This window comes from Acinetobacter sp. 161(2023), from assembly GCF_037027805.1.
Taxonomy (GTDB): Bacteria; Pseudomonadota; Gammaproteobacteria; order Pseudomonadales; family Moraxellaceae; genus Acinetobacter.
In genome coordinates this window covers 1-57,671 of record NZ_JAZEYD010000012.1, presented here as the reverse complement: position 1 = coordinate 57,671, position 57,671 = coordinate 1, and the positions used below count along the sequence as shown (strand labels likewise).

The following is a 57,671-nucleotide window of genomic DNA, read 5'->3' as shown; positions in this document are numbered from 1 at the left end:
GGTGGGCAACACACGCCAAATGATTGAAGCGGTCAATCAGTTTCAGCTTGATTTGGCATTAATCGAAGGCTCATGTCACCTGCCTCAACTCCAATGTATTCACTGGCGTGATGATGAGCTTGCAGTATGCTGCTCTCCTACTCATCCACTAGCACGTTTAAATCGACCTTTAACAGCGCACGATTTTTATCAAGTTGAATGGATTTTACGTGAAGAAGGTTCAGGAACTCGTGAAGTGTTTGATAATGCTATTTTGCAAGACCTCCCAGATGCCAATATTCGGCTAACCCTAGGTCACAATGAAGCAATCTTGAAAATCGTTGCTGGTGGTTTAGGAATGTCTTGTATCTCTAAACTCGCTATTGAACCTTTAATTGAAAAAGGACAATTAGTCATTTTAAATACGCCATTCTGGCAGCTTACTCGCCCGCTTTACATGTTGGTACACCGTCAAAAATACCAAGGTCCTGGCCTCAAAGCATTCCTACAATTCTGTGAAGATCAGATTTAAGACCTGATCTTCTAGTGCCATCTTGAGTCGTTCTCACATGGTTCACCATTCTTTTTCATTTTATTATTTATGCCTTAAGAATAATTAAGGGAAGCCTACACCTCCCTTAATTTTGTATTACTTACTTGTTCTGCACGCCATCAAAAATCTCCTCAGCTGGTCTTAACTAAACTCGACACCAAGCTAGCTTTGAGCATTGAGAACACGATTAGCGTCGAAAATGTGATAACAACTCTGACGTAATCGCTTTATTATGATCGGTGATTTGAGTTTTTTTGGTTTTAGACGGATTAGGATCGATACGCTCAATCTTTACAGCCTTAAATTTCCCCTGATTATCTACAGCAAGAAATTTCACTTTTTCATTTCTTTTCGGTTCCCCTTCTGATGCAGGAAAATCCGAAATATGAAAGAAAATATCTCCTTCAGCCGTTCCAATAAAACCAAATCCTTTTTCAGGATCATATTGTTTAACTTTTCCTGTATAAAACTCTTGCTTCATGATCTTTACCTTACTTTTTCAATACTGATATTACAGCAGAAAATTAAAAAGAGACTTTCAATCCGTCCTCAAAACTTTACGGTTTGATCAAGTCTCTTTTTATCGTTATTTCAAAAATTAGTCTTTTTGGACACTACCAAAAATTTTATCGCCCGCATCACCTAAGCCAGGAACAATATAACCTTGTTCATTTAAGCCATTATCAATAGATGCTGTATAAATTTGGACATCAGGATGAGCTGCTTCAACTTTAGCAACACCTTCTGGGGCAGCTACTAACACCATAACACGTATATCTTTACAGCCACTTGCCTTTAACACATCAATGGCAGCAACTAATGAGTTACCTGTTGCCAACATTGGATCGATAATCATTGCAAGACGATTAGCAACATCTGGAACTAGTTTTTTATAATAAGTACGAACTTCTAGTGTTTCTTCATTACGTTCGAGACCTAAAACACTCACTTTTGCACTTGGAATCAGATTAAGCACGCCATCCAGCATACCAATGCCTGCACGTAAAATCGGTACAATCGTTATTTTTTTACCAGCAATACGCTGCGTAGTAACTGTTCCAGCCCATCCATTAATTTCACAATCCACAACTGGTAAATCTTTTGTTGCTTCATAAGTCAACAACATAGTCACTTCCTGCGCAAGCTCACGGAAATTCTTAGTGCTGATGTCAGAACGACGTAACAAACCTAATTTATGACGAATAAGTGGGTGACGAATTTCTTGAATGGCCACAGATGTTACCTAAAAATATAAAAACGTATTTATTATAATCTTTTTTTAATGCTCAATAAAAAAAAGCCTCCGGATTTGGAGGCTTTTTTGTACACTAGAATTAATGTTGTTGCGAAAGCATGAAATGTAATGGAGATAAAATTTCTGCTTTTAATGCCAAATTAATCATTGGATCTGGGTAAACACCCAAAATAATAACTAATGCAGCAGCAGCTAATACCATTAAACCACCTACTTTTTGACCCCAATGAGCATCTGCATCAATACGAGGAGTTTCTGGTGGTGTCATATACATTACAACCATCACACGTAAGTAGTAGTACAAACCAATACCACTACCCACAATAATCATTGCAGCCAAGAACCAGTGTTGAGTTGTTACAGCAGCCATTACCACCAAGAACTTACCAATGAAGCCTGCTGTTAATGGAATACCAGCCAAAGATAACATCATGACTGTTAAAGTTGCTGTAAGTACTGGACGACGCCAGAACAAACCACGGTAGTCTGCAAGACTTTGTGCTTCATCTACGTTGTTATATGGGCTAGACATTAACGCTACAGCACCAAAAGCACCGATAGTTGTTAATACATAAGACACCACATAGACAGTTACGCTACCCAAGCTCGCATAAGTCATGCTAATTAAAGCAATTAACAAATAACCAAAATGAGCAATAGATGAATAACCAAGAATACGTTTTAAGTTAACTTGACGAACAGCGAGTAAGTTACCAACTAAAATCGACAATACTGCAATGATTGTCAAAATAGTAACTAACGAATCCACCATAATTGCGCCTGAAGCAAGCATATAGCGCACGAACAAACCAATTGTTGCAACTTTAGCAGCGGTCGCCAAGAAAGTTGCCATTGGTGCTGGTGCACCTGCATATACATCTGGTGTCCATTTATGGAACGGTGCAAGCGATAATTTAAATGCAACAGCAAAGATAATGAGTGCTAAGCCTAATAACACCATTGGCTGTTTGATTGCGCTAAATAAAGCCTGTACAGAATCATAGAATGAAAGTGAACCAGTATATGCATAGATGTATGCCATACCCATCAACAACATTGCAGAAGCAGTCGCTGAAAGTACAAGATATTTAATACCAGCTTCAAGTGAACTACTACGTTGATAAGTATAAGCAAGTAAGCCGTATACAGGGATCGACATTAACTCAAGGCTAATGAAGAACGATGCATAGTGAGAACTTGCAACCATCAACATTGCACCTGCTACTGAAGCAAGTAACAAAAGATAGAGTTCTTCGCGGTTGTCTTTATAAGTTTCGATGTAAGCGTGAGACAAAGTGCAACAAGCCAATGCCGCAATCAAAATCATAAATTGATAGAACATGGTAAATGGATCAACCATAAACATGCCCATCACATTTGCCGGTACAAACTTACCGCCAAATACTGCAAATAAAATATAAAGTGCAGCGAGGTTTAAACCAACAACAGAAGCTGTTGCGATTAAATTATGATTACGCTTAATTGAAATTAACAGCATGACGACGATTGTTGTCAAAGCAACAATCATCACTGGAGCTAAAGGCATAAGCGTAGCAAGTGATACTGTGAAGTTCATGATTATTGGATCTCCACATGGTCAAGTTGAGTAGCTGTTTGCTGAACAGTTTCAACGACTTCTTGAACTGGCATATAACTATTAACAAACCACTGCATGCTTGAATGAGATACATCCAAGAATGTTTGTGGATAGATACCAAGCCAAACGAGACCAATCGCACAAATCATCAAAATACCAACTTCACGAGCAGATAAATCTTTTAGTGGACTAGCGTAGTGTTGCTTTTGTTCAGGATTTGGTTCACCAAATAAAGTACGGTGAATCAAAATCAAGCCGTATAAGCCTGCAAATACAAGACTGATAGAAGCAAGAATCGTGAATACAGGATATTTATTGAATGAACCCATCAAGATGAGGAATTCACCAATAAAGTTACCCAAACCTGGCACGCCTACAAGAGCAGCCACGAAGAACATCAAGAAAAATGGCAAGTACTGAAGTTGGCCACGAAGACCACCCATTAAACGTAAATCACGTGTATGTAAACGTTCGTAGATTTGACCAGACATAATGAACAATGCAGCTGATGACAAACCATGTGCCAACATCATGATCATTAGACCTTGGAAGGTCAAAATGTTACCTGCGTAGATCGCAAGTAAAATAAAGCCCATGTGTGAAATCGACGTATACGCAAGTAAACGTTTCATGTCAGTTTGCTGGTAAGCACACCATGCGCCGTAGAAAATACCAATCAAACCGAAAATAATCGCAATATCTGCAAACTGTGCAGAAGCTGCCGGGAAGAATGGAATAACAAAACGAAGCAAGCCATACGCAGCTGTTTTAATCAAGATACCCGCTAAGTCTACAGAACCTGCTGTAGGTGCTTGAGCATGCGCATCTGGTAACCAACCGTGTAATGGGAATACTGGTAACTTCACCGCAAAACCGATGAAGAAACAGATCATGAAACCGTACGCTAAGCTAGGAGGTAAGTGGTTCGCTACAGCTAATAAATAGTTGTAATCGAAACCGATCATTCCGGTCATCATGTAGCCATAAACTACAAGACCAAGAATACCGATTAACATTACTAAACCAGCGATTTGCGTGTAAAGGAAGAACTTAGTAGCTGCGTAAACACGTGAACGACCGTTTGAACCTTTATGACCCCATAACGCAATCAGGAAGTAGATTGGTACAAGCATCATCTCCCAGAAGAAGAAGAACAAGAACAGGTCAATCGCTAAGAATACACCGATAACACCACCTAAACTCCATAAGAGGTTTAAGTGGAAGAAACCAACGTTCTTTTGAATTTCGCCCCATGAACAACCAACAGCAAGTACACCAAGTAATGCTGTTAGTAAAACCATGAGTAAAGATAAGCCATCCACAGCTAAGTGAATGCCGATACCGAGTGATTGAATCCACGGTAAATAGAACTCAGCAGACCAAGTTGGGATTTTTGAACCCATCTCATAGGTATAAGTTCCACTTTGCCAAAGTGCAAGACCTAAGCCCAAAGTAATGAGCATACCAATTAAGGCAATCCAGCGTGGCAAAGTTTTGTCGAGCTTATCGACTAACCAACAAATAAAACCAGCAATGAATGGAACAAGAATCAGCGCGGGTAAAATTAAATTGTTTTCCATTTTATTTCCCCACTACCTGAATAACGATCAAGATCATCAATAACACCACTACACCGAGTGACATACTTGATGCGTATTCACGCAATGAACCGGTTTGACGTGAGCTTGTAAAACTATTTCCGCCTTTCACAAGTGCAGGAAGAACTAACCACAAACTGTCAATCGGGTCACGGCCAAAGATTTTGGCGAAGAATAAATAAGGTTTAACAAAAACGATGTCATACAATGCATCAAAACCAAAAGCGGTACGGCAAATATGTGCCAAACCTGAACCCAAACTTGTTTGAGCAAATGATTTCACTGCACCATAAGCAAATGCGAATAATGCTATACCAACAACTAGACCAACTAGCGCAATTCCTACTGCTAAATGCTCTGCCCCATGCATGCCTTCAACAAATTGTTCAGCTACATGGAATTCAGGAATTTTTGCAGTATTAAGAATACCAGCTACAGGCGCTTTTAATACGGCACCAACAAAAGTAGACAGTACAGCTAAAATGCCCAATGGAGCCCAGTAAGTTGCGCCTTTAATTTCATGGTAAGGCGTGTTTTCTTGACCAAAGAATACAACCCAGATTAAACGGAATGTATAGATTGAAGTCAGGAATGCACCTGCTACACCCACCCAATATAAAGTGTGATATAGAGCAACTGATTGACCTTGTACCCAAACTTCACCAAGAATCGCATCTTTAGAGAAGAAGCCAATTGTCAAGAATGGAATCGCTGCTAATGCACCGCCACCAATCGCAAAACAAGCAAATAGGAATTTGTTACGTTTGAACAAGCCACCCATTTTGAAGATGTTTTGCTCGTGGTGGTAAGCCAGAATCACTGCACCAGAAGACAAGAATAATAATGCCTTAAAGAATGCGTGAGCCAACATGTGGAACAAGCCAGCTTGATAAGCTTCCGCACCTACAGCCATAAACATATAACCCAACTGACTCATTGTTGAGTAAGCCAAGATACGTTTGATGTCTGTTTGAACGAGTGCAGCAAAACCTGCAACTAACAAAGTCACAGCACCTGTTACCGAAATGAATTGCATCACTTCAGGCGCAAGTTCAAATACGCTGAATAGACGACAGCATAAATACACACCAGCCGTTACCATTGTTGCAGCGTGGATTAATGCAGAAACAGGTGTTGGACCTGCCATTGCATCTGCCAACCATGTTTGCAATGGAATTTGAGCAGATTTACCAGCCGCACCCAAGAACAACATTAATGCAGTCCAGATCGTAAGTGACGAGCTCTTCGTCATTACTTCTGCTGCGTGTTCAACGATGTACTGAGTATTCAGCGTACCAAATTGTTGGTAAAGCAAGAATAAAGCAATAAGTAAGAATACGTCACCTACACGGGTAACTGTAAATGCTTTGATCGCAGCCCAACCATTTGCAGGGTTTGCATAATAGAAACCGATAAGCAAATAAGAGCAAAGACCTACGCCTTCCCAACCTAAGAATAACAACGCTAAGTTGTCGCCCAGTACAAGCACAAGCATGCTGGCAACAAACAGGTTGAAATAAGAGAAGAAACGCGCATAACCTTCTTCACCACGCATGTACCATGATGCAAAGATGTGGATTAAGAAACCAACACCTGTCACCATGCCCATCATGAGTAAAGATAAGCCATCTAAATGTAAGCTAATGCCCGGTGCAAAACCGCCAACATTGAACCATGTCCACAGGTTTTGAACAAAAACTTGCTGACCACTTGTGGTAAATGCCATTCCAGCAATCAATGCAAATAATGCAGATAAACCTACAGAACCAACACCAATAATGGCTGCAACATTTTCAGAGAGCTTGTCTCGTCCTGCCGCCAATAAAATAAAACCGATTAGCGGAAATAATATTGTTAGATATAAATAACTCATCCGCGCATCTCACTAGCAGCATCCACATCCAAATGATGGAAGCGATGATAGAACTGAAGGACAATCGCAAGACCGATACATGCCTCTGCTGCTGCAAGGGTCAAAATCAGAATGAACATAACTTGTCCATCTGGTTGTGCCCATACGCTACCCGCAAGAACAAATGCCAATGCAGCAGCATTCATCATGACCTCAAGGCTCATTAACATAAATAATAGGTTGCGTCGCACCATTACACCGTAAAAACCGAGTGCAAAAAGGATGGTTGCAACAATCAAACCATGTTCTAAAGGAATCTGGCCCATTATTCTTTTTCCTCTTCTGCACCTGGTTCACGTTTACCTAAGTGGTATGCTGCAACAAGGGCTGCTAGCAATAACATCGCGGCAACTTCAACCAATAGTAAATAGTGAGTAAAGAGTGCTTGACCAACTAATTTTGGTCCAATCACTTGTGCCCCAAGTGGTGCTGAAATAGTGGTGTATTCACCACCAAGCATCCAAACTAAAAGCACGCCGAGCAAGAAACTCATGAGTGCTGGATATGCCCAAGCATCTGAAGAAAGCCATTTACGTTCTTGTTCAACGGTGTGTTGCCCTAAGTTAAGCATCATCACAACGAATACGAACAGAACCATAATTGCTCCGGCATAAACAATGATTTCAAGAGCACCTGCAAAAGGCGCCCCCACGATCATGAAAATACCAGCAACAGCAAGCAATGAAACAATTAGACTAAGTAAAGCGTGTACAGGGTTCGTGTTAGTCACTACACGAACCGTAGAAACGATGGCCACGAGTGCCATCAAATAAAACGGCCACATCATGGTAATAGACTCCGTACATCGATTGGTGCACTTTCTTTTTGCGCTTGACCTTTCTCTTTACCGTTAATTGCCATACCAGCTACACGGTAGAAGTTGTAGTCTGGGTATTTACCCGGACCTGAAATGAGTAAGTTTTCTTTCTCATAAACCAAGTCTTGACGTACATATTCACCAAGTTCGAAATCTGGTGTCATCTGAATCGCAGTTGTTGGACAAGCTTCTTCACACATACCGCAGAAAATACAGCGTGAAAAGTTGATGCGGAAAAATTCCGGATACCAACGTCCATCTTCTGTTTCTGCTTTTTGTAGTGAGATACAGCCAACCGGACACGCAACCGCACATAGGTTACATGCCACACAACGCTCTTCCCCATCTGGGTCACGCGTCAACACAATACGACCACGAAAGCGTGGCGGCACAATCTGTTCAGCCGGTACTTCTGGATATAAAATCGTGTCACGTTTACGCGTTACATGGCTAAATACCATAAACAACGAACGTACAATCGATCCGAATCCAGCTAGAAATTTATACATTTTGTACTCCCTGCTGTCCTAGGCCTGATTCATCAGAATCACAGCACCAGTCACTAACAAGTTGACCAACGCCAATGGCAAACAAATTTTCCAACCAAAGTTCATGACTTGGTCATAACGTGGACGCATTAAAGAACCACGAGCCAAAACAAACATCATTACAAAGAATGCTGTTTTAATCACAAACCAGAATACTGGCGGAACAAATGGAATTTCTAAATTGAATGGTGCTAACCAGCCACCGAAGAATAAAGTTACGATCAATGCAGAAATAAGTACTACGTTGACATATTCAGCAACGAAGAACATACCCCATTTCATACCGCCATATTCAACATGGTAACCTTCAGCCAATTCTTGTTCTGCTTCTGGTTGGTCAAATGGATGACGGTGAGTTACCGCAACACCAGCAACCACAAAAATCAAGAAACCTAAGAATTGTGGAATGACGAACCAAACATCGCGTTGTGCTTCAACAATTTCACGAAGGTTAAATGAGCCTGCAATTGCAACCACACCCATCAATGAGATACCCAAGAACACTTCATAAGAAATGGTTTGAGCAGCTGAACGTAAACCACCAAGCAATGAGTATTTGTTATTTGAAGCCCAACCACCAAACAATACTGCATAGACTGCAATACCAGCCATTGCCATGAAGAACAACAAACCGATACTCATGTCGGCAACACCCAGTGAAGGACTCACCGGGATAACCATGAATGAAAGAACCGCTGTTGCCATTGCAACAGCTGGTGCTAAACGGAATGTAAGCTTGTCAGCAAATTTTGGTGTCCAGTCTTCTTTGAACATGATCTTGAGCATGTCGGCAACGATCTGGAACATACCACCAGGACCAACACGGTTTGGACCATAACGGTCTTGCCACAAAGCAAGCAAACGACGTTCAATAAAAGACATCAACGCTGCAACTAAAACGACAACAAGCAAAATCACAACTGCTTGAACTACAGCGTAAGCAATTGGCCAGTTCTCAGCCCAAAGTGGCGTTTGACGTATAATTTCTTGATTCATGAATTACACTCCTAAAGCCACTGAAACAGGCTCAGCTAGTGACACCATTGGTGCTAAACCAACTGGGTAACCAATATAACCTGTAGGTAAATATTCAATTACTTGTACAGGCAAGCTCACACTGGTTTCGCCTGCTTTTACTGTAATGCGTTGACCTTCTTGAAGGTTCAAACGAGTTGCATCTTGTTCACCCACTGCAAACATAGCTTCTGGAATACGAGTTTCCATTGCAGGTGTTTTAATAGTGAATTCACCAGAACCAAAAATATGGTGCATTGGTACCAAGCGGAAACTTTCAGGGTTTGCAACTACAGGCACTGGAGCAACATAGCTACGTGCAGGGCGTTTTGCCAAGCGATCGAATAAACGAACACCTGAATCACCGCCTTTTAAGTGACCACCTACTTCATCTTGGTATTTGTTCCAAGATTGTGGAGAGTTCCAGCCCGGAGCCCACGCAAATGGTACTAATGATGATGCTTTTTGCGGACCAACATAACCTTCCATTGAGAATGTTAATGCTGAATCTGGATCGGTAGGCTGCTTCGGTTCATGAACTGATAACGGCGCACGCATTGCTGTACGGCCTGAATAACGACGTGGTTCACGCGCAATTTTCAAACCATGTACACGGTAACCTGCATCAGGTGCCACATCTTGAATTGCTTCAAGTACTGGTACATTTTTCACGATGCTTTCAATCACATCATCAAGCAATGTCCAATCTACAGCCTTACCTTTAATGCCAGTTTCAATGGCATGTAACCAACGCCATGATTCTTTAATTGCATATTCAGGCTTGTAGTAACTTGGATCGTAAACTTGATAGAAGCGCTGTGCACGACCTTCTTGACTTACAACAGTACCGTCACCCTCTGCAAAGCTTGCTGCTGAAAGAACAATATCAGCCTGTTTCAAAGTTTCAGTTTCACTGTGATCAAGCACGATTACTGTTTCAGCTTTATCTAGTGCAGCTTTTACTTGAGCAGCAGGTAAGCGACGGAACAAGTCATTTTCAACAATAACAAGTGTGTCGTAGTCTTGAGCAAATGCTTGTTCAAGGCTTAAGCCACCAAACAATGCCAAGCCCATAGAGTTCACTTCAGGAACCACAAGACTTAAACCAGCTTTAGAACCTAAGTTCTGAGTCAACTCAGCCGCAGCTTCCATAATAGAAGCATCTTGCAAACTTGTGCCCGCAATGATTAATGGTTTATTTGCTGTTTTTAAAGTGTCAGCAATGGTTTGAGCGAATGCTTTTGCATCGTCATCTAAACCAGTTAATACCTCACCTTTCACTGCTGCTGCTACGGCAAAGCCTAAACGTGCAATATCATTTGGAGAAGCAACAACTTCACCAGTTGCAACGTCGGCAAGACGAGTTTGAGTTGCAGCCAAGATATAGATCGGAGATTTTGCTTCTTGACCAATACGTTGTACAGGTTCAGCCAACCAATCTGGAGTACGTGTTTTCGCAGCCATTTCACGAGCTTTGTTTTTCGCAGCTTGGCGAACAGACAATGCCATACGTGGAGCAGTTTGAGTCAGGTCTTCACCTAAAATCAGAACAGCATCGTAGCTTTCAATTTCACGCATGTTCGGGTTGTAAATACCCTCGGTTTGCATGATAGATGCAGCAAGGTCAACAAGTTTTTGCTCTTTTTGTGCAACACCAGTTGAGTAATTTGCCTGACCTACAAGCTCACGTAATGCATAGTTCGATTCCAAGCTTGCGCGAGGAGAACCAATACCCAAGACTTTTTTGCCTTGAAGTTTTGCAATCGTTTGATCTAAAGCTTGATCAACAGAAACAGTTGCAACAGTTTCACCGTTACGGAACTGAGGCTGACGTGGACGGTCTGCACGGTTTACATAACCTGTGCCAAAACGACCTTTATCACAAAGGAAGTACTGGTTAACCGAACCATTAAAACGGTTTTCTACGCGACGGATTTCACCATAACGTTCACCCGGAGAAATGTTACAACCAGAAGAACAGCCTTGACACACGCTTGGTGCATACTGCATGTCCCATTTACGGTTATAACGCTCTGAATGTGTCTTATCAGTGAATACACCTGTTGGACATACTTCAGTCAAGTTACCCGAGAATTCAGATTCTAAAGTACCTGATTCTGGACGACCAAAGTAAACACGAGATGCATTGGCATACACACCAAAGTCTGTACCGCCTGCATAGTCGTTGTAGTAACGAACACAACGGTAACAAGCAATACAGCGGTTCATTTCATGTGCAATGAATGAGCCGAGTTCTTGGTTGTAATGTGTACGCTTTGTAAAACGGTAGCGACGACGGTCATGACCAGTCATCACAGTCATATCTTGTAAATGACAGTGACCACCCTCTTCACAGACTGGACAGTCGTGCGGGTGATTCGTCATCAAAAATTCAACAATAGATGCACGGAAATCTGTTGCTTCTTTGTCTTCAATCGAGATATAGGTATTGTCAGATGCTGGTGTCATGCATGACATGACCAAACGACCACGCGTATCTTCTGGATTCGCATATTGCGTAACAGCACATTGACGGCAAGAACCAACCGAACCTAAGGATGGATGCCAACAAAAATATGGGATGTCGATGCCCAGACTCAAACATGCTTGTAGCAAGTTTTCCGAGCCGTTGACTTCATACGATTTTCCATCGACATGAATTGTAGCCATAAGTCGAATTCCTTAAGCTTGTTCTACGTTGCTGGTTTGCACGACAGGACGAGTTGTCACTTTCGCTTCAAACTCACCACGGAAATGTTTGAGTGCGCCCATAAGCGGCTCCATCGCACCTGGTGCGTGGGCACAGAAAGTTTTACCGATCCATAATTTACGAGTCAATTCTTGTAAATGGTCGATATCTTCTTTCTTACCTTCGCCTGCTTCAAGTGCTTTAAGCGCTTTAACAGCCCATGGCAAACCATCACGACATGGTGTACAGAAACCACATGATTCACGCGCAAAGAACTCTTCTAAGTTACGAGTGAGCGATACCATGCATTGAGTTTCATCTACAACCATCAATAAACATGTTCCCAAACGAGAACCTGCTTTCATAATCGTGTCTGCATCCATTGGTAAATCAATGGTATCTGCTGGTAAAAAGTCAGTTGAAGCACCGCCCGGTAACCATGCTTTAAGCTTTAAGCCTTCTCGCATACCACCAGCATGATCTTCAATCACTTCACGTGCAGTTGTACCAAATGGCAATTCCCAAAGACCTGGGAATTTCACTTTACCTGACGCACCATAAATTTTAGTGCCTGGGTCTTTTGATTTACCTGCTGATAAACCGATATACCACTCTGGACCACGAAGCATAATTGCTGGCAAGTTGTTATAAGTTTCAACGTTGTTCACAATTGTTGGACGGCCCCATGCTCCTGCAACTTGCGGGAACGGTGGCTTAGTACGAGGGTTAGCACGACGACCTTCAAGCGAGTTAATCAATGCAGTTTCTTCACCACAGATATAACGCCCTGCACCCGTATGTACGTGCAACTCAAAATTCCAGCCAGAACCTAAAATGTTTTCGCCTAAATAACCTTTAGCACGAATCTGTTCTAACGCTTCATTTAGATATTGAGCAGCCTCGATGTATTCACCACGGATAAAGATATAACCATGAGTCGCCTCTAAGGTATAACCCGCAATTAACATCCCTTCGATCAATTGATGTGGAAGCTTTTCCATCAACAAACGGTCTTTAAAGGTACCCGGTTCCATTTCATCGGCATTACAGATCAAATAACGTGGACCACCATCATTTGGTGCCATTAATGACCATTTAATACCCGCTGGGAAACCCGCACCACCACGACCTTTTACGGTTGCAGCTTTAATCACGTCTAACACTTCAGTAGGTTTCATGCCTAATGCTTTTTTAAAGCCGGCATAGCCTTCAAGTGCTTCGTAATCATCAGCACCACGAACTTCGTCACGTTTACTTAAACGCCAAGTTAGTGGATGAGTTTCTGGATTACCGTCGCCATAAATTGGTTTTGGTTCAGTATTCATACATACTTCTCCAATAACTGTTTGACTGATGTCACTTCAACTAAACCGTGAGTATCTTCATCAATCATTAAAGTTGGGCCTTTGTCGCAGTTGCCTAAGCAGCAAATTGGAAGCAGCGTAAAACGACCATCTGCGGTCGTTTGACCAAACTGAATACCTAATTCGCGCTGGAATGCTTCAGCAAGTGTTTCTGCACCCATCAAGAAGCAAGCAATTGAGTCACAAAGCAAAATTACGTGACGACCTACCGGTTGACGATAGATACGGTTGTAAAATGTTGCAACACCTTCCAAATCAGCAACACTCATCGACAACAACTGTGCGATGGCATTCATTTGAGCGTCATCTACCCAACCATTACGGCGCTGTACACACTTCAATGCATCCAAAGAGGCTGCACGAGGGTATGGATAGTGACCAATGTGATGTTCGATATCGTGAATTTCGTCCGCAGTCAAAATCCCTTCAACATTCACACGTGGCTTTTTATCAGTCAAAATCATCATTATGTGTTACCTCTTAGCGATCCACGTCAGCCATAACCACGTCAATGGTCGCCAGATAAATGATTAAGTCAGATACCAAACTTCCGTTAATCACTGCAGGCATTTGCTGTAAGTGAGTAAAGGTCGGTGTACGAATACGAGTACGATAACTCATCGTCGATTTATCTGAAGTCAAGTAATACGTACTTGCGCCTTTAACCACTTCAGTCATAAATGATGACTCGCCCGCTGGCATGACAGGACCCCATGAAACGCTCAAGAAGTGCGTAATCAAGGTTTCAATATCTTGTAATGTCTTATCTTTCGGTGGTGGAACAGCCAATGGATGATCCGCTTTATATGGACCAGAAGGCATGTTATCCAAACACTGTTGAATAATTTTTAACGACTCAGTAATTTCACGGAAGTGAACGAGTACACGTGCATATGCATCGCCTTCATACTCAACTGGCACATCAAAATCGAAGTTTTCATAGCCACTGTATGGACGATATTTACGAACGTCAAAATCAATACCTGTCGCACGTAAACCAGTACCAGTTACACCCCATGCGAGTGCAGATTTGGCATCGTATTGTGCAACGTTACGCGTACGACCAATAAACACAGAGTTTTTCAATGCCGCTGTGTAGTATTCGTTTAAGCGCTTAGGCATCCACTCTAGCAATTCTTTAACAAGTTTTTGCCAGTTGTTTGGAAGATCGTGTGCTGTACCACCAATACGGAACCATGCTGGGTGCATACGGTAACCCGTGATTGCTTCAACAATGTCGTAAACTTTTTGACGGTCTGCGAACATATAGAATACTGGTGTCATACCACCGGCATCCTGAATTGCCGTACCACAGAACAACAAGTGGTTATTAATACGGAACAATTCGTTCAACATGACACGAATCACTTGAGCACGTTCAGGAACTTTAATACCTGCCATTTGCTCTACAGCCATCACATACGGCATGTTTTGAGCACAACCACCTAAGTAGTCGACACGGTCAGTATAAGGAATGAAAGAATGCCATGTTTGACGCTCAGCCATCTTTTCCACACCACGGTGGTGATAACCAATATCAGGAACACAGTCCTTCACTTCTTCGCCATCTAACTGCAATACAACACGGAACGCACCATGTGCAGATGGATGGTTAGGACCTAAGTTCAGGAACATGAAGTCTTCATCAGCGTTACCACGCTTAAGACCCCAGTCTTCTGGCACAAAGCGTAAGTGCTCTTGTTCAAAGTCTTGTTTCGCTTTGTCTTGCATGTACGGCGTATATTCTGTCGCACGTGCTGAATATTCTTTACGTAACGGATGACCTTCCCAATACGTTGGCAACAAGATACGACGGAGCATTGGATGCCCTTCGAAATTGATACCGAACATATCGTAAGCTTCACGTTCATACCAGTTGGCATTTGGCCAGATATTGGTCGCTGTCGGAAGGTTAAGATCATTTTCGTTCAAGGCAACCTTGATACGAATGTCACTATTACGCTCAAGCGATAATAAATGATAGAACACAGTGAAGTCAGATGCCGGTAAACCATCGCGATGAACACGTAAACGCTCATCCATCGCAGATAAGTCAAACAGCATTACATATGGACGTTCCACTTTACGTAGGAACATAAGGACTTCTTGCACGCGTGCGCGCTCAACCCAGACTGTTGGAAACTCTTCAAAAGTCGCCTGCACGTAAAAGTTCTCACCAAATTTGGTTTTGAGTTCTTCTACGATTGCAAATGCTGGGCGTGAATCAACTGGTGTTGACTCTGGCATAGCAATGTCAGTTTCAGCCATTGGCTTGGCTTCCTATTTAATACAAATTCTGTCAATTTTCTCGATGAACATATCGGTTAGATATGTCAAAGCACCGTCAAAAAATTATTTAATCTCATCCATAGAGCGTAAGTTTTTAACGGCAATACGCTGCGCATTCTTACGGTCACGTTCTGGCATCATCTTAGGCTTATACACTGGCTGAAGATCATCACCGATCACGGCAGAAAGCGGGCGTCGCTCTAATTGAATCTGGTCTTGTAAAAGCATTAAAGCTTGAATTAATGCTTCAGGACGAGGTGGACAACCTGGGACGTACACGTCAACAGGAATAATTTTGTCTACACCTTGAACTACTGAATAGATGTCGTACATACCTCCAGAGTTTGCACAAGCACCCATCGAGATGACCCATTTAGGCTCTAACATCTGTTCATATAGACGCTGAATAACTGGTGCCATTTTTACGAAACAGGTCCCTGCAACAATCATCAAGTCAGCTTGACGAGGTGAAGCACGGATAACCTCTGCGCCGAAACGTGACAAGTCATGCACACCTGTTAAGGTCGTTGCATATTCAACGTAACAACATGAGGTACCAAAGTTAAATGGCCACAAGGAGTTTTTACGCCCCCAGTTTACTGCTGTATGCAAGACATCCTCTAAACGAGTCATGAATACGTTTTTATTCACTTCCTCTTCTAGTGGATCTGTCACGATTTGACGTTCTTGCAATGGGTATTGGTCAGCATCCGGATTCGCGCGGGTCAGAGTATATTTCATCCCGACTTACTCCTTTTCAGATGACAATGCAGGTGTAGTTTTTGACTTAACACGACCTGATGATTGAGCTGGAATCTGGCCTGTAGGGTCAGTTACGAGCTCTTCAATAGAGTTAAAGCGTGTAATTTCAGCAATGTTCATTGTTGGTGAACCGATTTTAATCGTCTCACCTGCTGATTTACGGCGATCTGCTGGTGACCAACTTAAAGCACCTACAGAGAAGGCATAAACAAGCGCAATCAATAAATCAACGACAAAGATCACGACAGTGGTATATCCCAACCACCCTACTTCACGCACAGAAGTAGACCATGCATAGAGGTAAAGTGCCTCTAAGTCGAAGACAACAAAGAAAATTGCAACTAAATAGAACTTTGCAGACAGGCGAATGCGAGCGCCACCAGCACTCACGACACCCGATTCAAACTGCTCTTGCTTAGCACGCCCCCACGATTTCCCCCCGAGGAGTAAGGGAACTGTGAGCATAAAGACGCAAAGAAATGTAACGCCGATCACGAAGGCGATAATCGCCCAGTCGTATGGAGTAATGGCACTCATGCGGGGATAACTCCTGGCAGGCCTATTATTTAACAAAGAATGTATGTATTGGCCTTCAAATACACCAAACACAAAATTAATCCCGCCAATTGTACCTGATTTCTAATTTCGCATGCTAGTTGAAGCGTCTTAGTCTTTCGGATGATTTTCTTGGTAAAACTATTCTTCTATGGGTTGTAAGGGGGGTTTCACCGCACATAATCGGTTTATTTAATAGTTTTTTTGTTTATGATGATTTTTTTCATTTTTTAATTTTAGAATAATTACATAGTTCATCCATCATTAAGTTTTAATACCTTACTTTTTTATAATATTAGTTTGTTTTTTATTGTATTCAGCTTCTCCTCTGAATTATGATGAATGTTTAGTCATGCATAATATTTTATTACTCTTGGATAAGAGTGTTTATCATTAAGGGCAGCTGATGCCATACTCACTTCGTGAATTTTCATTTTCCTCTTCTTTAAAATTTTTTCTCCTGTTTGGCTTCATTATTACGGTATGTTGTTTTATTGGCATCGCATCGCGTCCTTTAAGTTTTCTCGCGTTCTTTTGGCCTGCCAATTCTGTTTTGCTCGGGTTACTCATTCGCTTTCCAAGCACACGTCGACTCAGTGCATTTTTAGGTGCCTATATAGGATATGTGATTGCCGATCTAATTCAGGGTACTCCATTTGTTCTCACACTCGTTTTAACAACGTCAAATTTTATTTATGTTGTGACCACCCTCGCACTCTATACTTTTTTCAACCAGAATATTAAAGCAGCCTACAGAGGTTATTCTTACCTTTTTTTATTTGCTTTATGCGGGGTAGGAAGCGTAGCGGGTGCATTGTTTGCAGCAACTTTTGTGCCCATGTTTAATACTAAATTTATGCTTGGTAATTTATGGGATGAATTCGGTTACTGGTTCACGTCAGAGCTACAAAACGCCTTACTTCTTTTGCCAATCATATTGAACCTACCTCAATACAGTCAGGTAAAACATTACTTTTCGAGAAATCGTGGCTTACAAGCGATTGACCTTTTACCCTTTTTAGCTGTCATTATTTCTATTGCTGCCAGCTATTATGACTCAGGCCCAGGTTCCCTACTCTACCCAATTGCTGCACTCATTTGGTGTGCCATTCGCTACAAACCGATTATTGTTGCACTCATTACGACCTTTACCAGTGCCTATATTATCTATCATGTCTCTGGACATTACCTTTTGCTTTATCCAAACGAATATTTAAGCAACACCATTTCAATTCGTATTGGCTTAATCATGATGACGATTGCACCTCTTACCGTCTCCAGCATTAGTGTTTTACATTCAGAATTAATTCAAAAGCTTCAACACGCCATTGCGCATGACGAGTTAACATCGAGTCTCACTCGACGCCAGTTTTTGCAATCGGTCAGACTACTTCAAGAAAAGGTACACAAGGAAAATAAAACCTCAGCCTTCTTCATGCTTGATGTAGACCACTTCAAACAAGTTAATGACAACTATGGCCATCAAATAGGTGACCGTGCTCTACAAACTTGTGTCACCACCATTCAAAATATTTTGCATCCTCATGATTTATTGGGACGATTTGGCGGTGAAGAATTTGCAATTTTCATTGCAGATACCACCAAAGAAAGCGCATTTGACCTTGCAGAACAAATACGAATTAAAATTAGTCAGCAACCGATCTATATTTATGGGAAATTACCAATTTTCATACAAGTCAGTATTGGTATAAGTTTATATTCCCCTTCATCACATAGAGCGATTGAAAATTTATTTAAAGAAGCAGATGACGCTTTATATCAAGCAAAACGCCAAGGGCGTAATCGGGTCTTTATATCTTTATAGGTTTCCATTTAATCATCTAGTGTAATGAATTTTATACAATAACCTGTGTTTTGCCATGTATGCTAATAACAGATAATAAGGAGAAAAATGCATGACTCTAGAATATACGCATAAACCAAACTACTACTTGTTTGCGCAGTTACTTGTGCGACATATAGAAAGCTATATTCATAAACATCCAGATGCGAATAATGCAATTTTTGACTTGCGAGATGTCTATGAAATATTTAGACAGGATTTTGCATCAACGACAACAAACCTAGAAGGTATTTTGCATATTGCAGATGAATATAAAATAGAAACGCTTAATGGAGATCAACCTCTTATTCAAAAATACCAGATTGATGCAAAAAACAATTCATTACTCATCGATTTTAATTCCGATGCGTTGACCAGCTTAAGAGGCGGAAAACCCATTTTGGAACCAGATGCAACTCAATTATAAGTAACGCAATAAAAAAGCACCTTTATGAAGGTGCTTTTTTATTGGCTTTCAAAGGAGGTTGTTTAAAGCGTTTTGCAGGCCATGTCATGATAAAGCGAGCTCCACCTAAGGTAGGACTTTCATCTACTTTAATTTCACCACCAAACCAGTAAGCAATACGACTCACAATTGACAATCCTAAACCATAGCCACCTGACGCACGCGTACGACTGTCATCTAAACGGGCAAAGGCTTCAAATACTCTTTGACGATCTTGCTCAGGAATTCCGGCACCATCATCTTCAACACAAACAAAGGCCATGCCATCGCTGTGAACACCACCTGTAATGCGAACTTTATTATCGCAATAACGAACAGCATTACCCACCAAGTTTTGAACAACACGGTGAAGATAACGACGCTCTGCATCTACTTTTAAATAAACAGGAGGGGCAACCAGTTCAATTTCTTTTTGCGTTTTTAAAGCTTCAGTTTCTACCGCAACCTGATCCAACACATCAAATAGCGCAATTTCAGCAAAATCTAATGAAGGTGTTCCCTGCTCTAGCTTTGCATAAGTCATGATTTCATCAATTAAGGTATTGAGTGCCTCAATATCTTTATCAATCATGTCGACCTGATGCATACGATGGTTGTAATCGTCTTCCTCTGCCAACATCTCTGTACCAAAGCGTATACGGGCAACCGGCGTTCTAAGCTCATGAGATACTGCTCTCATCAACTCGCGCTGAGCCTCAATTAAACGCTGAATATGATCAGACATATTGTTATAACTTGATGCCAAGTTTGCCATTTCGTCACTTCCTTCAATAGGAACACGCAGTGACAAGTCACCTGACTTCATGCGGTTTAACGCATAACGAACTTGGCGAATTTTACGCTCTAACGGCAAGATAAGACCATAAACACCCAGACTCAGTAAGAATAGGCTAAATAAGGTAATTCCAGCAGAAAGCTGTAAAGGCATCCAGTTAAACATTGGAACCGGACCAAGAACCAGAACTTGTGTCGGATGATTTGGAATTGGAGATACGATTGAAATGGTTGTTCCACGCATTGTTGCACTGTCTTTGTACAACATGACACTTTGGTCTTGGCGTAACCGACCAATTTGCTCAGAGTCTAGATTAATATCTTGAATATTGAAGATATTAATTGGATATGAGAAATGTTTTTGAATCTTAGCAAGATATTCTTGTTCTTGCCCCGGATATACCATTAAATAATCAAGTACAAAAATAGGGAGAGCCTTCATTTGGCGCTCACTAATTTTGTCTACTTTTATTGATAAAAAGTGCTGAGGGTCATCACGCAAACCAATAATAATATACGCAATACTATTACTAGCATCGTAACGGACAACAGACTTTTGAGCTTCGATCCGTTTTTTCTCGGTACGAGATAACTCGACCTTGCTGGCATCAGTGTAATAAATTGGGAGTTCCAATAAATCTGATGCATCTGAAACCCAGTCTATTTTCTGTTGCTTCCCCGGTTGTCGAGCGACCCCCTCACTAATGACATAGGAAATGCCATCAGTTAAAGATTCACGGTATTCTTGTGCCCGTTGATAATTGATAATTTGTACAAGCAAATAACCAAAAACGGCAACCAAAACAACAAGAATTACTAGTCCCGCATATATTCGCAGGAATATGCTGTGTTTAAACACTCGACCAACCTTATAGGAAGTTTATTCAGACCTTATAACCCATTGGTTTCTTTAACGAACAAGTAACCTTTACTACGTACTGTTTTAATACGTTTTGGATTTTCAGGATCATCACCAATTTTTGGACGAATACGTGAAATACGGACATCGATTGAACGGTCCTGACCATCGTATTCGATACCGCGTAAACGTTCGAAGATATCTTCACGCGATAAGATACGACCAGCATTTGATGCAAGCAACCATAATAGGTCATATTCTGCGCTAGTGAAATCAACAAGCTCACCATGCAACGTTACAGAACGGCCGCCGTTATCAATCACAAGGTCATCAAATTCGATACGCTGTGCAACTTCGTCTTCTACAGTTTTATCTGTACGACGTAATAACGCACGGATACGGGCTAATAGCACACGCGGTTGAACTGGTTTAGCGACATAGTCATCCGCACCCATTTCAAGACCAAGTACCTGATCCATATCTTCTGTACGTGCAGTCAACATCAAAATCGGTTGGTGATAATGTGGACGAACTTCACGGCAAACGGTTAAGCCATCGGCACCCGGCAACATGACATCCAAAACCACGAGGTCTGGTTGTTCACTAATAATACGACGAATTGCACGGTTACCATCAGTTTCTACACCAACTTCCAAGCCGTTGCGGATTAAATACTCTTGAGTTAATCGTGCTAAACGCTCGTCGTCTTCAACGATCAGAATCTTTGGTAACTTTTCTTCTTGGCTCATATCATTGCCCCTATAAATCTCATTACATGCATCTTAAAAATCTTGCAGATACATTCGTTTATCATTTGCAATATACACACGTTTACATTGTAAACAAGTAGGCGTTCACCAAACTGATACATGACAACCGTGTTTTGTTGCATTTTATTAGCCTTTGAATTTTCTCGTGTTTTTAACATTTAGTTATTGTTATTAAATTTCATATTCTATTCATATTTCCAATGTATGAATATTAAACAAATTATTTCTCTACCTACATTAATTGTATTTAAGTGCTTGTTTTTTGAGTTATCCACAAACTTATCTATAAGCGTTTTTTAATAGCTTTGCTATGCTATCTCCCATCAAATCATACAGATAAAAAATTACTAAAAAGTCAAGATTGATCTGCTATGAAAAATCCCGTATCTTGTGTTCAAAATAAACTTTAACTACTAAGTCTTGTGTTTATCCCTCAAACATCGTGGCATACTTTTTGCTCGGTTCAAACGGTCTATAAACATAACAAAAGTGACAATGGAGCTATGCTGGCATGAGCGTAATTACTTCGACTCCCGGTCAAATTCAAGTGATCAAACGCACTGGAGATGTTGCTGCATTTGATGCAGAGAAAATTTCTGTTGCGATTGGTAAAGCTTTTCTTGCTGTGGAAGGTCAACAGAGTTCGGATTCAAGCCGTATTCATGACCGTATTACCCAACTGACGGAAATGGTATTAAATACTTTCACTCGCCGTTTACCATCGGGCGGTACGATCCATATTGAAGAAATTCAAGATCAGGTTGAACTTGCTTTAATGCGTACCGGAGAACAGAAAGTTGCCCGTGCTTACGTGATTTACCGTGAACAACGTACGACTGCTCGTCAGCAAACGAACTCAAACCACCATCCTACGTTACAAGTGACCGATGCAAACGGTCAGCTTCAGCCACTTGATTTAAGTGCATTGCAAGCAACGATTGCTAAAGCAGCTGAAGGTTTGGAAGGTATTGATGTTCAGGCTATTGTCGATGAAACCGTTAAGAACTTATATAACGGCGTAAAAGAGAGTGATATTGCCACTACGATGATGATGGCAACACGTACTCGTATTGAACAAGAACCAAACTATACTTACGTGACTGCACGTTTGCTTTCTAGTGAATTAGTGAGCACAGGTTTAGCATTCTTAGGCTTACCTACAGATACTCCTGAAAACACTGCACTCGAAGCCTTTTTGAAAAAAGGTGTAGAGCTTGACTTGCTTTCACCAGACTTGCTTGATTTCGATTTAGAGAAACTAGCAGCAGCAATTCAGCCAGAACGCTCTAATCAGTTTACCTACTTAGGTTTACAGACTTTATTTGACCGTTACTTCATTCACTCAAATGGCGTTCGCTTCGAATTACCGCAATTGTTCTTTATGCGTGTGTCGATGGGTCTTACGTTAAACGAGCAAAATAAAGAAGACCGTGCAATCGAGTTCTATAACTTATTGTCTAGCTTCGACTACATGGCGTCTACGCCTACCCTGTTTAACTCAGGTACATTACGTCCACAGCTTTCTAGTTGTTACTTAACAACCATTGGCGATGACCTCTATGACATTTATAGCGCAATGCGTGACAACGCAATGCTTTCTAAATGGGCTGGCGGTTTAGGTAATGACTGGACACCTGTTCGCGCATTGAACTCTTACATTAAGGGTACAAACGGTAAGTCTCAAGGTGTTGTTCCATTCTTGAAAGTTGCGAACGATACAGCTGTTGCAGTAAACCAAGGTGGTAAGCGTAAAGGTGCCGTGTGTGCATACTTAGAAACTTGGCACTTAGACATCGAAGAGTTTTTAGAACTTCGTAAAAACACTGGTGATGACCGTCGCCGTACACACGACATGAACACTGCGAACTGGGTTCCAGATTTGTTTATGCAACGTGTATTTGAAGATGGTGATTGGACATTATTTACTCCTTCTGAAACTCCAGACTTGCACGACTTAACAGGTGCTGAATTTGCTGAGCGTTATGCTTACTATGAGTCTGTAGCGAAAGACACCAACATGCTACACAAGAAAGTACGTGCTAAAGACTTATGGCGCAAAATGCTTTCTATGTTGTTTGAAACTGGTCACCCGTGGATTACATTCAAAGATGTATGTAACTTACGTTCACCACAACAACATGTTGGTGTAGTTCACTCATCTAACTTATGTACTGAAATTACCTTGAATACAAATCAAGACGAAATTGCAGTATGTAACTTGGGCTCGATCAACCTTGTACAACACGTTCAAGGTGGTGTGTTAGACCGTGAGAAGTTAGCTCGCACAATTAAAACAGCAGTACGTATGCTTGATAACGTTATCGACATTAACTACTACGCTGTACCACAAGCGAAAAACTCGAACTTGAAACACCGCCCAGTGGGTATGGGTATCATGGGCTTCCAAGATGCTCTATATGAAATGAACATCGCTTACGGTTCAGACGCTGCTATTGATTTTGCTGATGAATCAATGGAAGTGATTAGCTACTATGCGATTGAAACTTCAAGCAACTTGGCTGTTGAACGTGGTGCTTACTCAACATTCAAAGGTTCATTGTGGGATCAAGGTATCCTTCCAATCGACTCTTTAGAAATTGTTGCGAAATCTCGTCCAGAACGCATGTTCGAAGTTGACCGTACTCAACGTTTAGACTGGGACACTTTACGTGCCAAAGTTCAAAAAGACGGTATGCGTAACTCAAACGTGATGGCGATTGCTCCTACTGCAACCATCTCTAACATTTGTGGTGTTTCTCAGTCTATTGAGCCAACATTCCAGAACTTATATGTGAAATCTAACTTGTCTGGTGAGTTCACTGTAATTAACCCTTACCTCGTTCGTGCATTAAAAGATCGCGGTCTTTGGGACACAGTGATGGTTAATGACTTGAAACACTTTGAAGGTTCAGTACAAAAAATTGCTCGTATTCCTGAAGAATTAAAAGCAATCTTTGCTACTGCGTTTGAAGTAGATACACGTTGGATCGTTGATGCTGCATCACGCCGTCAAAAATGGATTGATCAAGCTCAGTCGCTTAACCTTTACATTGCTGGTGCGAACGGTAAGAAACTTGACATCACTTACAAGATGGCATGGTTACGTGGTCTTAAGACGACTTATTACCTCCGAGCTTTAGGTGCAACTTCTGCTGAAAAATCTACAATTAACACAGGCGCTTTAAACGCAGTTAAACCTGCGACTGTTGAAGCGGCTCCGGTTGCTGCCCCTGTTGTAGAAGCGAAAAAACCAGAAGCTGTTGAAGAAGATGGTTTTACCCAAGCAGCTCCAGTTCCAATGGCTTGTTCAATCGACAACCCAGATTGTGAAGCTTGCCAATAACATTCAATAAAATTGCTCTTTTTCACTAAAGAGCAATTTTAAAAGAGGTAAAGATTATGCTTTCTCATCTCAGCCATAACTATATGCTTGGTGTTGGAGTTTTAATCTTTGCCTTTCTTTTCTTTTATATACCGCTGATTTACGCATTTTTCACAATACGTAAGCAACAGCGTAAGCAAAATAAGTTGTAGTGAGTAGAGACCAGAGGCACAAAATTTGGTCATGCATCAATAAAACTTAATTTTGTTTACACATTAAAAGCGTATAGTAGGGACATCTTCGTTTAAGAGATGTCAAATATAGATATACACAACGAAGAGAGAACAAAAATGTCTATCCTTAGTTGGGACGATTTTGAAGATGATTCGCAAAAACCGGCTGCACCTGAACACAAGTCTGCGCCCATCCAACCGGAAAAAACGTCTGCTTCGCAGAATGTATCTGCTGCGCAGTCATCATCGCAGAGCGTGGCAGCTCCACAATCCGCTGGAACCCATTCCGTGCGACCAACAGTTGCCTCCGATACGGTGGCTAGAGCCTCTGCAGCCTTAGAACACTTAGATGTTGCCCCTGGCCTTGAAGAGCTAGAAATGGGCGCGCAACGTGTTCAAGTTGACGACAAAGCAATGATTAACTGTCGTGCGGACTTGAACCAGCTTGTTCCATTTAAATATGAATGGGCTTGGCAGAAGTATCTTGACGGGTGTGCAAACCACTGGATGCCGCAAGAAGTAAACATGAACCTAGACATCGCGCTTTGGAAGTCTGAAAACGGCTTAACTGAAGATGAGCGTACGATTGTTATGCGTTCTTTAGGTTTCTTCTCGACAGCGGACTCTTTGGTTGCAAATAACCTAGTATTGGCAATTTACCGCCACATTACGAACCCTGAATGCCGTCAGTACATTTTGCGTCAAGCATTTGAAGAAGCGATTCACACTCACGCTTACCAATACTGTATCGAATCTTTAGGTATGGATGAAGGCGAAGTCTTCAACATGTACCGTGAAGTTCCATCTGTTGCGCGTAAAGCAGCGTGGGGATTGAAATATACTCAATCTTTAACTGATCCTAATTTCCACACAGGCACACCTGAAAACGACCAGCGTTTACTTCGTAACCTGATTGCATTCTACTGTGTTCTTGAAGGGATCTTCTTCTATTGTGGCTTTACTCAAATTTTGAGTATGGGTCGTCGTAACAAGATGAACGGTGTTGCTGAGCAATTCCAATACATCTTGCGTGATGAGTCTATGCACTTGAACTTTGGTATCGACATGATTAACCAAATCAAGATTGAGAACCCTCACCTTTGGAGTGCAGAGTTCCAACAAGAAGTGGTTCAAATGATTGTTGAAGGCACAATGCTTGAAATCGAATATGCGCGTGACACAATGCCACGTGGTGTATTGGGTATGAACGCAAGCATGATGGAAGAATATTTGAAATTCATCTGTAACCGCCGTTTATCTCAGTTAGGTTTACCAGAGCAATTTGCTGGTGTGACTAACCCATTTGCGTGGATGTCTGAGATGATGGACTTACGTAAAGAGAAGAACTTCTTTGAAACTCGCGTAACTGACTACCAAACTGGTGGTGCGTTAAGCTGGTAAGTTTAAGTATCCGTCACGCGACACATTGTTTGTCATTTGCGACGCATAGTTTGTCATTGAACGACACATTGTTTGTCATTGAAAAAATAGAGCCTAATGGCTCTATTTTTTCTTATATAACCTAAATTTTAGTTTCTATATATTTACGTGAGACAACAAAATAGACCATTTTTGAAACCAGCTCGTCTTAATAGTTCAGTTTCTATTTAAAAATGCAACTAAATATAAATAAATTATAAAAACAATAAATTACAGATAGATATAAATAAAACAAAGGAATAAAATATAAACAACTTCAAAATATAATATTATTTGAGTAAATATTTAAATGTCAAAAGATAAACTTCAAAAAATCTGGAATGAAATAAAAATAACTTATGCCAAAATCAAAGAAATTTATTTAGCTCCTCAAATAACCTCTTCACATCAATATTTATCTTTAACACCGATTACTAACGCAGATGAAGATAATGCTTATTCTGATATGCTAAAATTTGCATTATCACAGAAGAAAACCAACAACATTGCTATAACTGGACCATATGGTTCAGGCAAGAGTAGCGTGTTACAAACTTTCCAAAAAAATAATCCACAATGGAAATACTTAAATATATCGCTAGCAACATTCAAAGATCATTTAGAAATTGAAGGTAATAATAAAGAAATTGAAATCGAAGCTATAGAAAAAAGTATATTACAACAACTCTTTTATTCTGTAGATCAAAAAACATTACCTCGCTCCAGACTAAAACGAATCGTAACTGTTCAACCTAGAGAGCTAATTGCTAATACACTTTTTATTTTCCTATGGGCTTTTCTAACACTATTTATATTTTTTCCAGAAAGTATTTTTTTTGATAAGTTTAGTATATTGGCTAGTTCAGACCAACTAGCTCAAACAACTGTCTCATTATTATTTTTAATGTATTGCATAGTTGGATTATTCACTGGAATAAAATATATTGAAAAGCTTAAAGAACTTAAATTAAAGTTTCAAGATACCGAAATCACATTAAATAATGATACAGTAGAATCTATACTAAACAAACACTTAGATGAAATTTTATACTTCTTTGAAAGAACAGATTTCGGTGTAATCGTAATTGAAGATCTGGACCGTTTTGAGAGTTCAGAAATTTTTATTCGACTTAGAGAGCTCAATACTCTTGTCAACAATTCAAAGCAAGTAAATCGCCCTATAGTATTTTTATATGCCATTAGAGATAACATGTTTCAAGATAAAGATCGCTCTAAGTTTTTTGACTTCATTGTTCCGATTATTCCAGTCATAAACCCCGCAAATGCTTATGAATTGATTCGAAAAAACTATATTAACGAAGAAAATGATAGACAACTACATAATGAAATTGAAGATATTTTCTTACATCAAGTCTCTCTTTATTTTGATGATATGAGACTTGTAACAAATATTTTTAATGAGTTTAAGCTTTATGTTCAAAAACTCAAAAATCCGAATCTGAATAAAAACAAACTACTAGCTTTAATTATTTATAAAAATTACTACCCTGCTGAATTTGCAAACCTACACTCTAATAAGGGTGAAATATATGAAATTTTTAAAATCAGCAAGAAAAATATCATTGCTAGTCAATTAGAGCAGATTAAACAAGAAATAATCACTTTGGATGAAAAAATTCAAGCATCACAATTAGAAAAAATTCAAACAGTCACAGAGTTAAGAAAATTATATGTTTATGAAATCTTAAAAAGATACCCCAATATTACAGGGGCAAGTAATAACTACAATTATATTAGAAGTACTAGCTATCTAGTAAAACTTAAAATTGGAGACTCATATCTAGATCACAACAATCTAACAACTGATGAAAATTTCAACATTCTTCAAAATTCAGATAATATAGAATGGTTTGTAGAGATTACCAGTAATAATACAAATATTGAAATTCAAAATAGTCAAGATATTACTTTTACTTTTAAAAAGATTGAAAATCGAGTAAACGCTACACTCTCATATACAGATAGAGAAACTAGTATTATAAATCGTGAAACAACCAATCGTGGAAAATTATTGGAGCAAAAGCAAGGTTTAGTTAATAAAAAAAATAGTCTTCAGCTGAATACATTAAAAGAATTACTAAGTAAAGATATCAGCGAAGAATTCTTTTATTCTGAAAATCACCCTCCTCTTCTTCAATTTTTAATTAGAGAAGGATACATAGATGAGCACTACCCTGACTATATTTCACTCTTTATTGACAGTGTAATAAATATTAGTGAAAGAGATTACGCACAACGTGTTATAAACCATATAAACTCAGATTTTGATATCAATTTGACTAATGTAAAAAAAATATTAGAAAAATACTTAACACCTAGACAGTTTTCACACACAAGCATTCTCAATTTTAGCTTAGTAGATTTTATACTTGAGAACCATGATAAATTTAATGATCATTACAATAATTTATTCAAATTATTATCAAATCAAGATGAACGTTCAATTAAGTTTATTTTCGAATATATAGATAGAGGGAAAAACTCATCCCTATTCATTAATGAAATAGTTAAAATCTGGCAGGCTTTTTTTGAATATATTCATACGTCAATGACAGATGAAAAAGTTGAAAGCTATCTTCTGCTGATATTGAAAAATTTAGAAAAAGAAAGTATTTCTTTTCTTAACAAAGATGACATTCTAAAAAACTATCTGTCTTCTAAAATCAATTTTATCGAATACATCAAAGATACCCATAGCACTGAACAAGAAACTATTAGTTTCCTAGAAATTCTTGAGCCAAAATTTGACTATTTAGAATGTAAGAATGAAGAGGACAGAAGTCTATTCAATGAAATATGTCAAAAAGAATATTTTGAATTTAATGAAAAAATGATATTACAAATTATACTGTTAAATAATGAAGATAAAAACCACAATGAAATAATAAATAAATTTAAATCAATGCCTTACAGTATTTCAATGAACTTTGCACCAATGTATTTAAAAAGCCAAATAGAAAATAAAATTAATCAATATTTTGAAAAAATTTTATATACTTCAACTCATAAACTTAATGAATATGAACACTACTTCATAGATTTAATCAACAAACTAAATTTAGATGATTCTCATAAAATATGGTTGATTGAAAACAATGAAGTTCAAATTGACTTAATTTCTTATATTCGCGAAGCCAAATTTTGGAAACCAATTTTATCTGAGAACAAAGTAAAACCTAGCTGGGATTCTTTAATTTCATATTATAAGCATAATGATAGTACATTAGATGAAGTAATTTCTAAATATATTGATAAAAATAATGAATTACTAAAAGAACAAAAAATCTCGGATTCTGAAAGTAAAAAAAGTACTCCAGAGATTACCAATGAATTTGAAATTGCACTTCTTGAATCTGACTCATTTTCGGAAACTTCTTATCAAGCAATAGTTTATGCAAGAATGTTTAATTATAAATCTCTTGATTTATCAAATTTATCAAATTCTAAAATTTCTCTTTTAATAAGCGAGAAAGTTCTATCTCTAACATCAGAAAATACTGAAAGCTTGAGAAAAAAATCTTCTAGCTACATTAGAGATATCATTGTTCGAAATTCAGGAGACTTCTTAGAGTTGATCGAAGAAATAATTTTAGAAAACCACGAATATGAATTACTTCTTCAATCATCAGAACTTACATATGCACAAAAACTAATAATAGTTGAAAAACTTGGAATTAATTTTTATCAAGAATCAAATGTTCAACATACAATCAATCAAATTTTTAAATATAATGGAAAATATATTCCTATAGAATATATCAACAACTATTTTTCAAAAATCTTATCAACACAAACCAGAGTTAAATTTCTTATTCCAGAAATTCCTAATCTTGATCACCCAGAAATTTCTAGATTGTTAAATATGTTAGATGAACCATACAAATTAATTACGGACATAGGAAATCACTCCTTAAGCTATAGTAATGAAAATGAAAGTCTAATCAATGCTCTTAAGGAAATTGGTTATGTGAATCGAGTCATCGTCCGTGAAAAAAAATCACTTCTAGGAGTAAAGTCAAAATCCACGATAACTTTTACAACTAAATCATAGTTCATTTGGTTTGGCTATTTTATTTTTGATGAAATAGCCAAGATTTCTTTAAGATTTAGCTCTTCATATCCTATATTTAAAGCTGTCAACCAATCCATTAACTCAATCACATCAAGTCTTCTTTCCAATATTTCAACTTTAGAAACATATGATTGGGGCTTTTTCAAACGACGAGCTAACTCAACCTGAGTCACATTTTTGGACTCACGAAGTTCTATAAGTTTCTTAATTAGGTATTGATACCTAGGATCGTGTATTGAGCGCATGGCTCAATATCAGTTACAATTGAAAATATCCCAAAATAGGATATTTTAGAGAAATAGAACTATGCTAATTACTAAAAAATTAATAATCCTTTCATTCATGATTCCTTTAACATCATGTACAACAAAATTCCAAGATACTGGTACATCCACTTCAGTCAAACAGATGCTACTCAATGAATGGGGTATAAAATCATATGACACAGCAAAGCCAATTTTGATCAATAATGAATATGAAATGAGGGTATCAACTTACTCCTCTCCCTTTTTTATTCATCAACAATGGGTAGAGCAACTTGCCTCTCCTTATAAAAACTTACAAGGGCTATGTCGTAGGCAAGATGGCATCTTTAGCTATATTGGTGATAATAACTCAGTGATAATACATGCTCGTTCTATCAATAGTAGAGAGACTCTACCTCCACCAGATCGCTTAACAACTGAAATACTGACACAAATCAGAAATTCTAAATGGATTGGTAATTATTCTTGTACAAACTCTAAAGAAAACTGGAAAACATCAATAAAAGCCACAAAATGGAGAGCTGAAAATAAGGGGAAAAATGCTTATCGCTATATAACCCTCACAACACAAATTGAAATGCTAAATTGATACCTGAAATCATGTGTTGAGCTAAGTGCTGAATATCAGTTACAATTTAAATATCCTAATTTGGGATATTTAAATTTAACCCTATCTGTTTCTAAAGTTTTTCGATTCATCCAGCAATAAAAAACTCTAGAACAATAGTTTAGGAATTCGATGTGAAGCAAAAATTTTCTGTAGCTCAAATGAATAGTATTGTTAAAAAAAATTTAACAGGTACAAGTGTCGAAAAAATTTGTCAGGAATATCAAATTAGTGTAGCAACTTTTTATCGGTGGAAAGCTAGCTACTTGGATATAAGTGAACAAATTCTTACTCGACTAGATAAATTAGAACAGGAAAATTTAGCTTTAAAACAGATGTATGCAGAAGAGAAACTTTCTAAAAGGCTTGAAGCCTAGGAGCCTTGATACAAATGAATTTTTATTAAAATTCTCAACCAATTCAAACAATCTCTTCAGATTTACTTATCTTGATTAAATCTGTTGATCGAAGCGACGAATTACGATTTGTCTATGAAAATTGAGCTTTTAGAAGCTTAGGACAATAACCTAGGCTTTAACATTTTTAAAATAGTTCCTTTAGAAGGGAGGAGAAAACTCATATATCATTTCAAGACCCCGCTTACCATCTTGAATATCGAATAGAAAATTAGTGTAGGCTTTTTTACTAATTCCCTTACCCTTTAAATCAATAATATCTTCATCTTCAGCCACTAATAAAATATAATTTAACTTATTGGATCTATCAAAAAACTCATCAACATCATTACTATCAAAATTTCTTAATTTACTCAAATAATTAGAAAAAACATATAGGTAAATTATAAAACCCAATTCATATCTAAAATTTGCTAAAGGCAAAAAAACACACATTACCAATAATATTCTATAAATTGATCTCCCTATACTTAAAGCGATTTCTCTTTGATTTTGCTCATTAGCAATTCTTAAAAAGATGATCAATGCAGCCAATGCATCCAAATTTGCCAGCCGCTCTATTCTTGTTAACTCTTTTCTTATATGTAAAACAGAGATTAATTCATTTTGATCGTTTACCGACTTAAAAAGAATTTTTCGTATATCCCAAGAAAGTTGATTTACGCCATCTTCTATAAACCATTTCAATGGTTTACGACCTCGAATTACCTCCCACACAACATGGTTAATAATCCTAGCGGTCCCTTTTACATGCTGATCGGCTTGATTTATAAGTTCTTTTCCAGGCGTATGCTTTCCTCTTCTATATTTTGCCCATCTAATATTATTATTAATATCTTTCGCCTCATCTTTCCCAAATACATCAGGTTCAATGAACTTTGCTATCTCATGATTTGTACTATTTAAAAATTTTCTTTTTATATATGCATACCAAATGGTTGTACGAATAACATCAAGCCAATCTCTTCTTATCCTCGTTTTTATTTTTGCTTGCATATTTTAGCAACCTCGACGCAACCACATACCAATTAAATCTATCTTTTAAAAATCAATAACTTAATGAAAAATTATAAATAACTTTAGCCCTTAACGCTCTTCTACCATATTTTTCTAAGAAGATATATGCTTTTGTTATGACGTGTTAGGACTAAATAAGATGAATAAAGCAATCTTAATAAGTGCAGAAATGATTGAACGTGATCTATTTGAACGTCATGGCCCCATGATTTCAGATGAAGCATTGAGAGTTGCATTGGGATATCGTTCTATCGATGCCTTTAGGCAAGCCTTAACAAGAAAAACTGTACCAATCCCCATTTTCTCTGTCGAAAACCGTCGTGGTAAATATGCGCTCGTTAAAGACTTAGCCTTTTGGTTGGCAAAACAACGAAATGAATCCATCCAATAAAGTTAATTTCCACAAAGGAGTGACATTAATGACATAAAAAATTAGCAAATAAAAAACGGACCCTAAAAGGATCCGTTGGTGACTTTATATAGAAACATACAAAGACTTGGTAATCAAAGTATCTTCTGTATTCAGCCACCAGTCAAGATTTGTTGCTTATTTTTAAGCAACAAAAGATTTTTCTCACCCTCATTTTCAGGGGTGGGTAAGCCAAAATACTGGAGATACACTCATCATGAGCCTTAACTCATCTTTTAACTTCAATGAATTCTACAAAAATATTTTTGATCAAATAGAACAAGCTTTTAACAATAAGTCAGATATAGCTGGAACTATTCATGGCCAAAGAAAAATTTATCAAGGTTGCTTTGGGCGAAACACAGCATTGTTTCCAAGCACAAAATGCAACGGATCCATTCCAGTTGAGAGCAGGCTGGAATTAGCTCATGCTATCTGTCTTGAACAAGATCCTCAAGTTAAACAATTTAGAACTCAATCACTTAAGATTCCATTATCTCAAAACAAGTGCTCTTATCCTGATTTTTTAATTGAAACTAATGACAATAACTTTGAAGTCCATGAGGTTAAGCCCTGTATTAAATCTTTACCGTATAAAGATATAGAACGCTTTGAAAGGCTTTCAACCATATTTAGTTCAATTGGAATCACATTTAAACTTGTAGACAAAACAATCCTTCCATCGGAGAAGCAACTTCAGCATTTACTTTATCTGTACCAACGAGGACATCGTCATCAATGGAATCGCTTTGAAATCAATTTTGCTCTTGAGCAATTACAGAAGCAAGAATTACACGATATTAATCAAGCTCATAAAATGCTTAAAGACATTGGGCTAAAGGAGGAATTAGGAGATTACCTTTTATTCCATAAAAAAATTAGTATTCCTCTCAACAAACCAGCGTTGACCAATGGGAGTGTTTGATATGGAAAAATCTCTCTTAATTCCCGAACCAGGCTTTCGTTTTACGTTCAATAAACATGAAGATCAGGTCTTTGAAATTTCGTATGTTGGAAATAATAAAATACGATATGCTGCTGTTATTGGCGGTAAACAACATTTTATTGAAACAAGTGATTTTGATGCCAGATATAAAGAGGGTGAAATACTTTGTGTTTTTGCACCCGATAAACTGATTATTAATCCGGAATCTTGTGAAGAAATTCATCGTAAAGAGTTTTATGTAAAACAGGCATTGCATCTGTTGGCTCACCCAACGAGCTTAAAATTACTGCCAAGTTTTATTAAATCAACTGCTTCTGACTTGAATGATCCTACTCCCCCATCCCCAAGGACTCTTGCGCGATGGATTTATAACTATATAACGCATTCCCAAAATAAGTTAATGCTTAAAAGGCAGTATAAGGGCAATAAAACGCTACGTTTCCCAACAGAAATTTATCAAATATTGAATCAAGGAATAAAAGAAATATATCTTGTTCCTGAATATAGAACCAGTAAAGACGTACAGGCTTACATGCTCGGACGATTCCTAGAAGAAGGAATTTCTACCAAGTATTTGCCAAGTAGACGCACGATCCAACGCCATATAGAACAGCTAGATCCCTATATAACTACCAAGGTGAAAAAAGGTAGTCGAGTTGCAACAAAAACTTTTAAGGCTTCTGGCAGAAAACAAATAAGTCCTTTTGCATTATATATGGTCGAAATTGATACACATTATCTTGATATTATTGTAGTTGACCCTAGCACCAATTCTCCATTAGGTCGACCTTTTCTAGCATGTGCAATTGATGTCTATTCACGAGCAATTGTAGGAACATATATCAGTATGTTTCCACCAAGCTCAATGACAACTTTAGCTGTCATTAAAGATATGATCACGCGCCCACAACATGGTTTCCCTGGAGGAATTCCAACACGTATAGTTCCTGATAATGGTGTTGAATTTAAAAATAATGCTTTATCAAGAGTCTGTGAACAGCTAAAAATAACTCTAACTCCATCACAAGTTGGTACCCCTGATAATAAGCCACATATTGAACGTTTCTTTAAAACACTCACTGAAGGTCTTTTACATAAGTTACCAGGAACAACTTTTTCTAATCCAAAAGCAAGAGGCAGTTATCAATCTTCAAAAGCAGCTAAGTTATCCTTAGATCAGGTTAAAAAGTTTGCCGATAGCTGGATTAACGACATTTATCATACTTCTATCCATAGCTCAACTGGACAAACACCAATCGTGATATGGGGAAATGAAGTCAAAAACATTAAACCATCTTTTATTGATGAGACAGATGCGAATATTCTCTGTCGCAGATCAGTCGAGAGAAAAATTAATCACGGTCAAGTGACTATAGACGGTTTAAGTTACTATTCTCACCTGCTTGCTACTTTGAAAGCAAAAGGTATGAGTAAAGTCGAAGTACTTATTGATGACTTAGATCTTAGTAAAGTCTATGTAATTGATCCGTTGAACAATAATAGTGTCATCCAAGCTGATTCTACAGATCAAGACTATACAACTGGATTATCTCTTGTCACTCATTTAGAAGTACAAAAGCGCAAGAAACGCCTATCAAAGTCGGATCAACAAAAGTTAGGACCACTGGCTGATCTCTATAACCTTTATAAACTTATGCATGAAGTTCAAAGTGATTTAACAAAACGAAAACCTCGGCTAAGGCCTTTGAAACTTCAATTACCGCAGCAGCTTCAGAAAATAGAAGATAAATTATCTCCTCTTTTAGAAAGCAGTCATGAAGAACCAATCAAATTTAAAAATGATAAAAAGCCAACTTTGAAATTTGGTTCATTAGAGGTAACTAAAAATGGAAAACTCTAATAAGTTTAAAAAAGTTAGTGCCATTAATAATATTATTATTACATCTGATGAATTTATGAAGGCATTTAATGGGATACAGGATTGTGCCAAAAGAAGTATGGCATACGAGGAGCCCATAGGTAGCATGTTACTTGCTGAAGGTGGATTAGGAAAAACAACATTATGTAAGACGATTGAAAGTCAAATGCCTCGTTATGAAAAGGTTGAGGTTAATTACAAGAAAACCGTTGTACCAGTTTTTTATGTTGAGGTTCCATCACAAGGAACAGTTAAATCATTAGCTATTACAATGTTGATAGAGCTAGGAGATCAAACATATACAAGTGGGACTGTAGAATATTTAACAAATCGGTTGATTTATTTACTAAAAACATGTGAAACGAAACTAATTTTTTTAGATGAATTTCATCATTTTTTTGAACGTAAGACAACAACCATACGCATGAATAGAACTACAGGTAACTGGATAAAAACTTTAGCCAATAAAACTGGCATTAGTTTCTGCTTAGTTGGACTACCTGAATTTGTTCCACTACTGCAAGTTGATAGTCAAATTGCTCGCAGATTTCCATTTATTTATAAATTAAACCCGTTAATGATAGAAGACTCTGATGGCTATGGGACTCTTTACGCATTCTTATGTGAGTTTTCGAGAAAACTCTCTGAAATACAAATTAATTTTTCTCCCCCTTTAGATAGCCCTCTCATCGGTTTACAAATATTCTTAGCAACGAAAGGATATCACTCTTATATAGTTAATCTTGTTAGAGAAAGTATTAATCAAGCTCTAGAAAATGGAAGAAATACTGTTATATCAGATGATTTTAATTCAGCTTGGCAACTGGGCATAACTCTCTTTATAAATCAAATTAACAAGAGTCCATTTGAGATGACTTTTTCTCAAGTCTTATCTGCTTTATCAAAGGATAAAAATGATTAACTCTCTTTTGGTACAAGCTATCCCCTACGATGATGAAACTTCTGCTAGTTTTTTATTAAGAACCGCACAATTGAATGGACACTCTTCTGTATATCAACTCTTCGGGAAAGAACGATTTGAATACCTTACAAAAAACACCCCTAACTGCGATTTAACAGATTTACCTCGATTTAAACTTGCACTTGACGTTCTGAATATAAATATAGATTACGAAAAGCTGGTTTTAGCGAAAGTCGGCCCGACTAGTCGCTCCCCAAGAAAATGGGGAGAGCTTAGAATTGATGACAATCTACTGAAGCTTCAAGAGTTTTCTTACTGTCCCAAATGCCTATTAAAGGAACCATTCTTTAGAAAAATTTGGCTATTTAAACCAATCTATGCATGTCCTATACATTCAATCTTTCTTATTGATCAATGCGGGAACTGTGGGCTTAGTATTAAGCTTCAAAAGGGATTAATTACACATTGCCCAAATTGTGCTTTTGAATACTCTCGAGCCACTATAAAGCACTGCGATACTTTATCGAATATTGAATGGTTTATGAATATTCTTAAGGAAGGAGACGCCAATTTCTTTCACGAATTTACATCATATTGGTTAGCAGTAGAAAAATTTGCTCAATTACAAACATCACTTAATGCAGAAGACCAATCGCACATAACCTTTGAGTATTTTACAAATCAAGCTCTTTCAATAGCAAGACTGAGTCAATGGATTAATAATAGAATTGAACTTGCACATCCAAGGATTCAACTCCTACCGTTTCTTAAAGATCAGAATAAATTTTATTACTATACTCAGTATATTCAATTAATTGAGAAAAACTGTAATCCATATACTCCAAATGCAAAATCTAAGGTCTCAAAACTACTGCCTAGTGAAGCTATGTTAGTTCTAGGCATTGGACGTGGAAAATTTAAAAGCTTAATGAAGCAAGACTTTCTGAATTTAGGCAAAGATTATTATAGTTTTGACGACTTCTTAAGCACAGATGTCGAGCAATTTATCAACGAGAATAATCCAAGAATTTCGCAATCTAAAACTCTGCCAAATCTTAATGAATCTGATGCTAACACTTCACAATTATGCTTAAATGAAGTTGCTGAAAAACTTGATATTAATTATGAGACAGCAAGAAAGTTAGTTAAAACTCATTGGTTCAACAGGCACCATCAGAAAAGAACTGGCTCATCAATAAAGATTTCTCACATAGATCTTGAGAATTTTGATTCTAATTATATTGTAGCTTCAGCACTAGCAAAGAAACTTGCTGTCAATCCTACAAACATTGTTGAGAAACTATCAAGCCTTGGTATCAGGGCAATCAGTGGTCCCCATATTGATAAGCAACCTATCAATATATTCTCTCGATCATCAATAGAGAATATTCAGCGTGATGAAATTTGTGGAATAGAACATTACCTAACTAGAACTGGGCGCTCTAAATCTAAGTCAAAAAATTTTACAGAGCATAATACATATTCTTTAGCAGAAGCAGCCAGTCAGCTTAAAATTGGGCAACAACAGGCAGCTTTTCTTACTCAAATAGGCATTCTTACAAGGAGTCAGATACAGCCTATTTCTATTAGGATTGAAAAGACTTCAGTAGAGGTGCTCCAAAAAAAGACTCAAAATGATGACTACATTTCTATTGAAAATGCCTCTACTATGCTGAATTGCACCCTTAACTGGCTTATTCAATATTGGTGTAAAACAGGATTCCTAGAAATTGAGGAATTAGTCTACTGGAGGTTAATTAAAAAGAGTGAATTGGATCAAGTTATTAAATTAAAAGAAGAATATTTGACAGGTACTGAAGCTAGTGCATTACTAGGTATGCGTCATTCACATATCACAAACTTGCAAAAGCAAGGACTTATCAAACCCTATTACATGGGTAAAACTGATAAAAAAATTAGGCTTTTTAAACGTTCTGATGTATTAGGTCTAATGGCTTAAATTTATTGAGTCTATAAAATTGATTATCACTTTTGATTATGCGTTCTTCGTATAATTAAAAGCGAATCATTTGGAATTTCTACTTTCACTTTGATAGAAACCATATTCCCATTTTGATCTTTAGCTTTAGATGTATATTGGACTAAAGCATTTTTCCCAACACCTCTTAACAAAACTTCAGCATCTTTAATTTCTATGTATTCACCTTTCTTCTCTCCAATTCTGGCTTCAGGAAAAAAATCTTTGAATACTAATTTGATATAAATAAGGCTATTTTTATCATCTTCTCGTACAGAACCTAGTGTATTCTTAATAAAAATATTTGTATCTTTTCCTGCATAAAAAAGATATACAACACTGGGAACGATTAAAATATAAACCAACATTAACAATAATTTTTTATTTTTATAGTCCTTCTCATTCTCAGTTAAATTTTCATTATTTAATTTTTCTGTTTTTAATTGATTTATGATTTTATCAATACAAAATTTTAGTAATAAACTTAAAAAAATCATTGTAATCAAATTCAATAATTTTCCACCATAAAAAGCAAACACAAAGGCCAAGCCAAAAACAGAAAGTAAAAACTTGATAAAAAATTTTCCAATTCGATCAACACTTTCTTTCAAATCTAATTTGATAAAAAAAAGATTCAATAATTTTTTGGCTAACTTTTCTCTAAAAGAAAACAAGGTGATACATATATTTTTTAATACACTTAATATACCAACTAAAGTATTTCCGAGAGCATAGTGTGACCCTAAAAATAACAGATACACAAAACAAAATTTAACTGTGATAAGAAAGAATAAAAGACCATCCCCCAACGACAAATCTGTTGGAAAATAATCAATATAAATAAAATAGCAAAGTATAAGGCATATACCAAAACCAATGATAAACTTAGTAATTAGCCCACTAAATCCTATTAGCCATTCTATCTTCAAGAATAGAAATTTAAGGAATTCTGACATTTTTTATTTTTTTGAATCTAAATTCTTAGTAAGAGTCTTCAACAAAATTGACCGCTGGAATTCCTAGACTATTTAATAATTCTGTAGTCATTCGACCATTAACTGTTAATGCTTTATCAACTTGATAATTTGCAATAGCTTTTCTTGTGCTTTTACCCAAATCGCCATCAATTTTTCCGGAATAATAACCGAGTCGTAGTAAAGACATTTGTACACGTTTCACCTGTAGCACACGAGCCAATACCGGGTCTTCTGTTGCTCCAGTATTAACTGAAGTAGAGTTACCATAGAAAGGATTAGAGGCTGTATCAGTCCGTGTAGGTACATTACTATATGTTTTTACAGTTATATTTGAACTTTTTTTCGCAGTTGAAGTAGTTCCAGCATATGAACTACTCGTACTTGGTGCACTATAAGTCGGTACAGAATAGGTTGGAAGTTTAGAACTTGAATAGCCCGAATAACCAGTACCAGAATAATGACTCGAATGACTTGAGTGGCTACGATGACTTGAGTGACTTCGATGTGCAGCAAACACATTTTCGTACTCATAATTGAGAGGACGAATTGATACTGGCTCTAAGTTATCATAAGAATCAACAGTCACATTCGCCATTGCTTCCGCTTTATTATGAACGATTGGAGCTGATACAGCAAAAAGAGCTAACGATTTTATAAATTTACTCAAGTTTCAACCGCCCCAGAAAATAATAAGATACTAATTAATAAATATATTATGCAATTTATGTGCTCATAATATCAACAAGTTTAATTGGCGATAACGTAGATGGCACCCACCCAGATTTATACCAACTAAATAGTCCACAACAATCAACTTTAATTTCACAACTATTACATACATCATCATATGTATTTTTCCAATCAGAGATACTTTTTGCTGTATATTGCCATAAGCTTTGAGGTAAACAGCATAGTGGAATATTCATCAAAATTAATCGAGTTTTAGTACTTAGCAATAAATCTACCGCTGCATTTAATTGATCCCACCAATCCTTAATATCAACTTGGCTAAGTTCCTTATTGGCAAGTGCAAAACCGATAGGTTCACATCCAATCAGAGCGACCTCTTTTACAAATGGAAGGTTGGTTCGTATGTAGGCACAAAGATCAATTAAGTTCTCTAATACGGGCTTAACCAAAACAATTCTTAATTGTATCGGCTGTTCGTAATGCTGGAGGATATATAGACCTTCTAATGTTTCTTCAAAAGCCGAATGTTGCTGCACCACAAAATCATGTAAGAGATCTGCATGACCATATAATGGGACAAGCCAATTCACTTTCGTTTCAAGATTAGATAACACTGATTCAGCTATCTTAGGATTACTAAACAAGCGACCGTTCGTTAATACATCAATCTCAGTTGAAGGAAATTTATTATGAATGGTATCGATGATTAGTCTTAATTGTTCATCAAGCAGTAATGGCTCACCACCCGTTAAACCAATATTCATTGGTTCATAGCTGAGATGATCAATGATTTCTAGTGCTTGTTGTATTAACCATGAATCATCATGCTTAGTAGGCGGCTGAGAGCACATGATGCAATAGTTATTACATCTGTTGGTTAAAAACAAAGTATGGTGAGTATCACTTGCTCTCAAAAGTACGCTTAGGTTCTTTTTATATGGATCAATAGTAACCACGTCATTTGATTTTAGTACTTGTTGTTCTGAAATAAAGAGATTATTTGCACCAACCTTATCAAGTAAGTCTGAGCTATAAATTGAATAAAGATTATCTAGCCCTGCCTGAATATATCGATCAAAAATTTCAACTTCCTGAACACTAGTAACTGGCACTAGAATAGATTGATTAGGTAACCACTCTATATCCAAATTATCAAGACTAAGCACCCTAAAGATTTGTGAGGTATGTTTTGTGACTGAGTCTAGTTTTATTTTTCTCATACTATCTACTTACTAAAGGCCCACTGATTTGCTAACTTTCTAAACTTGTCAGAATTTTGGTACTTGTTAAATATCAAATCGAACAAACCCATGTAACGCCTACAATGACTGGTTAAATGTGTTGGTGGAGTCATCGTTTTGAATTCGTTATAAGCACTGATAGGATCAGGCCCACAATACGGTAGATAAGCACATTGACTACAACTCGGATCATTAAAATTCAAACTCGAAGTAATGATATTTCTTTGTAGATCCGAGCTTAACAATTGAGATAAAGGTTCACCAATTTTACCTAAGCGTAAAGAAGTATCTCCTGTTTCTTTTAGCATACGAGATTCATCACTAGGATATACGTATCCATCATAGTTATAGACAATACACCCCAGTCCGGCGCCTGATGGGCTCTGGAGATCAATATAACCTTGATCAAATGGAGAAAGGATTTTGTTTAATAAGATTCCGGAATGAACTTCTATTAGTTCATATCCTCTATCATTCCAATGAATAACACGTTCCAATGCTTTCTCATAAAAATCTAAGAACTCAGCATGAGTTGGTGCAAGTCGCTTTGAGTTTTTCTTAGCAAATCCATAATCACTCAAACCACGGATAAAAATATCCTTAAATCCTAATTTAACGTATGCATCTACAATCTCATTAGGATAATCCAAGCTTTTACGTGTAGTCGTCATTAATGCAGAAACCGAGTCTTGACCTAATTCTTTACGTGCTAGCTCTAAGCCTGTAATAGTTCTTTCATAAGCATCTCGATTAGCAGTTGGTCTATTTTTATTATGTAGGTCTGCAAGACCATCAATACTTGTTGATAACACCACTTGATGTTCTTTGAAAAATAAGCACATATCAGAGGTTAACTGGTGCAATGTTGTAGTTACTACAAAACGAATAGATCTATTGTGCTCTTTGTTTTTTTCAGTAATGTACTCAATCGCAAGTTTTACTAAATCATATTTGATTAAAGGATCTCCCCCTTGGAACTCAACTGTTAAAGTATCAGATGTACTTTCAAAGATAGTGTCACAGGCTAAGAGTAAATCTTTTCTGGAAATAGTGAACTCATCTCCTGCTTGTTGGCGACTGACTTGGCAGTAAGAACATGAGTGCATACATTGAATCGTCACAACAATAATATGTAGTGAAGTTCCTTCTAAAATTGTTGATTTCTTTGCATGTAACCTTGAGGCCAGGGCTCGCTTTGAACCAATAGCATTTTGACTCATCAGAAAAAATTTGGATTTCAATTTGAGATAGAGATCTATATCTAATGATTCATCTTTAGCAATGATCTTTTTTAAATTATCCTGAGAAATAAACTCAAAATCGCCCGTAACACTTGTTATGAGATAATTATCATCTGCCATTCGTTTAAAGTTAAATGGCATTAACTCCACATTTTTAAAAATCATTTTATTTACTTATACTTGCTAAAATAATTGCATCAACAAATGACTTTTGTTGTGGACTAATTTGCTTATCCAACTCTTGACGTAATTTAAAATCATTTAAGAAATTAAGAATGAGGCTTTTTTGATACGAATCTTCAACTTTAAAAAAGAAATGTTGAGAATCTAATTGCTCTATCTCGTATGTAATTGGGCAAAATTTCAATGCTTGTACGATTTCATCCAATGACATTTCACTATAAATATCAAAGCCAAATGGAATTAGTTTTTGACTCACTTTTACCCCATAAAATGATAATTTTTATTTAATGTTCTAATAATAGCTTACGCATAAGCATTTTGATGCAACATATAAAAACATTTCGTTATTGTGCAATGCATATTATAGTCAAAAAATACACAAATTACGTTTTTTGAAAGCAGTCCATAACACACTTAAAAGTGTCTACAAAATCAGTGGCTATTCAGAGAATAGACTATTTTTGGAGATTGGATCTTACCAAACTAAATATTTTTAAGACCTTAATATTCAATATCCTTCTATAATCTTGCACAATATATTAGTAACTAGCGAATAATTATAAAGCGGTGTTATAGCTCCAAAATATTAAATAGGATTTTATTAATGACAACCCATTTATCTGTGCGGTTAACTTGGCATGACTCAGCTTGGAATGGCCGTATCTGCAAAAAACCATCGTGCAATGTATCTTGTGTGCAACAACAACATATTCGAGAATCAAGAAAACTCGATTTTGAAGAAGAACATGCAAATGTATTGTTTTCCGATCTAGATAAATTACCACCATGTTCCCGAGACGTGGGAGCTTATGGGGAATATGGTTATACGATCACACACAATGATCCACTTGAACACCGGCGTTTACCTAGTGGCTCTGAAGACCTAAGCAGTTTTACCTGCTGTCCTTCACCATATAGATGGATGAGGGAAGAAAACTTGCGAGATATCGTTGAGTCGGAGAGATTCAAACTACAACCAAATGATGATGGCAGAGAGGTAGGCTGGGTATATGAACCTGATCGTCAACGAAAACTGCTTAACCATTTTTGGAACAAGCTAGAACCCAAAAAATCTTTAGTATTTTACTATTTGAATCAATCTAATCCACTATCCGAAGAACACTCACGAATTCTTATTGGTATAGGTAGGATCAACAAAATCGGTCAGCAAGTTTACTTTGGACAAACAGATAGATTTACTGACGACTACCCTATTTGGTCTAGGGCAATAACTCAAGATTTTCCAAATCAAGGCGTACGTTTACCTTATCAAGAGTATCTTGATGCGGGCTTTGATGTTGCGACAATTCTATGTCCAGTCCCAAATTCTGCTGTAAAAGACTTTTCATATGTCGGGGAACATGTAAGCGACGATGTTGCATTAAGTGTTGTAGAACGCTTTATCCAATCAGTTCAACAGGTGAAATTAGAAAACAAAGTCGCTGGCGAGTGGGATAAACATTTGGCGTGGCTCAATGAAATCCTTACAGAATTATGGACTGGCCGAGGTGCTTTTCCTGGAATAGGTAGCGTATTACAGTACCTCGGATGCTCCCAAGGAGCTGCATATCAGCGTTTTGTACTTGCCCCGTTAATAAAAGAAGGCATTAATATCTGGCAACATCTAGTTGGAATTCTAGAAGATAATCGAGAACCCGAGGAGAGCCCATACAAAAGTGGATTGATAGCCGCACGTGCTCGATGGCTGAAACTGACATCACGACGAAAACTGCTAGAAACACTAGCAAGATTTGAATTAACAGCAAAACAAGTTGAGCGAATTGCAAATCCAGAGCTACGAACCATCAGCAGGATATTGCACACCGATGATGAACTGGTATCCAATCCCTATTTAATCTGTGAGCATGATATTGGTACATCGGATTCAGACCCAATCTGTTTAGATACAATTGATCATGGCATGCGACCAGAAGGATATGCTGCTTTATTTCCATCCAATGATGAAGTTTTACAAGATGATCCAAGAAGAGTAAGAGCTATAGCAGTAGATGTACTGAAGCAAGCCGCTGCGAATGGAGATAGCCTGCTATCAATGAGTGAACTGCTTGTGTGGATTAAAAAACGGTTCCCTGAGCACAGACAATGTAAGCCTGATACAGAGCTTCTTGAGTTTGATAAAGATTTTTACGATCTCGTGCTTGCTACCAGCTTTAATGAAAGCCAAGGCTGGGCTGCTCTAAAAACACTCCATGATAAAGAGAAAAGCATAGCAACCCTTATAAAGCGCAGAGTCAAACGAACAAATCAAGTAAATTGGGATAACGATCAATGGCAAAAATATTTATGTAAAAGCCCCAAAATTGGACAACCTACTAATGAACGAGAAAGACAAGCTATCTCTGAAAAACTAAACGCTCTAGAAATACTCTACACTCAACGAGTGAGTGTTCTGACCGGTGGTGCTGGAACTGGAAAGACTACCGTTTTGAAAGTATTTATTGATGGGTTGGAAAAACTGGATGGGAAACAGCCATTATTATTATTGGCTCCAACAGGAAAAGCTCGAGTTAGAATGTCTTCAGCTACTGGGCGTAGAATAGAAACAATTCATCAATTTCTTTTGAAGCAAGGCTGGTATGATCCTGAACTATTTGTTCTAAATCATGAAAGTAAAAAACAGCCCTATATTGCAAAAACGGTAGTCATTGATGAATGCTCAATGATTTCATCAGATATTTTTGCTACTTTACTGGATGCACTTGAGAAAGATCAAATAACTAGGCTTATTTTGGTTGGAGACCCAAATCAATTGCCCCCAATCGGCCCAGGAAGACCATTTGCAGACATAATTAAATGGCTGAAAAATAATGCACCTCAGTGCGTTGCCAAATTAAATACTTGCATGAGAACAATTTCGGACAATGAAGATAGCATCAGCACAGGATTGGAATTGGCGAATAGCTATTGCGCAGATAGTGATAATCCTAGTGATGACGAGTTGTTAAGCTTACTCGCTCAAGGTAAAAATCAAGGGGATGTACGAATTCATTTTTGGAAAGATGAAAATGATTTAATGCAAAAAATACAAGGTTGCTTTAAACAAGATTTGGGAATTGACATAAAGGATTACAAGTCTTTTTCCAATTCATTAGGATTTGACTCCAAACAGTGGAATGCAGTAGAAAAGTGGCAAATTCTTTCACCAACTAGACGCGACTCTCTAGGAACTGATGAACTCAATAGGTTAATACAGGCTCAGTTCAAAGGTGGGCTTTTATCAAATTGCAGAAATCCTTGGCAGAAAAAATATTCAAAACCTTTTGGTGATTCTGAAATTATCTGGTCAGATAAAGTTATTCAGATCCTTAATGAAAAACGAGAAGGCTGGCCTAGAGATAACAGTCTTAATTATATTGCAAATGGTGAAATCGGCTTGGTAGAGAAAACAGAAAAGGACTATTTACAGGTCATTTTCTCAACCCAAACAGAAACCTCTTATCGCTACTACAGAGGACAAGTCAATGGCCTTATTGAACTTGCCTACGCACTAACAGTCCACAAGGCACAAGGTAGTGATTTTGATACGGTTTATTTGATTATTCCTCAATCAGCAAATACTTTAACACGTGAATTGATTTATACAGGTTTAACACGATTTAGGAAAAATCTAGTACTATTAGTCCAAGGTGATATTCAACCATTACTGAGACTCCGACAAGCTGGTAATTCTGATGTAGAACGCCGCAATTCTTTCATTTTCGACCTAATGATGCGACCACAGGAATCTCAAAGATTATTCACCGAAAACCTAATTCACAGGGCTAAAAACGGTGAACCAATGCGATCAAAAAGTGAGGTTATTGTTGCGAATATTCTTCTAGATCTTGGCTTAAACCCAAGGTATGAGGAACCGCTCTATGCAAAGAGCAACGATTTAGACTTTCGCTTACCAGATTTCACAGTCAGCTTTGAAGGAGATACTTATTACTGGGAACATCTTGGTATGTTAACAATGCCATCCTATCGTGATGCATGGAACAGAAAGATACAGTGGTATAAAGATAATGGTTACTGGGAGCAAGTAATAACATCTGAAGATAGCCCAGATGGCGGAATTGATGCAGCATCTATCGTATCTACCGCTAAACTAAAGATACTGTTAGAAGATGATGATTAGATTTTAATACTAATCTCTACGTAATTAATTGTAATTGGAATAGTTAAGTCCAGTATGACTGCTCAATAAGAGTATATTAATTTAATTAAAAATAGAGCTATCAGGCTCTATTTTTAATTCATAATATTTTGGTTTTATAGGATTCCGTTTCATACCCCATCTTAAACGCTTCAATTTTATTAAATCTATTCTTATCATCAGACCTCACAGCAAATTTAGAATGAAGAACTAAAATGCCATCAAGGTCACTTTGCACGGGTGGACTCATATTAGAGAAAGATTCAGGTATTATTGCCAAAAAACCACCTATTGAAGTTGGTGGTTATAAGAAATTAATGGCATGAACGCACTCATCATGATTCTATACAGCGCTGGTTCAGAGATTTTCTCTTAGAAATCTGTTAAATATAATAGATTAACCATTCAGGTAGCATATGACAAAGAAGTTGATATCACTTGCTCTGTAGGTAAACTCCGTCTACCAATTGAAATAAAAGGTCAGTGGCATCGCTACCTTTGGACAGGAGTTGACCAACAACTTGATAAATTATATACCACTGATTGGAGAGCCGAAGGTAGAGGTATTTATTTAGTACTTTGGTTTGATAAGAGAACTGATAATAAAAAGCTTAAAACGTTGGGTAGAGGAAAACCTATTCCTAACACTCCTAAGGAACTACAAGAAATGTTAATTGCAAATAGTCGATCAGCTCAGGAAGGTAAAATTCAAGTAGTTGTTATAAGCTGCAATAGAATTGCTTCTTGAAAACACATTTTCAAGAATTGACAGAGGTTGTGTCGTTTTCTCAAGAAATTGACATAGGTCGTGTCGCTGATTCTTGTCATCATGTGTCGCAATGCTTTCTAAGTAATTGAATTGAAGAATATCGAAATGACAAACCTTGTGTCGTATGACGGTATCTACCGAAAAACGACAATTGAGATTTCCCTAGCGACTATTGAAATTTCCTTGAGTAAAAAGCCATCTCATAGTAGATGGCTTTTTTTATAAACTTAAATCATTTCACCCAAAGGTACACAAGGAGTCATTAACGCTCTTTTGAAGGCTTAGAGCTTTACAACAACTCTACCTCTTATTTTCCCATCTAAAATTTCATTTGAAAAATTTAAAGCATCACTTAACTGAATCTCAGTCGTTACTGCGTCCAATTTCGTTTTATCTAATTCTGTAGCTAAACGCTCCCAAGCTTCTTTTCTCAGCTCGATTGGTGCCATAACACTATCAATTCCATACAACGTAATTCCTCTCAGGATAAATGGAGCAACTGTTGCAGGGAAATCCATTCCACCCGCCAGACCACAAGCAGCCACCGCACCACGATATTTCGTACTAGCACATGCATTGGCTAAAGTATGACTACCCACAGTATCAATCACACCTGCCCAAATTTCCTTGTTTAGCGGCTTTCCTTGTGAAGATAATTCAGCGCGATCAATAATTTCGCTAGCCCCTAAACTCATTAAATATTCTGATTCTTGGGGTCTACCAGTTGATGCTGTAATCTCATAGCCAAGGTGACTCAAAATAATAATGGCAATACTACCCACTCCACCATTTGCACCTGTTACTAAAATTTTTCCATCATTTGGTTTAATGCCATGCTTTTGCAAAGCCATGACACACAGCATAGCGGTATAACCTGCTGTACCAATAATCATCGTATCCTTAAAAGAAAAAGCAGAAGGTTTCTGTATGAGCCAATCACCTGAAACAGTCACTTGCTCAGCCAATCCGCCAGAATATTTTTCACCAACACCCCAGCCATTTAATAAAACCTCATCGCCTTGTTTCCATGCTGGATGTTTTGATTCAATTACAACACCTGAAAAATCTATACCTGGTGTTAATGGAAAACTACGCACTACGGGAGAGCGCCCAGTAATGGCTAAAGCATCTTTATAATTTAATGTTGAATATTTTACCTGAACTGTTACGTCTCCTTCCTGCAAAGGCTTTGGAGTAATCTCAGCAACCTTTGCCACATAACCAGCGTCATCTTTAGTAATTACGATACCTTTATACATAGAACTTCCTCTCTATTTAATTAGACTAACCGTCTAGAATTAATTAAAAAATAAATGCAGACATCTGCATTTATTTTTTAATTAACTTTTTACGCTATTGAGCTGTTCTACACCTAATGTAAACAAGCGATAAAATGCTTCTAGAGGACTCGTAGATTTGATTAAACGAGCTCTAAGAACTGCGCCTTCCCACCCAATCCAAAATTGGTAAGCCATTTCATTACAGTCTGTTAAGCTGTATTCAGAATAAAATTCACGTAAGCAATCAGAAATCATTTTCTGCCAGACCTGAAAAATACTTTCTATTCGTTCAATGATTTCAGGGGCTAAATAAGAAACCTCTTGCCCTAAATTTCCCAGAATACAACCTCGCTTAAAATCATATTTCTGTAGTTTTTCTCCAGCGTCTTTTACAAAGTTTTGTAGTTTTTCAAGAGGTTTAAGATCTGGTTGACTTAAAAACTTATTTAATCGTTTCACAAAATAAGTTTCATAAGCATCTAGGACTTCTAAAATAAATGCCTCTTTGTTTTCAAAATAATGATAGAACGAGCCTTTAGGGATTTGAATAGGCTTCATGAGATCATCTAAGCTCATGGCATTCATTCCACGTTCTGTAAGCAATTCAATACCACGACGTATTAATACATCTTTCGTATCTGCATAGTTAATGCCATGTTTAGTGGGCCGACCACGTGGTCTTTTGGGTAAATTCGAATAATTCATATTTATAAAATAGACCATCCATCTAGAAATAGCAATCTTGTTAGATTAAAATTGATTTCAACAACTTATATAATTTTTTCTGACAATGACTTTCGAAATTTTTAGATACTTTATGATCTTCAACTTTTTTAAAAAAAGTATAATGTAGACTTATTTAAAATTAATTAGTTGTTTTAAATCAAAAAGATAAAATGTAAAAATCATTTTAAACTTAAGCTTTGTGCTCTTTAATAGAAGTTTAGATTTTCATTTTTAACTTCAATATTTAGGATAATTTTTAAGTATTTTCTAACTCTATAAAGTTAGTTACGACTGTAAGGACTTAGTCAGCTTTTTTATTAGTTACATCATTTTAAAGTGCAAAAAATTAGAGACTTTAAGTAGAAATATCAAGCTCTTCCACTTAGCGATAACAACAGAGATAGAATCATGAATAAAAGAATTTTAGGTGTAGTTTTTGGAACTACGCTTGCATGCTTTCAAGCACAAGCAGCCGAGTTCAAATGCCAAGACGATGTAAAACCTGCACGCTTGACTGCCGAGGAACAAAAGCTGGTAGACCAGTTCTGGACTGAGTCCCTAGTCTATTTAGACCAATACTTAAAAGCACTTGAGACACCTACTGGTCAATGTAAAGACTCAGCGCAAGCAACGACCCAAACATATTCTTCCGAAACAGGAAAAGCGCAAACACGTTGTATTATGAAATACCGTGATGTCGAATTGGTTGCGAAACACCTTAGAGCTATATTAGCCGAGCCAAACAAAGCGAAAGCATGTTTCGACCCACAAAAGAACTATAAAGATTTCACACTCTACACCCCAAGCGCTGAAGTGCAAAAACTATCAGCAACCTCCAAATGGATTAATCGCCCACTATTAACCGATTACTATAAAAAATTGGGCGGAGAAATCGGCGCAGCTGGTCTGGAGTTGAACGAAAATTTCTTAGCAATTACTTCACGTACCGACACTAAGGCACACTGGACGAAGGATGTCAGTATCAAAGGATTACCAACGCTTTGGTCTTCCGTAGGTTGGATTCCGTTTTATGCTGAGAATCCAAATGCGGGAAGCGACCGTTTCCGTGGTGGTTATCTTTATGCGGAAGTCATGGGGCCTTGGGGTAACTTGCGTATTAAGGAAATTGATGGTGAAAAAGTAGGTGCAGAAATTGGCATGACCGTACAATTATTCAATACATCCTACCCCTACCATTATCACCACCCTCAAGAGATTTATATGACACTGACCAAACCTCAGTGTATTGATCAAAATAAGTTTATGGTGATGCATTGGGACAGCGACCAATTCAAACAAAAACGCAGTGATAAAGGCTGGAATGTACAAATTGACGGGTCAAAAGGTAAATGGAAAAAGTGGTTTTCCAATCAGGATCCAGATCAGAAGTGGCTCACCTACTTTGAACGTAATTCAATTCATGCATTCCATGCACTTGAAGGTTGCAATCAGACGATTCAAAATTCTGGTTTAGTTACAGTTTGGGCTCGTACAACAGGACAGGATAATGAGCAATCCACACGGTTGTGTCACCCTCTATCGGGTGATCCAAAAGATATAAAGAAAATGAAACCTGAAGAAAAGGCAATTTGTGAATTACACGACTGGAAACCCTAAGAGCCTCTTCACACTCTTAGCAGAATGAGTAGTTGAAGAAGGCTTTCTTGCAAAAATATTTACAAGATAAACTTACTGCAAGCTCAACAAATGAATTTGCAGTAAATCTAAAAACTAAAATAGCACCTGTTGTACCCTTCACAACAAAAAAGACAGCTATCGTGTTACTGCAAGGTTTTATCATTTATTTAACAGAATCAATCTTTTCCCGAGTACAAAACTGAGCCAACTAAAATTGCTTGTCCAGCAATACTGACGTGTAATATTGAATCTGTTTTCTCAACTGTCACTAGAACTCGCCCCGGTCTTTGTATGGCTAGGCCTTGATACCCCCAATAACTTACTTTCTGGTCACATTCGATTAAATCGTAGTGAATAAGGTACGCTCCCGCTGGACCATTTGCATTACCAGTTACAGGATCTTCATTAATACCGATTGCAGGTGCGAACATTCGACCATACGTAATAGGTTCTTGCTTACTACCTTCCAAAACAAATGGGAAAAAACCATTGCAACCTATTTTAGCGCTAATAGCTTTCAGTTTTTCATTGTTCGGAATTAATTCATCAAGCTTGCTTCTACTCAGCATTGGCACCATAACCTTGGAATGCCCCGTCGTGACAACTTGTATTGGCAAGTCAGCAAAATCACTTTCACTCACACCCAGCGCGCTTGCAAGTTCACTCCGTTGTATCGCATTAAAAGGTGGTAAAAACTCTACGCGACCTTGAGTCATTTTCACCAATAATTCTTCTGGACTTCCAAATATTGAAACGGGTAAATGACCTGCCCCCGTTTTTGCGATTAATGGATAGTCTGATTGGTGGCCTGTAGTTGCACGTAAAAAATGAGTGGCGATCGTCGCATGCCCACAGATCGGGACTTCATTTGTAGGGGTAAAATATCGAACATGCATGTCATGGCTTTGATCTTTAGGTAACAAAACAAAGGCTGTTTCTGAATACCCTGCGAATGCAGCAATATCTTGCATCTCTTGAGTTGTAAGATGATCAGCGTCTAGAACAACCCCCGCTCGATTTCCAGTGTTTGGTTGGGTGGTAAATGCATCAACCACATAAATGGTCGTCATGGCACAACTCCTCTGTTGTTAACATTGTGATCTCAGAAATAGCTCCCGCCATAACCAGAAAATCCTATTTAATTGCAGTAATACATGTCGCAGCTCTAAAATGTTTATAGTCGCTTCATATAATGAGTTTTGAGGCCTTGTAGTGATTGTTTGAATTGTATAAATCTAAGCATCGGCGATACTATAGTTTTTATTGCAAACGCATTTTCTAAATATGGAAAGGTATGAACTGGGACGATACTAAAATTTTGTTAGCTATTGGGCGAACTGGCGGGTTGAGCCGCAGTGCAAAATTGCTTGGTATTAGTGTTTCTACCGTACATCGCAGAGCTGTTGAACTAGAGAAAAGTCTCAATGCGATTCTTTTTTCTCGAGACAGTGATGGCTATACACTCACCCACGTTGGAAAACATTTTTTTTCTTTGGCTGAAAAAGCAGAAGAGCATTTAATAGCGATGGAACGTTACAACGATCAAGGGCAACAATCATTGTTCCGTATTGCTTTACCTGAGTTAATTGGGCAGCAGTTGCTTCAATCAAAGCTAACAGCATTGCAACTAAAGCACCCAGATTTACAATTAGAAATCTCAACAAGTGTCGTTCCTGTTGATTTTTCCCGACGGGAAGCTGACATTATTCTTCGACTTGTTCGTCCAGAAAGCGGGCGTTACATTATTCGACGCCTTGGCCAACTGGAGTATGGGCTTTATGGTAGTAAGGATTATCTTTCCAGTTTCACAGAGCATGCTGAAACGGCTGATGATTTACTGAATCATCGTATAATCGGTTGGGACCGAAGCCTTCAATATACGTTCTTAGCACAATGGATGCGTGAACTCACCCAAGATGCAGTGCCTGTTTTGTCTTTTGATAACATGCACTCGCAACTACGAGCAGTCATTGAAGGACAAGGAATTACAGCCCTGCCTTGTTTTGTTGCAAAGGCTTCGGGTCTAGTGCCAATATTACCTGAGCAAACTTTAAAACAAGATGTGTGGTTAATGCGTCATTTAGATACTAAGGATAGTGACTATTCAACGTTGATTAGCGAGACGATTGAAAAAGAACTACAAGAATATCTGTTGTAATAAAAAATTAGCTTTTATTCTGATATTTAAAAGCTTTTAAAAGTAATATTAAAACAACCACTACTAGCCAGATTAAAATTAAATACCGCATCAATAAGGTGGGAAACATAACCCAATTCCACCAAGAAGCAATTTCTTCTTCACTTGTTGAAAAATTAATTACACCCCCTTTTCCATCTTCAAAGCGAACACTGCTAGCTACAATTTTATTACCATCAAGAAATATTGAAGGATAAGGAAAAAAACTTCCTTCTAATTTAAGCAATCTTCTAGGTTTATATAAGTCACAAAATGAACCATTTTCATTTCTAAAATATGCACAATTAATAAGAAAATTCTTATTACCTCTTTCTACGACTAACGACCTTATACGTCTATTTTTAAAATGAAATTCAGGCTCATAAACAACAAAACTCTCTTTTCTAGGAGTAAAGACTATACTGGGGTTAAGAGCACAAAGTAGTACAATCACACAGAAACTTAAGGAAAGAACAAGAACAAAATTTTTATAAATATACGAATATAATGAAAAAAATGGATCAACCACTTCCCTAGAGATCCACATTTTAAGTTTATAAATCACATCTATCCCCACTATAAAACAACGATAAAGAACATCACAGATAAAAGAATCCCTATTAAAAGTGGCATAAAATTAGCTATATACTTATTTTCCTTAAAAACTTTGCTAAATATAAAAATGAGAAAACAAATTAAATATGACACGTTATAATTAAAAGAAGATAAATCATCAAAGTAATTTATTCCTTTACTTCGTTTAGCAAGTAGATAAAACATAAAAATAGAGTAACCCGTCAAACCTAAGAAAATTGAAGTAAATGCACTTACCTCTGCTTTACTCATAATTTCATCTTTCATAAACTCCCCAATAAAAATATAATTATTTAATAAAATGAAAATACTATTTTATAGCAAAATTAATAATTTTTAATATAGCTCTAAATAACCAAATACAGCCTTTTCAACTCGCCACTGTAAATTATTTAAATCACTTTCCCCTGCTATGCCTGCCGCGTTAATCATTCCTTTACTTAAAGCAATGACATCTTGTGCGGCTGTCTGTGCATGTAAAATGCCAGAGCGTATAAACAGATCAGAAATTATGGTTTCAAGTTCGTGTTGATGCTCATTTTCCTCAATGTCTTTTCCAATGAGTTCAGAGGCAAATTCTAGTGTTCGTGCCAACTGCGGGCGGCTCAATTGATGTTGCACAGCAGCCTGTATGATGAGTTTTAATTTTTCTTTTAAGTCTGCGGCGTCATTTTGCTGTATAGCTTCAACAATACGACTTGAAAGCTTAGCCCGCTCACGTCGAATTAACTCAACGATTAAAGCATCTTTAGAAGGAAAGTATTGATATAGGCTACCAATGCTTACACCAGCAAGTTCAGCCACGGCATTTGTGTTAAATCCAGCAAAGCCTAAAGACTCCAAAATGCGAGCAGCCGCCTCTAAAATTGCTTCAAAAGTAGCAACTGAGCGTGCTTGACGCGGGCGTTTGCGTGGGTCTGGGAGTGTTTCTGACATGGGCCGAAATGCGAGTATTTAATGTGAGCAATCACTCATATACTGACTGAGTCATATTGATATGACAAGCAAATGCTGTCTTTTCAGTTGAACTACAACTCGGCCCAGTCATGGAGTGGTTATGTCTAGAACCTATACTTTTTTTATTCACTTAAGAGCTTTGCCTGCTTGGTTGGCTTTAGCTCGTGAAAAGCGCGCTGAGTTTAGTGCACAAAAGCTTGAACCTATTTTTGAGAAGTACCCAACTGTAAAAGTTCGGTGGTATGACGTTGAAGCATTTAGCACTAAAGCGAGTGATATTGCGGTGTTTGAGACGACATCTCTGCAAGATTATTATTTTGTGATTGATGCGATTCGAGACTCTGAGTTTTGTACAGTGCCCTACTTTGAGTTTGTAGAGATTATTCCTGCAATTGAAGATGGGTATGTGGAGTATGAGAATTCTTTATAAAAGAAGCACGGTAAATCCTCTAAATGTCATAATTTTTAAGTGCAGTGCCTATATCATTACCATAAGTATGTAAGTTTACAATGCTTATGAATTTAGCTTACGGTAATAAATGAAGAGCTATTATTCTTGGAACAGGAAATTTGTCGGTATCCTTCATTTCTATATTCAGCATGATGTATTTGAAGAATATTAAAAGTAAAACACAATTGAAATAGTATAAAGCTTAACTAGTTTCTACACTGAAAAAATCACCTATCTGTGTCGTCCAACGTATGCTTTATTTAGGAATGACTCAATGAAAAAGAAATTATTTTTCGGCACTGTTGGCCTCACAATCTTGATTGGTGCGGGTCTATTTGTCGATCGAAATACTAATCCATTGAGTCATTATACATCTGATACAGGCAAGCTAAAATTTAAAAGAGCTTACGATCGAGCAATGGCGAACTTGCCCACGCCCAAAAAAACACTCGACCTAAAGACATCATATGGCACGGTTCGAGTTTATTATTTTGATAGTGGCAAGAATACAAAAGAACCCTTTGTACTACTACCGGGTCGATCAGCATCTACACCCATGTGGAGCCCAAACCTTGCGGGTTTATTAAAGAGTCGTTCAGTCTATACCGTCGACTTAATCAATGAACCCGGAATGAGTAAGCAAACTAAAGCGATTACCAACGCTGAAGATCAAGCAAAATGGCTAGATGAAGCACTGACTCAATTGCCTGAGAGTAAGCTTCATCTTATAGGTGTATCTATTGGCGGTTGGACAGCAACTAACTATGTCGTACACTTTCCCAATAAGGTAGCAAGTCTTAGTCTTATCGATCCTGTATTTGTATTTGATAATATTCCGCTGACTACAATCCTCATCTCAATTCCAGCATCAATTACTGTGATTCCAACACCTATACGCAATTATATGCTGAGCTATATCTCTGGAGGAGCCACGGTCAAAGCAGATGACCCCGTCGCGCAGCTCATTGAAACAGGGATGCATACGTTCGCAGTCAAGACACCAACGCCAACACGAATCACTAAAGATCAATTGAGAGATATCAATATCCCCGTCTTTGCCTTAATGGCGGGTCGCAGTGTCATGAATGACTCTAAAACTGCCGTTTCCAATGCGCAAGAGAGCTTAAAGAAAGGTACTGTAGATATGATTAAAGATGCTTCACATGCAATCAACGGAGAGTATGCTGATGAAGTAAATACCAAGATCATTCACTTTGTAGATACCGTAGCACCTATGTAATCTCTTGCCTCTTTCGAACAAAGATTACTCAATTGAGGAAGTACCCGACTGTAAAAGTTCCGTGGTATGACGTTGAAGCATTTAGCACTAAAGCGAGTGATATTGCTGTGTTTGAGACCATATCTCTGCAAGATTATTATTTTGTGATTGATGCAATTCGAGACTCTGAGTTCTGTACAGTACCCTACTTTGAGTTTGTAG

General features: G+C 37.6%; 50 protein-coding genes and 2 pseudogenes (1 of these 52 running past the window's edge). 21 read left to right on the top strand and 31 right to left on the bottom strand.

Annotated elements, in window-relative coordinates; translation table 11 throughout:
- Positions 1-511, top strand: partial view of a LysR family transcriptional regulator GigC gene (gene gigC, locus WA249_RS12815; protein ID WP_336169219.1) — the 3' portion only. Its footprint begins 374 nt before the window's first position; only the last 511 of its 885 coding nucleotides appear in the window; its start codon lies beyond the left edge, outside the window; it ends in the stop codon at positions 509-511.
- A gap of 208 nt (positions 512-719) precedes the next feature.
- On the opposite strand, the gene WA249_RS12810 is transcribed toward gigC, so the two are convergent.
- The 15 genes from WA249_RS12810 to ndhC form a co-directional block, all read right to left on the bottom strand.
- Positions 720-1,013, bottom strand: coding sequence for a cold shock domain-containing protein (locus WA249_RS12810; RefSeq protein ID WP_336169217.1), 294 nt, complete (start codon positions 1,011-1,013; stop codon positions 720-722).
- Positions 1,014-1,130: 117 nt separating this feature from the next.
- Positions 1,131-1,766, bottom strand: a complete 636-nt coding sequence (gene upp, locus WA249_RS12805; RefSeq protein WP_003653460.1) for a uracil phosphoribosyltransferase — start codon at positions 1,764-1,766, stop codon at positions 1,131-1,133.
- Between the two features lie 100 nt (positions 1,767-1,866).
- Positions 1,867-3,363, bottom strand: a complete 1,497-nt coding sequence (nuoN, locus tag WA249_RS12800) for an NADH-quinone oxidoreductase subunit NuoN (RefSeq protein ID WP_336169215.1) — start codon at positions 3,361-3,363, stop codon at positions 1,867-1,869.
- A gap of 2 nt (positions 3,364-3,365) precedes the next feature.
- Complete coding sequence (nuoM, locus tag WA249_RS12795) at positions 3,366-4,964, bottom strand: NADH-quinone oxidoreductase subunit M (RefSeq protein ID WP_336169213.1); 1,599 nt, start codon at positions 4,962-4,964, stop codon at positions 3,366-3,368.
- A 1-nt stretch (position 4,965) separates the two neighbouring features.
- A complete protein-coding gene (gene nuoL / locus WA249_RS12790) occupies positions 4,966-6,855 on the bottom strand; it encodes an NADH-quinone oxidoreductase subunit L (RefSeq protein WP_016139131.1) in 1,890 nt (629 codons plus the stop codon).
- Complete coding sequence (gene nuoK, locus WA249_RS12785; RefSeq protein ID WP_003653467.1) at positions 6,852-7,160, bottom strand: NADH-quinone oxidoreductase subunit NuoK; 309 nt, start codon at positions 7,158-7,160, stop codon at positions 6,852-6,854. Before nuoK ends, nuoL begins: the two co-directional genes overlap by 4 nt.
- A complete protein-coding gene (gene nuoJ / locus WA249_RS12780; RefSeq protein WP_336169347.1) occupies positions 7,160-7,678 on the bottom strand; it encodes an NADH-quinone oxidoreductase subunit J in 519 nt (172 codons plus the stop codon). Before nuoJ ends, nuoK begins: the two co-directional genes overlap by 1 nt.
- Positions 7,678-8,220 (bottom strand): NADH-quinone oxidoreductase subunit NuoI, encoded by a 543-nt coding sequence (gene nuoI / locus WA249_RS12775; protein WP_003653469.1) that lies wholly within the window; start codon positions 8,218-8,220, stop codon positions 7,678-7,680. The genes nuoJ and nuoI overlap by 1 nt, the downstream gene beginning before the upstream one ends.
- A gap of 18 nt (positions 8,221-8,238) precedes the next feature.
- The gene (nuoH, locus tag WA249_RS12770) at positions 8,239-9,255 is read right to left on the bottom strand and encodes an NADH-quinone oxidoreductase subunit NuoH (protein ID WP_003653472.1); all 1,017 of its coding nucleotides are present in this window, start codon (positions 9,253-9,255) and stop codon (positions 8,239-8,241) included.
- Between the two features lie 3 nt (positions 9,256-9,258).
- Entirely contained in the window at positions 9,259-11,943 is a 2,685-nt protein-coding gene (nuoG, locus tag WA249_RS12765; protein WP_336169211.1) for an NADH-quinone oxidoreductase subunit NuoG, read from the bottom strand.
- A 12-nt stretch (positions 11,944-11,955) separates the two neighbouring features.
- Complete coding sequence (nuoF, locus tag WA249_RS12760; RefSeq protein WP_336169209.1) at positions 11,956-13,287, bottom strand: NADH-quinone oxidoreductase subunit NuoF; 1,332 nt, start codon at positions 13,285-13,287, stop codon at positions 11,956-11,958.
- Positions 13,284-13,793 carry an NADH-quinone oxidoreductase subunit NuoE gene (gene nuoE, locus WA249_RS12755; RefSeq protein WP_016139136.1) on the bottom strand — a complete coding sequence of 170 codons (510 nt, stop codon included), beginning with the start codon at positions 13,791-13,793 and terminating at the stop codon, positions 13,284-13,286. The genes nuoF and nuoE overlap by 4 nt, the downstream gene beginning before the upstream one ends.
- Before the next feature lie 13 nt (positions 13,794-13,806).
- Positions 13,807-15,594: an NADH-quinone oxidoreductase subunit C/D gene (gene nuoC / locus WA249_RS12750; protein WP_016139137.1), complete on the bottom strand. Its 1,788-nt coding sequence runs from the start codon at positions 15,592-15,594 to the stop codon at positions 13,807-13,809.
- A gap of 84 nt (positions 15,595-15,678) precedes the next feature.
- Positions 15,679-16,356, bottom strand: coding sequence for a NuoB/complex I 20 kDa subunit family protein (locus WA249_RS12745; protein WP_002050353.1), 678 nt, complete (start codon positions 16,354-16,356; stop codon positions 15,679-15,681).
- 6 nt (positions 16,357-16,362) lie between these two features.
- Positions 16,363-16,914, bottom strand: coding sequence for an NADH-quinone oxidoreductase subunit A (gene ndhC, locus WA249_RS12740; RefSeq protein WP_016139138.1), 552 nt, complete (start codon positions 16,912-16,914; stop codon positions 16,363-16,365).
- A 424-nt stretch (positions 16,915-17,338) separates the two neighbouring features.
- Here ndhC and WA249_RS12735 point away from each other — a divergent pair, with 424 nt between their 5' ends.
- Both WA249_RS12735 and WA249_RS12730 read left to right on the top strand, forming a co-directional pair.
- Positions 17,339-18,757: a GGDEF domain-containing protein gene (locus WA249_RS12735; protein ID WP_336169206.1), complete on the top strand. Its 1,419-nt coding sequence runs from the start codon at positions 17,339-17,341 to the stop codon at positions 18,755-18,757.
- Positions 18,758-18,848: 91 nt separating this feature from the next.
- Entirely contained in the window at positions 18,849-19,202 is a 354-nt protein-coding gene (locus WA249_RS12730; protein WP_336169204.1) for a hypothetical protein, read from the top strand.
- 22 nt (positions 19,203-19,224) lie between these two features.
- Here WA249_RS12730 and bfmS read toward each other — a convergent pair whose 3' ends face one another.
- From bfmS to WA249_RS12715, 3 genes are read right to left on the bottom strand one after another with little or no spacing between them, the layout of a single operon-like run.
- Positions 19,225-20,874, bottom strand: coding sequence for a sensor histidine kinase BfmS (bfmS, locus tag WA249_RS12725; RefSeq protein WP_336169202.1), 1,650 nt, complete (start codon positions 20,872-20,874; stop codon positions 19,225-19,227).
- Between the two features lie 32 nt (positions 20,875-20,906).
- Positions 20,907-21,623 (bottom strand): response regulator transcription factor BfmR, encoded by a 717-nt coding sequence (gene bfmR / locus WA249_RS12720; protein ID WP_003653488.1) that lies wholly within the window; start codon positions 21,621-21,623, stop codon positions 20,907-20,909.
- Positions 21,620-21,802: a hypothetical protein gene (locus WA249_RS12715; RefSeq protein WP_035366252.1), complete on the bottom strand. Its 183-nt coding sequence runs from the start codon at positions 21,800-21,802 to the stop codon at positions 21,620-21,622. The genes bfmR and WA249_RS12715 overlap by 4 nt, the downstream gene beginning before the upstream one ends.
- Before the next feature lie 353 nt (positions 21,803-22,155).
- On the opposite strand from WA249_RS12715, the gene WA249_RS12710 reads away from it, so the two are divergent.
- From WA249_RS12710 to WA249_RS12695, 4 genes are all read left to right on the top strand, one after another.
- Complete coding sequence (locus WA249_RS12710) at positions 22,156-24,987, top strand: ribonucleoside-diphosphate reductase subunit alpha (RefSeq protein ID WP_336169198.1); 2,832 nt, start codon at positions 22,156-22,158, stop codon at positions 24,985-24,987.
- Between the two features lie 56 nt (positions 24,988-25,043).
- The gene (locus tag WA249_RS12705; RefSeq protein WP_016139143.1) at positions 25,044-25,178 is read left to right on the top strand and encodes a hypothetical protein; all 135 of its coding nucleotides are present in this window, start codon (positions 25,044-25,046) and stop codon (positions 25,176-25,178) included.
- Positions 25,179-25,316: 138 nt separating this feature from the next.
- Positions 25,317-26,600 carry a ribonucleotide-diphosphate reductase subunit beta gene (locus tag WA249_RS12700; protein WP_336169196.1) on the top strand — a complete coding sequence of 428 codons (1,284 nt, stop codon included), beginning with the start codon at positions 25,317-25,319 and terminating at the stop codon, positions 26,598-26,600.
- A 328-nt stretch (positions 26,601-26,928) separates the two neighbouring features.
- Positions 26,929-30,690, top strand: coding sequence for a YobI family P-loop NTPase (locus WA249_RS12695; protein WP_336169194.1), 3,762 nt, complete (start codon positions 26,929-26,931; stop codon positions 30,688-30,690).
- A 14-nt stretch (positions 30,691-30,704) separates the two neighbouring features.
- Here WA249_RS12695 and WA249_RS12690 read toward each other — a convergent pair whose 3' ends face one another.
- Entirely contained in the window at positions 30,705-30,956 is a 252-nt protein-coding gene (locus tag WA249_RS12690) for a helix-turn-helix domain-containing protein (RefSeq protein ID WP_336169193.1), read from the bottom strand.
- A 61-nt stretch (positions 30,957-31,017) separates the two neighbouring features.
- Here WA249_RS12690 and WA249_RS12685 point away from each other — a divergent pair, with 61 nt between their 5' ends.
- Both WA249_RS12685 and WA249_RS12680 read left to right on the top strand, forming a co-directional pair.
- Positions 31,018-31,566, top strand: a complete 549-nt coding sequence (locus tag WA249_RS12685) for a hypothetical protein (protein ID WP_336169191.1) — start codon at positions 31,018-31,020, stop codon at positions 31,564-31,566.
- A gap of 152 nt (positions 31,567-31,718) precedes the next feature.
- On the top strand, positions 31,719-31,961 hold the full coding sequence (locus WA249_RS12680; RefSeq protein WP_336169189.1) for a transposase: 243 nt from the start codon (positions 31,719-31,721) through the stop codon (positions 31,959-31,961).
- A gap of 180 nt (positions 31,962-32,141) precedes the next feature.
- Here WA249_RS12680 and WA249_RS12675 read toward each other — a convergent pair whose 3' ends face one another.
- Positions 32,142-32,996 carry a hypothetical protein gene (locus WA249_RS12675; protein WP_336169187.1) on the bottom strand — a complete coding sequence of 285 codons (855 nt, stop codon included), beginning with the start codon at positions 32,994-32,996 and terminating at the stop codon, positions 32,142-32,144.
- A gap of 160 nt (positions 32,997-33,156) precedes the next feature.
- Here WA249_RS12675 and WA249_RS12670 point away from each other — a divergent pair, with 160 nt between their 5' ends.
- The 5 genes from WA249_RS12670 to WA249_RS12650 all read left to right on the top strand — a co-directional run bounded on the left by WA249_RS12670 (position 33,157) and on the right by WA249_RS12650 (position 39,133).
- Positions 33,157-33,408 (top strand): hypothetical protein, encoded by a 252-nt coding sequence (locus WA249_RS12670; protein WP_336169185.1) that lies wholly within the window; start codon positions 33,157-33,159, stop codon positions 33,406-33,408.
- 235 nt (positions 33,409-33,643) lie between these two features.
- Positions 33,644-34,351, top strand: coding sequence for a hypothetical protein (locus WA249_RS12665; protein ID WP_336169184.1), 708 nt, complete (start codon positions 33,644-33,646; stop codon positions 34,349-34,351).
- Between the two features lies 1 nt (position 34,352).
- Positions 34,353-36,233: a Mu transposase C-terminal domain-containing protein gene (locus WA249_RS12660; protein WP_336169182.1), complete on the top strand. Its 1,881-nt coding sequence runs from the start codon at positions 34,353-34,355 to the stop codon at positions 36,231-36,233.
- The gene (locus WA249_RS12655; protein ID WP_336169180.1) at positions 36,220-37,173 is read left to right on the top strand and encodes a TniB family NTP-binding protein; all 954 of its coding nucleotides are present in this window, start codon (positions 36,220-36,222) and stop codon (positions 37,171-37,173) included. The genes WA249_RS12660 and WA249_RS12655 overlap by 14 nt, the downstream gene beginning before the upstream one ends.
- Positions 37,166-39,133, top strand: a complete 1,968-nt coding sequence (locus WA249_RS12650) for a TniQ family protein (protein WP_336169178.1) — start codon at positions 37,166-37,168, stop codon at positions 39,131-39,133. The genes WA249_RS12655 and WA249_RS12650 overlap by 8 nt, the downstream gene beginning before the upstream one ends.
- Positions 39,134-39,159: 26 nt before the next feature.
- Here the strand turns inward: WA249_RS12650 and WA249_RS12645 are convergent, their stop codons facing one another.
- From WA249_RS12645 to WA249_RS12625, 5 genes are read right to left on the bottom strand one after another with little or no spacing between them, the layout of a single operon-like run.
- Positions 39,160-40,107 carry a hypothetical protein gene (locus tag WA249_RS12645; RefSeq protein ID WP_336169177.1) on the bottom strand — a complete coding sequence of 316 codons (948 nt, stop codon included), beginning with the start codon at positions 40,105-40,107 and terminating at the stop codon, positions 39,160-39,162.
- Positions 40,108-40,132: 25 nt separating this feature from the next.
- Positions 40,133-40,795, bottom strand: coding sequence for a His-Xaa-Ser repeat protein HxsA (gene hxsA, locus WA249_RS12640; RefSeq protein WP_336169175.1), 663 nt, complete (start codon positions 40,793-40,795; stop codon positions 40,133-40,135).
- A gap of 55 nt (positions 40,796-40,850) precedes the next feature.
- Positions 40,851-42,038: a His-Xaa-Ser system radical SAM maturase HxsC gene (hxsC, locus tag WA249_RS12635; RefSeq protein WP_336169173.1), complete on the bottom strand. Its 1,188-nt coding sequence runs from the start codon at positions 42,036-42,038 to the stop codon at positions 40,851-40,853.
- 5 nt (positions 42,039-42,043) lie between these two features.
- Positions 42,044-43,465: a His-Xaa-Ser system radical SAM maturase HxsB gene (gene hxsB / locus WA249_RS12630; RefSeq protein WP_336169172.1), complete on the bottom strand. Its 1,422-nt coding sequence runs from the start codon at positions 43,463-43,465 to the stop codon at positions 42,044-42,046.
- A gap of 1 nt (position 43,466) precedes the next feature.
- Positions 43,467-43,739: a hypothetical protein gene (locus WA249_RS12625; protein ID WP_336169170.1), complete on the bottom strand. Its 273-nt coding sequence runs from the start codon at positions 43,737-43,739 to the stop codon at positions 43,467-43,469.
- 348 nt (positions 43,740-44,087) lie between these two features.
- On the opposite strand from WA249_RS12625, the gene WA249_RS12620 reads away from it, so the two are divergent.
- Complete coding sequence (locus tag WA249_RS12620; protein ID WP_336169168.1) at positions 44,088-47,621, top strand: AAA family ATPase; 3,534 nt, start codon at positions 44,088-44,090, stop codon at positions 47,619-47,621.
- 427 nt (positions 47,622-48,048) lie between these two features.
- Positions 48,049-48,387: pseudogene (locus tag WA249_RS12615) on the top strand (hypothetical protein); the annotation flags it as partial.
- Between the two features lie 302 nt (positions 48,388-48,689).
- On the opposite strand, the gene acuI reads toward WA249_RS12615, so the two are convergent.
- Positions 48,690-49,667: an acrylyl-CoA reductase (NADPH) gene (gene acuI / locus WA249_RS12610; RefSeq protein WP_336169167.1), complete on the bottom strand. Its 978-nt coding sequence runs from the start codon at positions 49,665-49,667 to the stop codon at positions 48,690-48,692.
- Between the two features lie 81 nt (positions 49,668-49,748).
- On the bottom strand, positions 49,749-50,393 hold the full coding sequence (locus WA249_RS12605; RefSeq protein WP_336169165.1) for a TetR/AcrR family transcriptional regulator: 645 nt from the start codon (positions 50,391-50,393) through the stop codon (positions 49,749-49,751).
- Between the two features lie 429 nt (positions 50,394-50,822).
- On the opposite strand from WA249_RS12605, the gene dddY reads away from it, so the two are divergent.
- Positions 50,823-52,031 (top strand): dimethylsulfonioproprionate lyase DddY, encoded by a 1,209-nt coding sequence (gene dddY, locus WA249_RS12600; RefSeq protein ID WP_336169163.1) that lies wholly within the window; start codon positions 50,823-50,825, stop codon positions 52,029-52,031.
- 197 nt (positions 52,032-52,228) lie between these two features.
- Here dddY and WA249_RS12595 read toward each other — a convergent pair whose 3' ends face one another.
- Positions 52,229-53,122 (bottom strand): PhzF family isomerase, encoded by an 894-nt coding sequence (locus WA249_RS12595; protein WP_336169161.1) that lies wholly within the window; start codon positions 53,120-53,122, stop codon positions 52,229-52,231.
- 224 nt (positions 53,123-53,346) lie between these two features.
- Here WA249_RS12595 and WA249_RS12590 point away from each other — a divergent pair, with 224 nt between their 5' ends.
- The gene (locus tag WA249_RS12590) at positions 53,347-54,210 is read left to right on the top strand and encodes a LysR family transcriptional regulator (protein WP_336169160.1); all 864 of its coding nucleotides are present in this window, start codon (positions 53,347-53,349) and stop codon (positions 54,208-54,210) included.
- A 7-nt stretch (positions 54,211-54,217) separates the two neighbouring features.
- On the opposite strand, the gene WA249_RS12585 is transcribed toward WA249_RS12590, so the two are convergent.
- From WA249_RS12585 to WA249_RS12575, 3 genes are all read right to left on the bottom strand, one after another.
- Positions 54,218-54,793: a hypothetical protein gene (locus WA249_RS12585; RefSeq protein WP_336169158.1), complete on the bottom strand. Its 576-nt coding sequence runs from the start codon at positions 54,791-54,793 to the stop codon at positions 54,218-54,220.
- An 11-nt stretch (positions 54,794-54,804) separates the two neighbouring features.
- Positions 54,805-55,089: a hypothetical protein gene (locus WA249_RS12580; RefSeq protein ID WP_336169156.1), complete on the bottom strand. Its 285-nt coding sequence runs from the start codon at positions 55,087-55,089 to the stop codon at positions 54,805-54,807.
- A gap of 69 nt (positions 55,090-55,158) precedes the next feature.
- Positions 55,159-55,758 (bottom strand): TetR/AcrR family transcriptional regulator, encoded by a 600-nt coding sequence (locus WA249_RS12575; RefSeq protein WP_336169154.1) that lies wholly within the window; start codon positions 55,756-55,758, stop codon positions 55,159-55,161.
- A gap of 121 nt (positions 55,759-55,879) precedes the next feature.
- On the opposite strand from WA249_RS12575, the gene WA249_RS12570 reads away from it, so the two are divergent.
- The 3 genes and pseudogenes from WA249_RS12570 to WA249_RS12560 all read left to right on the top strand — a co-directional run.
- Positions 55,880-56,209 carry a darcynin family protein gene (locus tag WA249_RS12570; protein ID WP_262728922.1) on the top strand — a complete coding sequence of 110 codons (330 nt, stop codon included), beginning with the start codon at positions 55,880-55,882 and terminating at the stop codon, positions 56,207-56,209.
- A 439-nt stretch (positions 56,210-56,648) separates the two neighbouring features.
- Complete coding sequence (locus tag WA249_RS12565) at positions 56,649-57,470, top strand: alpha/beta fold hydrolase (protein ID WP_336169151.1); 822 nt, start codon at positions 56,649-56,651, stop codon at positions 57,468-57,470.
- Positions 57,471-57,508: 38 nt separating this feature from the next.
- Positions 57,509-57,671 (top strand): annotated as a pseudogene (locus WA249_RS12560) (darcynin family protein); the annotation flags it as partial.

Coding starts and splice junctions, on each gene's coding strand:
- nuoM (WP_336169213.1), bottom strand. CDS start 4,964: ATGGAAAACAATTTAATTTTACCCGCGCTGATTCTTGTTCCATTCATT.
- WA249_RS12700 (WP_336169196.1), top strand. CDS start 25,317: ATGTCTATCCTTAGTTGGGACGATTTTGAAGATGATTCGCAAAAACCG.
- WA249_RS12575 (WP_336169154.1), bottom strand. CDS start 55,758: ATGTCAGAAACACTCCCAGACCCACGCAAACGCCCGCGTCAAGCACGC.
- nuoL (WP_016139131.1), bottom strand. CDS start 6,855: ATGAGTTATTTATATCTAACAATATTATTTCCGCTAATCGGTTTTATT.
- WA249_RS12605 (WP_336169165.1), bottom strand. CDS start 50,393: ATGAATTATTCGAATTTACCCAAAAGACCACGTGGTCGGCCCACTAAA.
- nuoG (WP_336169211.1), bottom strand. CDS start 11,943: ATGGCTACAATTCATGTCGATGGAAAATCGTATGAAGTCAACGGCTCG.
- WA249_RS12595 (WP_336169161.1), bottom strand. CDS start 53,122: ATGACGACCATTTATGTGGTTGATGCATTTACCACCCAACCAAACACT.
- WA249_RS12565 (WP_336169151.1), top strand. CDS start 56,649: ATGGCGAACTTGCCCACGCCCAAAAAAACACTCGACCTAAAGACATCA.
- WA249_RS12735 (WP_336169206.1), top strand. CDS start 17,339: ATGCCATACTCACTTCGTGAATTTTCATTTTCCTCTTCTTTAAAATTT.
- nuoF (WP_336169209.1), bottom strand. CDS start 13,287: ATGAATACTGAACCAAAACCAATTTATGGCGACGGTAATCCAGAAACT.
- WA249_RS12645 (WP_336169177.1), bottom strand. CDS start 40,107: ATGTCAGAATTCCTTAAATTTCTATTCTTGAAGATAGAATGGCTAATA.
- WA249_RS12675 (WP_336169187.1), bottom strand. CDS start 32,996: ATGCAAGCAAAAATAAAAACGAGGATAAGAAGAGATTGGCTTGATGTT.
- dddY (WP_336169163.1), top strand. CDS start 50,823: ATGAATAAAAGAATTTTAGGTGTAGTTTTTGGAACTACGCTTGCATGC.
- WA249_RS12670 (WP_336169185.1), top strand. CDS start 33,157: ATGAATAAAGCAATCTTAATAAGTGCAGAAATGATTGAACGTGATCTA.
- WA249_RS12665 (WP_336169184.1), top strand. CDS start 33,644: ATGAGCCTTAACTCATCTTTTAACTTCAATGAATTCTACAAAAATATT.
- ndhC (WP_016139138.1), bottom strand. CDS start 16,914: ATGAGTGCCATTACTCCATACGACTGGGCGATTATCGCCTTCGTGATC.
- nuoC (WP_016139137.1), bottom strand. CDS start 15,594: ATGGCTGAAACTGACATTGCTATGCCAGAGTCAACACCAGTTGATTCA.
- WA249_RS12810 (WP_336169217.1), bottom strand. CDS start 1,013: ATGAAGCAAGAGTTTTATACAGGAAAAGTTAAACAATATGATCCTGAA.
- WA249_RS12570 (WP_262728922.1), top strand. CDS start 55,880: ATGTCTAGAACCTATACTTTTTTTATTCACTTAAGAGCTTTGCCTGCT.
- WA249_RS12590 (WP_336169160.1), top strand. CDS start 53,347: ATGAACTGGGACGATACTAAAATTTTGTTAGCTATTGGGCGAACTGGC.
- nuoN (WP_336169215.1), bottom strand. CDS start 3,363: ATGAACTTCACAGTATCACTTGCTACGCTTATGCCTTTAGCTCCAGTG.
- WA249_RS12660 (WP_336169182.1), top strand. CDS start 34,353: ATGGAAAAATCTCTCTTAATTCCCGAACCAGGCTTTCGTTTTACGTTC.
- WA249_RS12730 (WP_336169204.1), top strand. CDS start 18,849: ATGACTCTAGAATATACGCATAAACCAAACTACTACTTGTTTGCGCAG.
- WA249_RS12650 (WP_336169178.1), top strand. CDS start 37,166: ATGATTAACTCTCTTTTGGTACAAGCTATCCCCTACGATGATGAAACT.
- WA249_RS12685 (WP_336169191.1), top strand. CDS start 31,018: ATGCTAATTACTAAAAAATTAATAATCCTTTCATTCATGATTCCTTTA.
- WA249_RS12695 (WP_336169194.1), top strand. CDS start 26,929: ATGTCAAAAGATAAACTTCAAAAAATCTGGAATGAAATAAAAATAACT.
- WA249_RS12715 (WP_035366252.1), bottom strand. CDS start 21,802: ATGTTAAAAACACGAGAAAATTCAAAGGCTAATAAAATGCAACAAAAC.
- WA249_RS12620 (WP_336169168.1), top strand. CDS start 44,088: ATGACAACCCATTTATCTGTGCGGTTAACTTGGCATGACTCAGCTTGG.
- nuoK (WP_003653467.1), bottom strand. CDS start 7,160: ATGGGCCAGATTCCTTTAGAACATGGTTTGATTGTTGCAACCATCCTT.
- WA249_RS12690 (WP_336169193.1), bottom strand. CDS start 30,956: ATGCGCTCAATACACGATCCTAGGTATCAATACCTAATTAAGAAACTT.
- acuI (WP_336169167.1), bottom strand. CDS start 49,667: ATGTATAAAGGTATCGTAATTACTAAAGATGACGCTGGTTATGTGGCA.
- hxsC (WP_336169173.1), bottom strand. CDS start 42,038: ATGAGAAAAATAAAACTAGACTCAGTCACAAAACATACCTCACAAATC.
- nuoH (WP_003653472.1), bottom strand. CDS start 9,255: ATGAATCAAGAAATTATACGTCAAACGCCACTTTGGGCTGAGAACTGG.
- WA249_RS12745 (WP_002050353.1), bottom strand. CDS start 16,356: ATGAAATATACTCTGACCCGCGCGAATCCGGATGCTGACCAATACCCA.
- bfmR (WP_003653488.1), bottom strand. CDS start 21,623: ATGAGCCAAGAAGAAAAGTTACCAAAGATTCTGATCGTTGAAGACGAC.
- WA249_RS12580 (WP_336169156.1), bottom strand. CDS start 55,089: ATGAAAGATGAAATTATGAGTAAAGCAGAGGTAAGTGCATTTACTTCA.
- WA249_RS12655 (WP_336169180.1), top strand. CDS start 36,220: ATGGAAAACTCTAATAAGTTTAAAAAAGTTAGTGCCATTAATAATATT.
- WA249_RS12710 (WP_336169198.1), top strand. CDS start 22,156: ATGAGCGTAATTACTTCGACTCCCGGTCAAATTCAAGTGATCAAACGC.
- hxsB (WP_336169172.1), bottom strand. CDS start 43,465: ATGATTTTTAAAAATGTGGAGTTAATGCCATTTAACTTTAAACGAATG.
- nuoE (WP_016139136.1), bottom strand. CDS start 13,793: ATGATGATTTTGACTGATAAAAAGCCACGTGTGAATGTTGAAGGGATT.
- nuoJ (WP_336169347.1), bottom strand. CDS start 7,678: ATGTGGCCGTTTTATTTGATGGCACTCGTGGCCATCGTTTCTACGGTT.
- WA249_RS12705 (WP_016139143.1), top strand. CDS start 25,044: ATGCTTTCTCATCTCAGCCATAACTATATGCTTGGTGTTGGAGTTTTA.
- nuoI (WP_003653469.1), bottom strand. CDS start 8,220: ATGTATAAATTTCTAGCTGGATTCGGATCGATTGTACGTTCGTTGTTT.